Consider the following 55,929-nt stretch of genomic DNA (forward strand, 5'->3'; position numbering starts at 1 on the left):
GCTCGTTGGAGAGTACAAAGCCACTGAGTCCCGTGATCGTGGCATAATTTCCCGGCCGCAGCCGGTGCAGCGTCGTGGCCATGGCCATTCCCTGCGAATGCCCCAGCAGGCTGATCGAGCGATAGCCGCGGGCATACCTGTCCTGCCAATCGAACACCTGCTGTGCGGCGGAGACCACCTTGGCAAAGTCATTGGCGAGGAAGTAATCCAGCAGGAACCAGCCTCGGTCCCCTCCGACCTCCATCGGCCCGCGCAACGCCACCCCGGTGGCATCCGGCGGAAGCTCGTCGAACCAGCCCGTCATCCGTTCCGGGTTTGAGCCGTAGCCATGCAGCATCATGACCAGGTCGGTGCCCGCCCGCCGGCCCGCCGGCCGGGAATAGATTCCCTCATCCATTCATCCACCGTAGCCCGTGCCGCCGGCCGATTCGCGCGCAAGGCGGCTTCAGCCGCATACTGGGGCGCATGAGAATCGATTCGTTGGACGTGTCGCTGATCGAGCTGTTCACCGACTTTCCCGGCATCGGGGTCATGGAGTGTTCCAAGCGCCTGGGAGTTGCCCGCGGCACGGTGCAGAACCGGCTGAACCGGCTGCATGAATCCGGGGTGATCACGCGCATCGCCCCGCAAATCGATGCAGCCGCAATGGGCTATCCGGTCGCCGCCTTCTGTTCGCTGCAGATCCAGCAGAACCTAGGCCACGACGGAATGGCCGAAAAGCTCGCACAGATCCCGGAGATCCTCGAGCTGCACACCGTCTCGGGATCCAGCGACTTTTTGGTGAAGATCGTGGCCCGCTCCACCGCCGACCTGCAGCGGGTCATCGATGCGATCTCCGCCACCGAGGGCATGGGCCGCTCTGCCTCCTCCATCGTGCTGGCAACGCACTTCGAGAACCGGGTCATCCCGTTGGCGCGGGATGCAGCGCTGCACAATCCCGAGTCCCCCGCAGAGCCGGGCAACCGCTTGCGAAGCAGCTCGCTGCGCAATGGCGGTACCCTGAATGCGGCTAGAAAAAACATTGGGCACAATGTCCAGTGATCCACCACGCGCACTGATCTTTCTGTACAACTTGTGCGGTCTTTTGCCGGGCGTTTGACCGGCCGAAGCTCATTTTCGTAGCTTTTGTGAGGCGCGTCACCGGCGACGTGCGAGCAGCTTGTTTTTCGAAAGGCACCCACCGATGACCCTCGCCCAGCGCACTTCCCTTAACTCGATCCCGGCCTACAGGCAGGGTGCCACACCGGGTGCGGCCCAGAAGGCCTTCAAGCTCTCCTCCAACGAAAACCCGTATCCGCCGCTGGACTCCGTCATCGCGGGCCTTTCCTCCGAGCTGGGCACCATCAACCAATACCCCAATGCCGCTGCCCCCGAACTTGTCGGTGCGCTGGCCGCCCGCCTCGGCGTGGAACCGGAGACCATTGCCCTGGGAGCCGGGTCGGTGGAGGTCGCCGGCCAGCTGATCCACGCGACCGCCAATCCCGGCGACGAGGTCGTCTTTGCCTGGCGCTCCTTCGAGGCCTACCCCATCCTCGCCCATGTCGCCGGGGCCACCCCGGTGATGGTTCCGCTGGATGCCGACGGGGCCCACGACCTGGCCGCCATGGCGGAGGCCATCAACGAGCGCACCGCGCTGGTCTTCATCTGCAACCCCAACAACCCGACCGGCACCGTGGTTGACGCCGCAGCCGTGGACGCCTTCATGGCCAAGGTCCCGGCACACGTGCTGGTGGTCATCGACGAGGCCTACGTCCACTTCAACACCGCGCGCGATTCGGCCATCGGGCTGGACTTCTTCCGCCGCTACCCCAACGTCGCGGTGCTGCACACCTTCTCCAAGGCCTACGGGTTGGCCGGGCTGCGCATCGGCTACGCCGTGGCGCCTCCCGCGGTCGCTGCAAACCTGCGCAAGACCGCCGTCCCGTTCGGGGTCACCGCGCTGGCCCAGCGCGCCGCGGTGCTGTCCCTGGAACATGAAGACGAACTCCAGGTACGCATTGACGATCTGGTGACCGCCCGCGAATCCCTGCTGGCCACGCTGCGCGAAGCCGGAGTCACCGTCACCGAATCCCAGGCCAACTTCATCTGGCTGTCCACCGGCGATGACACCGAGGCCGTCGATGCGGGACTACGGGCCGCCGGCATCTGGGCACGCGCCTTTGCCGGGGAGGGCATCCGGATCTCCATCGGGTCCCCAGAAGCCAACGCGGCCATCGCCACCGCCGTCATCTCCGCACTGCAGGAAGCCCCCGCCCATGTCTAACACCCAGACCGCCCCGAAGTCCGCGAGCCTGAGCACCCGGCAGATCACCATGATGGGCCTGGGCGGCGCCATTGGCGCCGGCCTGTTCATCGGTTCCGGGCAGGCCGTTGCCGTGGCCGGGCCGGGCATCGTCCTGGCCTTCGCCCTGGCCGGCTTCCTGGTCATCCTGATCATGAACATGCTCGGCGAAATGGCCGCGGCGAACCCCTCGTCCGGATCCTTCTCCGTATATGCCACCAAGGCCATGGGCCCCAACGCCGGGGCCATCATCGGATGGCTTTACTGGATCCAGGGCGTCATCGTCATCGCCGCCGAGGCCACCGGTGCCGCGGCCATTGTCGGCGGATGGCTCCCCGGGGTATCGCAGGGCACCTGGTCCCTGGTTTTCGTGGCCCTGCTGACCGCCGTCAACCTGGCCAACGTGGCACGCTTCGGCCAATTCGAGTACTGGTTCTCCTTCCTCAAGGTCGCCGCTATTGTGGCGTTCCTTGGCATCGGCGTGGCCATCATCCTCGGGTTGGTGCCGGGCGTCGAAGCCACCGGCCTTTCCAACCTGGTGGCCCACGACGGCTTCCTGCCCAACGGCGTGGTCGGGCTGTGCGCCGGGCTGCTGATGGTCATCTTCGCCTTCGGCGGCATCGAGATCGTGGCCATTGCCGCGGCCGAAAGCGATGACCCGCGAACCTCCATCCGCAAGGCCGTGCGCGGGGTCCTGTTCCGCGTTCTGGTCTTCTACGTGGGCTCCGCCCTGGTCATGGTTTCGGTGCTGCCCTGGTATTCGCCGGAGCTAGCCGCTTCCCCGTTCGTTGCGGTGCTCACCTTCGCGCACATCCCGTGGATCGACTCCGTCATGGCGCTGGTGGTGGTCATCGCCCTGCTCTCGGCCATGAACGCGAACATCTATGCCGCCTCGCGCATGTTGCTTTCGCTCTCCGAGCGCGGGATCGCCCCGCGGGTCATCCAGGTCCGCAACCGGAACAAGACGCCATACGTGGCGGTGAGCGCCTCGGTCATCCTGTGCACGATCGCGGTGGTCATGAACTACCTCGCGCCGGATCTGGTGATGCCGATGCTGCTCAACGCCGTGGGTTCCACGCTGCTGGTCACCTGGGGATTCATTGCGCTCTCGCAGCTCATCCTGCGCATCCGTGCGGACAGGGACCCGAGCATCCACCTGCCGGTGCGGATGCCGCTCTTCCCGTACCTCTCGATCCTGGCGCTGGCGATGCTGGCCGGGATCGTGGTGCTGGCGCTCTTCGATCCGGCGTCCCGCACCCAGTTGCTCGCCACCCTCGGGCTCACCGTGGCGATCGGGGTGCTCAACGCCGTGGCCCAGCGCCGTTCCAGGCGCCGCCTGGCCGGGGGCCTTGGCACCCCAGAGGAAACGCCGGCCTCCGCAGTCGAGTCGCGTGGCGACCACAGGGTTTCATGACAGGCAGGAAAACCAATTCAACGGCCGGGCCCCGCTTTATTTTGGGTCCCGGCCGTTGCCGATTGGTTGCCGGGGGATCAGCCGGACACGGTGACGTCGACCCAGACCAGTCTGTGGTCGCTGCTGGCCGGCGGCCAGCCGGAGACAAGCCCGGCACCGTCTTGGCCGGCTCCCGGCCAGTAGACACCCGAACCCCGCGCCGGCAGCGTTGCCGAGGGCAACACGTAGTCCACGCGCAGCACCCCTGCACTTCCCCGGCCGAAGTCGGCGGTGCCCAGGGCGCTGCCGGTAATGCCCGCAATGCCCCTGGCTTCGCGGTCGCCTGTGCGCTCGGCAGCGGCCGGCAGCGGATCAACCAGCAGCGGGTTGCCGAGCAGCTTCGTGATGGCCGCCGGATCGGAGTCCCCCGAGCCGGCGTCGGAGTTCAAGTCCCCCAGCACCACGAAGTCGCTGCCGGGCTCCAGCGCTCCGCGCTTGCCCGAATCGTCATAGATGTACTCGCCGCGGCCCTCCCCGCCCAGGTAGTCGTTGATGAGCCGGATCTCGTCGTGGTTGCGCGCCCTGTTGCGTTTTTCCGGGCCATCGAAGACCGGCGGGGCGGGGTGGGCGGCAATCACGTGGATGGTCTTGTCCCCCACGGTGATCGGCACATCCCACATGGACTTGCTGGGCAGGGGCAGCACGCCGCGGACCAGCTCGCCGTAGTGCCGGGTCGGCATTTGCGAGTCCGGCATGTCCTTCCACAGGAACTTCTGGAAGGTACGGATCTTCGCGGCCTCTATGGGGTGCTTGGAGAAGAGCACCATGCCATATTGGCCCTCGAACTCCCCGTAGCCCAGGGCGTCGGCGGGGCCGCCGACAATGCCGTCCCCGTCGAGGTCCGCACCGCTGGGGATCCCCGTATTGGAGGGGGCCAGATACTTGTAGGGGTAGTAGATGGGATCCTGTCCGCCCTGGCTGCGCTCCAGGTAGTTGCGCTTGAAGCCTTCCGCGGCGGCACCCTCCGGGTCGTAGTCGAATTCGTTGAGCAGCAGCACGTCGGGTGAGTTGCGCTGCACAATCTCCGCCACCGCCTGCGCCTGGGCGTCCAGCGGGGTGGAGAGGTCCAGCGCAAGTTGGCCGGGCTGCGGCCGGTTCAGCGCGGCGTTGAACGTCGCCACACGCAGGGAGGGTGCCATGACGTCACGCCCTTCGGCATAGGGAATGGGGGCTGCCGAGCGCGGCTGCACGGAGATCGACCGTGCTTCGGCCGTTGGGTGCGCCTGCGCAGGGAGGGTACCTGCCGCCCCCAAGGCGATGAGTGTTGCGGCGGCCAGGGCCGTCCGGATCGAATGTCGCACCATTCCACATTAGGGGTGGAACCTACTTTCCGGTAGGTCGGTATTTTATCCAGTCAGGGGTTTTTCTGTCGGCGAAACCCACCGGCCCGCCCCGTACGGCCGGAAGGCTCAGCCGCGAACGCCGGCGGCCTTGCGGTTGGCCTCGAGGACTTCCTCCATGTACGGTGCCCGAACATCCGGGGAAATGCGGCAGTCCACCAGATGGATCCCGTCGGCCCCCGCTGCGACCCAGTCGCGCAACCCGGCTAGGTCTTCCAGGCTGCGCACTTTCGTGGCCGAGGCACCGAGCCCGCGCGCCACGGCGGCAAAGTCGACCTCGGGAATCAGCATGGGCCCCTCATGCAGCCCGATGGATCCGTATTGGTGGATCTCCGCCCCGTAGGCGGCGTCGTTGTAGATGACGACGATGCCGCTGCGCACGGTGCGAATGACGGATTCGAGGTCCGCCAGGCCCATGAGGAAGCCGCCGTCGCCACTGGCCAGCACGATCGTCGACTCCGGTGCCGCGGCCCCGGCACCCACTGCGGAGGCCAGGCCCAGTCCGATGCTCTGGTAGGCGGTGCCCACCAGGTTCAGGGCATGCGGCCCGGGGACATCCCAGTACATGGGGCCCCAGCCGATGAAGTGCCCGCCGTCCTGCACCACCACGCGGTCCGCGGGCATGATCGCGTTCAGGGCACGCGCCACCGACCGCGGATCGAGCAATCCGTCCGGTGCCGCCTCGTCGCCGGGCGCATGGTCGTTGATCCTCGCCAACCGGTCGCCCACCTCATCCACCCAGCGCAGGCCGCCGTGGCGCCGATGCACCAGCGGCAGCAGGGAATCGGCAACCGCTGCCACGTCGGCCCGGAGGAACACGTCAACCCGCGGGCTCGTTGCGGCGGTGGCCACATCGACCTGGATCACCTGGGCGCCGACGTTGAAAAGCTCCCCGAAGCGGGTGGTGAACTGGTTCAGCCCGGCCCCGAGCACCAGCACCACGTCGGCTTCGTGGATGAGGGCGGCGGTTTCCCCGGAAGAGAACCCGCCGGCGATCCCCAAGTCCCCGTGGCGGTCGGCCAGGAGGTTTGGCGCGAGCACCGTGCTTGAGCTCAGTGCCCCCAGGGAATCGGCGAGCGCGGTGATTGCTAGCGCCGCACCGGACAGCCGTGCCCCGCGGCCATAGAGCACCAACGGACGCCTGGCCTCGTTCAGGGCGGCGGCCGCCTGGGTGAGCAGTTCCGGTGCGGCGGCCGGGTAACCGGGATCCAACGCGAAGTCGCCCAACGACAGCGGGCCCTCTTCGGCAGCTTCGTCGGCAACGATGTCATAGGGAATCGACAGCACCACCGCGGTGCGCTCGCGCAGGGCGTGGGCGACCGCCTCGAACGCTATGGCCATCGGGCGCTGCGCATCAACCACGAAGGTCGTGGCGCCCACTGCGTCGTTGATGGCGCCCTGGTCAATGTCCCAGGGGCGGGCGCCGGTGGAGGGCTGGTCCCCGGTGACAAGCACCATCGGGATCCTGGCCTTGGCGGCCTCTGCCAGCGGGGTGATGGCGTTGCTGAACCCTGCACCGTAGGTGGTGGTGGCTATGGCCGGCTTCCCGGTGATGCGGAAGTAGGCATCGGCGGCTGTGACGGCGGCCGACTCGTGGCGTACCGCGGTGAAGCGGAACCCGGTGCGCAGCGCGGCGTCGAGGAAGTGGGCATTACCGTTTCCCATGACTCCGAAGATCTCGGAAGTGCAGGTTAGGAGGGCGCGGGAAAGGGCAGCGGAAACTGTAGACATTTTTTGTGACTTTCGAATGCAGCAAAAAGAACTAAGGCCATATTCGTCTTCGGGCAGCGAACCCGGATTTCGCCCATTTTTAGAGCGACGGCAGGAACTTCAGAAACGTTCCGCCTGACGATGCAACCATAACCGCACCAATGTGTCCTGCGCAACATCGACCGCTTCTGCGAATGCCATCCCAGTGGCTGCGCTCCGGCAAACCGTTAGACGGCAGGCCAGGTGAAGATTGTTGCTGCGGCTCACCATGGATCGGGGAACCAGGAAACAGATGATCCCCGCCCTCACGAGGAGAGCGGGGATAGGTAGTTCTGTGCGCCCCGCGGGGTCGACCCCCCCGGCCAATGGATTAGTTGTCGACATTTGTAGCAGTCCGCGACCGCCACTGTAAATCCGCGCCCGCCATCCGGGACAAGCTCATGGCTGCACAAATCCTGGTGCCGGCCGTCCCGATTTGGGTGGGACACCCCTCCAGCCTGGCCCAGCGGGTGCTGGAGAGGCTGGATGCCGAAATCTCAGAGACCGACTGCCAAGGCCGTCCGATCCTGTTCGGCAAGGTCGCGATGGTAGCCGTGGTCGGCAACGAAGACGGTGCACTTGGCCGCCCTGCCCAGTGACCGACCGTATCCGGCGGGCTAGGAATGTGCGGCAGATTTTCAAGGGCTCAAGGCGTGCAGAATGCCCCGCCGGTTGGGTGTGCAAAACATTGAAGCGCCGCCGAAACCGCGCCTACGATGGGAACCCAGCAGGTCCCCTGAACGGTGCCTCCGGACCAGTCGTTCAGCCGGGGGGATGATGAAGGCTACATGGATTGGGGGATGACATGCTCCAACCACTAGCCCCCCGGGGACACCGAATACCTGCGGATGGCCGAGGCCGCCGCCGCGATGCGCGTGCCAAGGCTGACCGTGTACGACCTGGTGCAGGAGGGCAAGCTGCCGGCGGTGAGCTTCGGCAAGTCCTTCCGCATTCCTGCCCGCGCCGTGCGGGAGTTCCTCACGGCCGCCCGGCATCCCGCGGCACCTGCGCCTTGCACGCGCCGACCTAGGCCAGAGCGGATAGCATCCGAATGAGGCCCGCCATCGCTGCCGTCCGCGGCAGTGCGGCACCTGCTCCGCCGTCGCGAGGATCACTGGCCAGATCCTCCCCGGGCGGGCACTGCCCCCACGGAGAACGCCGCAGAGGGTCCTTGCGGCGGCGGCTACCTGTCGAAATGGGTCGCGGGGGCCTCGGGGGTCGCGGAGCCGACCACGGCGGCCGCCACGTCGCGCAGCTTGATGTTGCGGCTGTTGGACGCTGCCCGCAGGATGCCGAAGGCCTCCTGCTGCGAGCACCGGTTCTGCCCCATGACGATTCCCACAGCCAGGTCGATGGTGGTGCGTGCCTTCATCGCCTCCAGCAACTGTTCAGCTTCCTCCCGGTGCCTGGCCACCTGGAGCGCCAAGGCCAGCGCGGTGGACGCCTGGTCCGCATATCCCCGCGCGGCCTCGACCTGCCGGGGGTCGAACCCGTGGACCTGGCGCGAATACAAGTTCAATGCGGCGCCGTCCCCGTCCTGTAGATCGAATGGCACCGCCAGCACCGAGCCAATCCCCCGGGATACCATGTGCCCGACATACCTCGGCCAGCGATGTTCCACGCGCAAGTCCGGGACCAGGACCAAGCCCCGGTCCCGGGCGGCGGTGAGGCACGGCCCCTCGCCCAAGCCGTACTGGACCTCGTCCACTTCCTGGGCCTCGAGGCTGCTGCTGGCCACCGTGCCCGCGCGGTGGCGGCGCACCATCGTGATCCCGCACAGCACCCGCCCCGGGTCCCCGCCGGAAAGTTCCTGCACCGCCACGTGCGTCAGCGCATTGAGAAACCCCTCAATCTGCTCGGTATCCAGCACCTTCCCATAGAGGTACTCGCCGAGGCTGGTCAGTTGGTCGCTATCCATCGCTGGTCCCCTTACTTCCGGGTCTGCGCAGCCATTCGACGAAAGTGCCCGCCCGCACCATGGCTACCTTTCCCTTTTACTGTGCCACTTGTTATCCGCCTCGGGAAGGATTGTTTGCATCGTGGCCCTCCCGTAGCCTCCACGGATCCGACCGCCGCCAGCCTCGTCGCTTTCAGCCCCGGGCCACACCGGCCCCTGGCCCGCGCCACGCCCGGGACCCCGCGGGGCGGATGGCGGGTCCGGACACCGCGGGGCACGAGGTGAAATCCCCTTGAATTCGGCAACACGTGTTGGGCATAATCGATTTATCGATCGGCCGGCGGGGTTTTTGTCGGCCGCACGTGGTTCTCCAGACCCCGGGAAGCACGTCATCCGCGTATCGGAAATTCGGAAATTCGAGGACAGGGCTCATGACCATCCAGCAATTGTTCGCCACCCCGCAACGTCGCAGCGAGCTACCCGCGGACACCGCCAAAATCACCTTGGTCTCACCATCGACGCAGGAGAGCGTGCCGCCGATCAGTTGCGGAACCTGCCACAGCGACAATTACCTGGTCTTTGAACAGGTCAGGCCAGTACCACCGCATGGGCCCGCGCCCTCGGCCTGGGACGTTGAATGCTGGTGTGGCCGGTGCGAGGAATTCCAGGGAATCCGCACCCACCGCCTGCCCGCGCTGCCACACTCCTTCCTGCTGCGGGGCTACGGCACCGACATCTAGCCGGCTCCCAGGCCTCGCCCGAAGTAGGTCTTGACGTGTTTCGCGGTCAGGGTGTCCGCGAGTCCGGTGGCCAGGACCACGCCTTTCTGGTTGCGGATGGAAGCCGCCCGCGAAGAGAACTTGAACGCCTCTTCCCGGGAGCGACCCGCCGTCCCATGTTGACGCCAAATCGATGGGTGCGCGACCTCAGGGTCTGCTGCGGATCCGCATACTCATGCTGACGCGCGGCGAGCCATAGCGCCGGCGGGCGGGTGGACCTTGTGCCTGAGCCGCATGCCCCTGCGGACGGCGGGACCGCGGTGAGCCCCGGCCTACTCCGGCCAGCGGGTCAGCCCGTTGCCAAGGGCATTGGCATATTCGGTGGGCCGGCAGCACGGCCGACGCCCGCACGGCGGAGAATCCGCACAGCTGCTCCAGGAAGTCCGCGAGGCCGGAACCCTCAAAAACGAGGTTTTGGGGTTGTCCGGCCACGGAGCCGGAAAATTCCCGGTTTCGTGCCGCTGCCATCTTGCCCTGGTCCCGGGCAAGGGACGAAGGACTATTCCATCCCCCGGGCGCGTCGCGCCTCACGCAGGACCTCGATCGCCCTGTCGCCGAGGCGCACGTTCGCCGAGAATGCCGAGCGACTCAATTGAGCGAAAGCCTCGGCACGGCTGCACTTGTCCCGGACCATGATCACCGCCACCGCCCCGTCAACCAGCCCGCGGGCCCGCAGCTCCGAACCGAGGTCGGCGCCGGCCAGGGCAGGCAGGTGGAATCGCAGGGCCAAGCGCAGGATGCGCGAAATCGATCCGGCGAAGGCCTCCACTGCGGAAACAAAGTCCGAATCCATTATTCCGGGTTCGCGGGCATAGCAGTTCAGCGCGGCCTGGGTGCCGCTGCCGGCTTCCACGGGGACCGCGAGGATGGCATGCACTCCGCTGGAGCCGATCTCCCGCGCATAATCCCGCCAAGTCCTCGACTCGTCCATTTCCGGGATGAAGACCTTGCGCTGCTGCCGCAGCGCGGTCAGGCAGGGACCATTGTCAAAGGCGTACTGGCGTTCATCCAGGACCATGGCATCGAGCTCGCTGCTTGCCACCGTGAGCGGGAAGCCCTCGCGCTCCACCGTGATGGAACACAGCACCGGCTTGCCGCTGCCCAGCCCCGCCGCGGCAATCAGCACCAGCTCCAGCATGAAGTCGCTGAAGCCCTCGCTCTCAAGTAGCAGGTCTTGCAGCTCGTCTTGGCTGCGTGCGTCGTGGCCTCGGGCGCCCATTTAGGTTTCCGTCTTTCCCGGGTCCTGGTCAGTGGAGTACGGGACCCTGAGATCCATGTCCAGGTCCATGAAGCGTTCATTGATCGCGTGGGCCACCAGATCGCGCTCCAACGTGGGCAACGCATGGGCGGCAAAAAGATAAGCCTCGATTTCGAATTGGCCGGCTGACCCGCCAAGGCCGAAGTACTTTAGCCATAACTCGCCCACCGTCAGGCCCGCAAGCGGCAGCGCCTGGCGCAGCTGCTTCAGCTGCAAATCATCGTCATCCATCTCCATGGCCTGTTCCCCGTCGCTAGGCACCTTGCGGGGTGGCGGCCTCGACTAACCGGGCGGCAAACTCGCCCAGGGTCCGGCCCTCCGCGATGGCCTGCTTCAACAACAGCCGCACCGCGTCATCGGCGGCAACGCCATGACGTTCCATGATGATGCCCTTGGCCATGCCAATGACGTCTCGCAAATACAGGGTACTGCGCAACTCGTCACTGACCTTCTTGGCCTGTTCCGCGGTGATGGCATGCTCCAGCAACACCGAAGCCTGCCGGGCCAGCAGCTCCAGGACACCTCGAGAGCGCTCAGTGAAGGCCTGGGGCTCGGCGGCATAGACTTTCACCGCGCCAAAGGACTCGGAGGAGGATTTCAGCGGAACGCTGATGGAGGCGGCGACGGCCAGCGGCGCCACCAACCTTGACCATTCGGGCCAGCGATCGTCGGCGGCAATGTCCTGGACCACCACCGTTTCGCCCGTGGCCCAGGCGGAGAGACAAGGACCCTGCTCGAGATCGTATTGCAGACTATCGGCCTGCTCGACGACCTCGTCCGAGGCGGCAGCACTGGTCGGACGGGCATTGGCATCCATCAACGTTACCCCGGCACCAATGGCGAAGGGGACGCTGGACTTCGCCGCGGCGGTGATAAGTTTCAGCGTTTCGGCCACGGTGGCCTCGGACATGAGCAACCCGGCGGCACCCGCCGCCGCAGCGGCCAACTCGTCCGCAATCGGGAGCGACTTCCCAATCCTGGCCATGAACGTGCCTCTCTGTCCTGGACACAACAGCAATATACTGCTCCAAGCCTACACATCCGCGGACCACAAAGCGCCGGAAGCACAGACGGACTTCCAGGTCCCCGGGGGCATGTCGGCAATAAGGCGGTTGCCATCACAAACAGCGCACGCCCGTTGAGGACGACCACTGACGCAACCTGTTGAAAGCGGACCGGTCGAGCTGTCCTCCACGTTCTTGAACGGTATGCCGAGCGAGTTCAAGGTCGGCTGGGACCCCACATACTTCTATCTGAGCGAGCTAGAAGAATGCGAAGCGAATCGGGCCTTGTGGATCTTCGGTTCAGAGACTCCGGCCCTCGACGTCGTTGAGAAAGTGCAGGCAGCAGGAAGATTGTCCGAGATCAACTGGCACTCCCGGATCCAGCCAGATAATCGAATTCGTTGGGTTTCCCTTGAATTTGGGGGCAACGACTTAAACAGAAAGCGGTTCTGACTTAGATTTCTCCTAGTCAGAACCGCTTCTCTGTGCGCCCTGCGGGGGTCGAACCCGCGACCAATGGATTAAAAGTCCAGTGCTCTACCAACTGAGCTAAAGGCGCGCTTGGCACTTAGCCAACACCATATTAGCGGATAATCCGGCCCCGCTTGGACAAGCTTGCTGGAATCAACTGGTGTCCGAACACGTGGGGTTCGCAGGACTTGCCCCGCCGCGGGCTTTCCTGCTGCCAGCCTGCCGGCACGCAGACTCCCTTCCGACGGCTCACCCATCCCGGAGATGAGCAAGTATCCAGCTGGGCAGAGTATCCTCGAGCCCATGAAGGGCCACCCAGCATTGACTCCCCCGGCAACCACATTCCGGCACCACAAACCCAAACCGTTCGCTCCCATGGATTTCGATCCCTTCGAGGGCGGTGCCGATCCGGCGCGCGTGTCCGAGGCAGCGCACCTCTCCGCCCACGCATTGGTGCAGGCAGGAAAACTCAATGACGATCCGGAGATCCGGGAGCGCCTGGTGCGGCTCGCCGAGGACGAAGGCCTGGAGGTCATTGCCGAGCTTTGGTCCAAGGCCCCCGCCCGCTCGCTTCCCGGCGCCCTGTGGCGGCTGTACGCAATCCGCGCCGCAACCGTCAACAATCCCGAGGCCATGGCCTCGTTCTTCGCCGCCGGCGCCCGCCAGGCCCAGGTCTCGCGTGTGGTTGCCGGAGCCGCGGAACCGCCGGGGGCCGAGGAACTGTGCAACATGACCAGCTCCATCCTCACCGGCGCCTTTGACGGCGAGTTCGATGTGGCCCTGGAACGCACCGCGGCGTACTGCCGGGTCATAGCCCTGGGGCAAGCCGAACAGGCGGATGCGGCCGATTTTTCGCACCCGGAACGGGCCGCCTTGATGACCGGTCGCGCCCATGCCCTGTTGAAGACCGCCGAGGACTTGGAAGCTGCCGCCGCATCCTGGAGGCGCGGGGAACTGGACTGAGAGTTCCTTCACGCCGAGCGCGAATACTGCGCCGGCGTGTTGACAGGAGGGCCGGTTTCCTAGAAAACTGGAATCACGGTGCCGGACCGCGGCAGCCCCGGGCTCCAACTTTCAGCCGCTACGAGCGGCCTTCCGCCGAGAGGCGCTCCCGGTTCGGCACCGCCAACTTCACTCCCCGCCCTGGCACGGGGACGCACTTCACACCGCCCCGGGCGGGCTTGTTCACCTTGGATGCGTAAACTGGGCAGAGTCCCGCTTTTTCCTTTCCATCCGGTGGTTTCCTCGTGAAATTTAGATTGTTCCCTTCGGACATGCGCGGCCTTGGGCTTCTTCGCGACCTGGCCTCCGAAGTCAACCTATGCGTTGGGGTTCTTTCCGAAATGCTGGGCTCCAGCGAAGACCGCGCCGTGCAGCTTGATGCGCTGGACGCGTCCGAAGCCAGGGCCACCGACCTGCACTACGCGGTGCTGACGCATTTGCGCACCAGCTACGTCAACCCGTTGCCGCGCGAAGACGTTTACACTTTTTCGCGGCTGCTCCATGAGGCCGTCGAGCAACTCAGCGGAGGCGGCATCCTCATTGCGCACCTGGGCAAGCGACACCTCTCACATCGTGCGGCCGAGCAGCTGGAACTGATTGGCCGCCAGACCGAGCTCACCACCGAGGCATTGGGCAAGCTCCAGCGACTGGACGACCTGGAAGACGTTTGGCTTGATTTGGTGCGCATTTCCAAGCGCGCGCACCGAACGCACCAAACGTGGCTGGGTGAGATCGGGGAACTGAACAAGGCAGGCACCATCATTCGCCACCGTTCGGTCGCTGACCAGCTCCACTCCTGTTCCCAATCCCTGCGAGCCGTGGCCGACCACTTGGGACGCGTCCTGGTCAAGGAATCCTGAGCCGGGCGTGGTTACCGGCCAATCCTTCATGATGTTCGTGGTGCTGTTGTTCACCTGCGCCTTCGCGTTCCTCAACGGGTTCCGCGATGCCTCGAACTCAATCGCAGTCGCCGTGCGCAACCGCGCTTTGACCCCCAACTATGCGGTGCTGGTGGCTGCGTTCTTCACCTTTCTGGGCACCATGCTCTCCACCTCTTTCGGCGTCTACCTGATTTCGGCCGTCGAGCTGAACGTCCCGAGCGGGGTTCCCGGGCTGGCACTGCTGCTGTCCGCATTGCTCGCGGGCGGCGCCTGGGCGTTGTATTGCTGGTGGCGCGGACTTCCGGTGTCTTCGACGCATTCCCTGGTTTCCGCCCTTGCCGGCGCGGGCGGCGCGTCTGCCCTGCTGGGCGATGACGGGGTGCACGACGCCTGGCGAATGCTTGCCGGCGGAGTTCTGCTGCCACTGCTCTTCACTCCCGTCTTTGCCTTCGTCGTGTCATACGTCCTGGTCATCCCGGCCACCTGGCTGGTGCGCCATTCCACCGCCTCCGACGTCAGCGGGGCATCCCGCGCGGGGCAGTCCATCTCGGCGTGTGCGGTGGCCCTGGGCAACGGATTGCAGGACGGCCAGCGCACCGGCGCCATGTTGACCTTGGCCCTGGTGACGGCGGGCGCCGCGCAGCCCGGCACCATCATGCTCGGCCCCCAGCTGCTGGGCGCTTCCGCCCTGGCGGCAGGGGTCCTCTTTGGCGGCTGGCGCATCGCCCATACCCTGGCCTACCGCCTGGTCAACCTGGACCCGCTGCGCGGCATGGTGGCCCAATCGGTCTCCGCCGCAATGCTCTTCCTGGGTGCCATGCTGATCCACCTGCCCATTTCCACCACCCAGGCGGTGACCAGCTCGATCGTCGGGGCGGGCACCAACCAGCGGTTCGAGTCCGTTACCTGGCGGCAGGTAAAGCGCGTACTGCGGCACTGGGTGGCCACCCCCGTAGTCTGCTCGCTGCTCGGCGGCATCCTAAGCCTGGCCATTCATCCGTTGGTCAGCTGATTATTAGGCGGCTCTTGCCCGCTTCGTCCTGACCGGATCCACCCTCGACGCCTGGCCCCCTGCACCGGGCCCGGGGGGCGCCTCCGAGCGCCTCCGGCCATTGGCGCCGGCACAAGCGCCACTGCCCCCGCCACAAGGCTTCGGCGGCACCCCCGATGCCTCCGGTGCGGCCGGGTGGTCCCATTCCCCGGGTCGCGCTGTCGGGCTCCACGTGCATCCTCGCGGGCCCCCGATCAGCGATGGCTCCCCCGGGCGTTAAACAAGGCAACGGCGGAACCCCGCGCAAGACTCATGCGCGTGGTTCCGCCGTTGCGATCCCCCTCCAGGGATCCCCGGAAGATCCCCCTTCCGGTACCGCCGCAGGACCTGTTCGGTCCCGGGCGAATTTTTCTGCGGCGAGTGCAGTCAGGAATTATCCGAAGCGGCCCGAGACGTAGTCTTCGGTGGCCTTGACCCCGGGGTTGGAGAAGATCGTGGTGGTCTCGGCGTACTCAATCAGCTTGCCGGGCTTGCCGGTGCCGGCGATGTTGAAGAACGCGGTCTTGTCGCTCACGCGCGCGGCCTGCTGCATGTTGTGGGTCACGATCACGACGGTGTAGTCGTTCTTCAGCTCGTTGATCAGGTCCTCGATCGCGAGGGTCGAGATCGGGTCCAGGGCGGAGCACGGCTCGTCCATGAGGATCACCTCCGGCTTCACCGCGATGGTGCGAGCGATGCACAGGCGCTGCTGCTGGCCGCCGGAAAGCCCGGAGCCTGGCTTGTCCAGGCGGTCCTTGACCTCGTTCCAGAGGTTGGCGCCGCGCAGCGACTTCTCGACCAGGCCATCGGCATCCGAGCGGGAGATCTTCTTGTTGTTCAGCTTCACCCCGGCGAGCACGTTGTCCCTGATGGACATGGTCGGGAACGGGTTGGGACGCTGGAAGACCATGCCGATCTGGCTGCGGACCGTGACCGGGTCGACACCGGTTTCGTAGAGGTTGTCCCCGTCCAGGAGCACCTCGCCCTCGACGCGGCCACCGGGGATGACCTCGTGCATGCGGTTCAGCGTACGCAGGAAGGTGGACTTGCCGCAGCCGGAGGGACCGATGAAGGCGGTCACCGACTTGGCTTCAATTTCGATGCTGACGTCTTCCACGGCCAGGAAGCTGGAGTAGTAGACGTTGAGGTCCTTGACGTCGATGCGCTTAGACATGTGTTTTTTCCTTAGGAAGTTTGTGTGTCTGAGGGTCCGGAGCCTTTGAGGCTCAACGGCCCTTCTTGGGGGCGAACAGGCCGGCGATCAGGCGTGCGCCGAGGTTGAGCACCATGACCATGGCGATCAGCAACAGTGCAGCAGCCCAGGCACGCTGGATCGAGGGATCCACGTTGGTCGGCGAGGTCGGGGTGAGGATCTGGTAGTAGATGAACGTCGGCAGCGTGGCCATCCAGTTGCCAAAGACGTTCACGTTGATGTTGTTCGCCAGACCGGCGGTCACCAGGATCGGTGCGGTCTCGCCGATGACGCGGGCGATGGCCAGGGTCACGCCGGAGGCGATGCCGGAGATTGCCGTCGGGATGACGACCTTGGCGATGGTGCGCCATTTGCGCACACCCAGCGCGTAGGCCGCCTCGCGCAACTCGTTCGGGACGATCTTGAGCATTTCCTCGGTGGAGCGGACCACCGTGGGGATCATCAGCACGCTCAAGGCGACGGCGGCAACGATGCCCATGCGAGCGGTGGGGCCCATGATCACCGCGAAGAGCGCGGTGGCGAAGAGACCGGCGACGATCGAGGGAATGCCGGTCATCACGTCGACGAAGAAGGTGATGCCCCGGGCGAGCGGGCCGTTCTTGCCGTACTCGACAAGGTAGATTGCGGTCAGCATGCCCACCGGAACGGAGATCAGGGTGGACCAGAGCGTGATCAGCAGCGTGCCGATCACCGCGTGGTAGGCGCCGCCGAGAACCGGGGTGCCGTTCTCGACGCTGGCGTTGTCGGCCGCACCGGTGATTCCGTTCATGGAGTGGAACAGGAAGTGGGTGTTGATGCCCGGCAGCCCATTCTGCAGCACCGTGAACAGCACGGAAGCCAGCGGGATGAGCGCGACCAGGAAGGCTGCATAGACCAGGTAGGTGGCCAGGGCGTTCCGGCCGCGGCGCGCCCCCTCCACCAGGGTGGTGATGACGCTGGAGGCCACCACGAAGATGACTGCGGTGTAAATGGCGAAGCTTGCCACGGAGAATCCACCGAGGGTGGAAGCCGCGGCGCCGAGGATCAGTGCGCCCACGGCAATGCCCGGGATGGCCCAGCGCGGCAGGTGGCCCTTGGACAGGGAGTTTCGCTTGCGGGCAACCGGAGGCTTGCCCGGCTGCTGGCGCGAATCGTTGGGGAGCTTGTTGGCGGTAACGGTGTTCATCAGTTGGCTCCCGAGAATTCCTTGTGGCGGGCGATGATTGCCCGGGCGATCAAGTTGACCACCAGGGTGATCACGAACAGCACCAGGCCGGCCGCAATCAGCTCGGAGAGGCGCAGGCCGAAGGCCTCGGGGAAGTTCAGGGCGATCTCGGCGGCAATCGTCTGGTTGCCGGACTTGATCAGCGATGGGATCAGGCTGCCGGTGGAGAGCACCAGGGCCACGGCCATGGTCTCGCCCAGTGCACGGCCCAGGCCGAGCATGACGGCCGAGATGATTCCGGGGCGGGCGAAGGGAAGCACCGACATGGTGATCATTTCCCAGCGCGTGGCGCCCAATGCCAGGGCGGCTTCCTCGTGCAGCTTGGGGGTCTGCAGGAAGATCTCGCGGCTCAGCGAGGTGATGATGGGAAGTACCATCACTGCCAGCACGATGCCGGCCGTGAGGATGGTCTTGCCGGTCTGCGAGGCGGGGCCTTCAAAGATCGGGATGAAGCCGAGGTTCGCGGTCAGCCATTGGAAGCTGGGGACCAGCGCCGGGGCCAGCACCAGGTAGCCCCAGGCGCCGTAGATCACCGACGGGATGGCTGCCAGCAGGTCGATGACGTAACCAAGGCCCGCCGCCAGCTTGCGCGGGGCGTAGTGGGAGATGAACAATGCAACGGCGATGCCGACCGGAGTGGCGATGAGCAGGGCGATGGCCGCTGCGATCACGGTGCCGATGACAATCGGATAGATGTAGCTGAAGAAACCTTCGCCGCCACTGACGAGTGTCGGGTCGGCGGTGAAGGTGGGCAGCGCCTGGATGAGCAGGAAGACCGCTACCGCAAGGAGGGTTACGAGGATCAGGATGCCCGCGCCTAGCGCGGCTCCGGAGAAGATCTTGTCTCCGGCCTGTCCCTTGGATCCGCTGCGCCGTAGCGCGTTGGTAGTCATATGGGTGAGCCTTAGGGAGTTGAGCGAGCGGCAAGGGGGATCATACGGCCGTTCGCGCTGGGATATGGAGGGGTCAAATCAGATGCTACTGCGCCTTCGGGGGAATATCGAAGAAAAGTCATCGATATTCCCCCGAAGGCCTGGGTGCAAAGTTAGGACGCGACCTTGATCGAGTCGACAGCCTTGATGGCGGCTTCGCTCATCTTGGCGGACAGCGGGGCGTTGCCGGCGGAGCCTGCAGCCTGCTTCTGGCCTTCCTCGGAGAGTACGTATTCGCCGAAGCTCTTGACGAGGTCAACCGTGGCCTGGTCCTTGTAGGTGGAGCAGAACACGTGGTACGAGACCAGGATGATCGGGTAGGAACCCGATTCGGTGGTGTCGCGCTTCAGGTCCAGGGACATGTCCAGTGCGCCGCGGCCTTCGACCGGGGTGGCTGCCTCGACGCCCTTGGCTGCTGCCTCGGGGGAAATCTCGGTGAACTCGTCGCCGACCTTCACGTTGACGGTGCCGAGCTTGCCAACGGCGGAGAAGTCCGCGTAGGTGATTGCACCCTCGGTGGCGGTGGTGGTTGCCACGACGCCGGAGGTGCCCTTGGCGTTCTCGCTGGCGAGGTCCTTGGGCCAGTCGCCGGAGACTTCGTAGTCCCAGACGTCCTTCGCGGCGGCCGCGAGGTAGTCGACAAAGTTCTCGGTGGTGCCCGACTCGTCATTGCGGTGCACCACGGTGATCGCGGTGTCCGGAAGCTCCACGCCTTCATTGGTCGCGGCGATGGCCGGATCATTCCACTTGGTGATTTCCAGCTTGAAGATCTTTGCGATGGTGGCTGCATCGAGGTTCAGGGTCTCAACGCCCGGAAGGTTGAAGGCAACGGCGATCGGGGAAACGTAGGCCGGGACGTTGAATGCGCCCTCGGGGCCGCAGATTTCCTTCGAGGATTCGACTTCCTCGTCCTTCAGGTAGGCATCCGAGCCTGCGAACTGCGCGCCTCCGGCCAGGAAGGCCTTGCGGCCGGCGCCGGAGCCATCCGGGGAGTACTGGACCATGGTGCCGGCGTTGGCCTGCTCGAAGCCAGCCTTCCAGGCTTCCATGGCGGACTTCTGCGAGGAAGCACCGCTACCGGTCAACGTGCCGGAGACTGCCCCTGCGGACGAGTTGCCGGCGTCGCCGGTTCCGGCCGTGGCCGTCGGGCTGTCCGAACCGCAAGCGGTCAGGGCAAGTGCTGCCACGGTAAGAACTGCAGCCGCGCTGCCAATGCGATGAAGCTTCACGAGTTATCCTCTTTCACATGCCTGTCAATGACGAACCGTGTCGTCCTGGTCTTTCCCAAGGATGCGCACACCGGCACATCGCTTCAATACGAAATTAGGCCCCGGAAGTAACCAGCACTTCCGACGAAGGTGAACGCAAGGTGAACAAGGCCGGCATGGCCCAGTGTTTCGCGTCACGATTCATACTTGCCAGTGGTATTTGCGCGCCATGACAGACTGTTGTCCATGGGTATCGGATCATCGGCCGGCGGCGCGTGGACGTTCGTCATGCGCCGCAACCGCGTGGGTGTGCGCCGCGTGGGGACATCGTTCCCCAAGATCATCCAGATGACCGTCTCCGCGGTGCTGGCCTACTGGATCGCCGAGCAACTCCTGGGCCACGTGGACCCGATCTTTGCCGCGACCAGCGGGCTGCTGGTGCTGGGATTCGGCACCGCCACCACGGTGCGCCGCTCGATGGAGGTCGCCATTGGCTGCACCCTGGGCGTGGCTGTCGGAGACTTGTTGCTGACGCTTCTGGGAAGCGGCCTGTGGCAGGCGGCCCTGGTCCTTTTCCTGTCGCTGGTGATCGCCAGGTTCCTGGATTCCGGCCCCATTTTCTCCACCCAGCTGGGACTGCAATCGGTGCTGGTGGTCCTTCTGCCCATCGGTGCCGCGGGACCGTTCAGCCGTTCAATCGACGCGGTCATCGGTTCGCTGTGCGGCCTGTTGATCATGATGGTTTTTCCCCGCGACCCGCGCCGCACCCCCACTGCCGAGCTGGGCAAGCTTTTGGGCGAGCTCGCCGGCATCCTGCACGAATGCGGGCGCGCCGTCAGCGCCTCCGACACCACCCTGGCATTCCACGCACTGGTCCGCGCCCGCGGAACCCAGCAGCTCCTGGATTCCCTGCCCGCGGCCCTGAACATGGCCCGCGAGGTGGCCACCCTGGCCCCGGCACACCGCCGACACCGCTCCGACCTTGACCGGTTGAAGGTTGCGGCGGAAAAGACCGATCTGGCCGTGCGCAACTCCCGGGTCCTGGCCAGGAGGCTGACCACCGTGATCACCCAGGGCTCCCTGACCGACCAGGGGGTCGAGTCCGTGGCGGGCTTGTTGACCGAACTGTCCGAGGCGGTCAACGCCCTTGGCTACGCAGTGTTGGAGACCAAGGAGTCCGGATACCGAAGGGCTGTGGGTCGGGCCCGACGCGAGCTTGCCGAATGCGCAGCCCGGCTGGATCCCGCGGCCCTCCAGGTCAGCGGCCTGCAAGGTGAAGGCATGGTGCTGCTGCTGCGCCCGCTGGTGATTGACCTCCTCGAGGCCACCGGCACCAGCCACGAGGAAGCCGTGGCGTTGTTGCCGCGCCTGTAGCCTAACCCGGCTGCCGCGCACCCAAAGCGTGGGCACCGCAAGCTAGCATCAAAGGCATGGCCAAGAGCACCCGCACCAAATCCACCCCCGGTTACCGCTGCGCGGAATGCGGGTGGAGCACCGTGAAATGGGTGGGGCGCTGCGGCGAATGCCAGGCTTGGGGCACGGTGGAGGAAATGGGCGCCGTCTCGGCAAAGACCACCGCCGCCACCAGCATCGCCGTCCCGGCCCAGCCCATCGGCGACGTCGATGCCTCCGCAGCTTCCTACCGCTCCAGCGGCGTGGAGGAACTTGACCGGGTGCTCGGCGGCGGACTGGTCCCGGGAGCCGTCATCCTGCTGGCCGGGGAACCCGGAGTGGGCAAGTCCACGCTGCTGCTCGACGTTGCGGCGCGCGCCGCCCGCTCGGACCGCAAGGTCCTGTACATCACCGGCGAGGAATCCGCCGCCCAGGTCAAGGTCAGGGCCGAACGCATCGACGCCATGGCCACCACGCTCTACCTCACCGCCGAGACCGATTTGGGCATCGCGCTGGGCCAGGTGGAAAAGATCGACCCGGAGTTGCTGATCATCGACTCCGTGCAGACCCTGGCCTCCTCCGAGGTCGACGGCACCGCCGGCGGCATCTCGCAGGTACGCGAGGTGGCGGCCTCCCTCATCAACGCCGCCAAGCGCCGGAACATGACCACCATCCTGGTTGGACACGTCACCAAGGACGGCTCGATCGCCGGGCCCCGGCTGCTCGAGCACCTCGTGGACGTAGTGTGCCAGTTCGACGGCGAGCGCCATTCCCGCCTGCGCCTGCTGCGCGCGCTGAAGAACCGCTACGGCCCCACCGACGAGGTCGGCTGCTTCGACCTGACCGAGGGCGGCATCGAGGGACTGGCCGATCCCTCCGGGCTCTTTGTCACCCGCACCAAGGATCCGGTGCCCGGAACCTGCATCACTGTCACCCTCGAGGGACGCCGCCCGCTGGTCGCCGAGGTACAGACCCTGCTCTCGAGGGCCACCAGCGCCATCCCGCGCCGGGCCACCAGTGGCCTGGACGCTGCGCGCACCCAGATGATCCTGGCCGTGCTCCAGTCGCGCGCCCGGATGGAATTGGGCGGGCTTGATTCCTACGTGGCCACCGTGGGCGGGGTCAAGCTCAGCGAACCGGCCACCGACCTCGCCACGGCCCTGGCGCTTGCCTCTTCCATGCACAACCATCCGCTGCCACCGCAGTTCGTGGCGTTCGGAGAGGTCGGTCTGGCCGGCGAGGTGCGCCCCGTTCCGGAGATCGGCCGCCGGATCATCGAGGCCGAGCGGCTCGGCTTCCGCTACGCCATGGTGCCGGCCTCCCCGCAGCCTCCCAAGAACATCCCCGATTCGATCCGCGTCTTCACCGTTTCCTCGGTGCACGAGGCACTGGACATCGCCTTCGAGCAACGCGTCAAAACCGGGTAATCCATGTTCTTTCGGTAACAAAAGGGTGCCGAAGTCGCTCACCGGGGTGCATTTCCGGGCTTGGTGGGTCCGCCTTGGCCATACCATAGGTAGTAGTCACCCCCTTGGAAGGAACCGGCCCATGTCGAAAAGCCCCGAAGATGCGCTGCGCGCCACCCTGGCCCGTGTTGCACCCGGAACGGAGCTGCGCGACGGCCTCGAACGGATCCTGCGCGGCCGCACCGGCGCACTGATCGTGCTGGGGCACGACAGGGTCGTGGACTCGATCTGCTCCGGTGGCTTCGACATCAACATCGCCTTCTCCCCCACCCGCCTGCGCGAACTTGCCAAGATGGACGGGGCCATCGTCTGCGACAAGGACGGTTCAAACATCCTGCGCGCCGGCGTGCAGCTGGTCCCGGACCACTCGATCCCCACCCAGGAGTCGGGGACCCGCCACCGCACCGCCGAGCGCGTCGCCATCCAGACCGGCTTCCCGGTCGTCTCGGTCTCGCAGTCGATGCACATCATCGCCCTGTACGTCCAAGGCATCCGCTACCTGCTCGAGGGCTCCGAGCCGGTGCTCGCCCGCGGAAACCAGGCCCTTGCCACGCTGGAGCGCTACCGCTCGCGGCTGGACCAGGTCACCAGCGCGCTGTCCGCTGCGGAGATCGAGGCAGTCGTCACGGTCCGCGATGTCGCGGCGGTGCTGCAGCGCCAGGAAATGGTCAGGCGCATCTCCGAGGAGATCGCCCAGTACGTGCTCGAGCTGGGTGCTGACGGACGACTGTTGGCGTTGCAGCTCGACGAACTCTCGGCCGGGCTCGGCCCCGGTGCCGACCTGCTGCTGAAGGACTATTCGACCCTGGGCGGCAAGGAGCTCGACATCGAGGCGGCGCTGAAGAAGCTGCAGAACCTCGACTCCACGGACCTGATCGACCTGGGGAAGTTCGCCGCGATCCTGGGAATCAGCCCCGGCATCGACTCGCTCGACGCGGTTGTCACGCCCAAGGGCCACCGGCTGCTGGCAGGCATCACGTCGGTTCCCCGGGCAGTGGCCGACCGGCTCGTCAATAACTTCGGCGGTTTGCAGCGCCTGATGGCCGCCAATATCGAGGACCTGATGGCGGTGGACGGGATCGGGGACCAGCGTGCCCGCACGGTCCGCGAGGGCCTGTCCCGCGTCGCTGAATCATCCCTGCTGGACCGCTTCATCTAAAAAACCACCTGGGCGGGGCAGGGCGAGGGCGGCTAGCGCAGCTCGAACCTCGCGGTCTCGCTGCTCACGTCCCCCAGTTTCGCGGTGAAGCCGTAGGTTCCCGGTCGCGGCTTGGCTGCCACGAACTTGCACCCGGGGGCGCTGCGCACCCGGGTCCAGGTGAAGCGCGCGGTTTCACTGGCACCCGGCTTGATAGTGATCTCGGTGTCGGTGGGATCCTCCACACAATCGGAGGTGGAAAAAATCCGGTCCGCCCCGCTCGTGACGGAAAACTCCTGCTGACTGGTTCCCACATTGACCATGCAGTCGGCCGTCCCCGCGTTCTTGATGGTCATCACCAGCACCGGATCATCCGCGGGCCCGTGCGTGGTCTGGGCGGTTGACGCGGAAACGACCACCTCCTCATCGAGGCAGCCGTTAGGCTCGGAAGGTTCCGGGGAGGGAGCACCCGATGGCTGCGAGGAAGCCGCTCCTGGCGCGGTCGCCGCGGGATCCGCCGTGCTCTCTGCCGGGGCCGCAGGTCGCAGAAGGGAGGCGATGCCGACGCCCGCCCACGCCAAAAGCCCGACGAGTACGAGCGTGGTGATCAGCACCGCGAGTCGACGACGCCGATATACCCGTGCGGAGGGGCGGGTGGAACGGACCTGCTTTTGTGCCATACTTCAAGGCTACGAAGCCAAGCGTCCAGCCGTCGACTCCCACGCCGCCAGATAGAGTGATATCGCCAGCATTTGCCCCGAAGTCCAAAGGATTGCCCCCGCCGTGCCCCACCCCGCCCTGGAGAAAATCCATCACGACATCACCGCGTGGTATTCCGCCAACGCCCGCGAGCTGCCTTGGCGCGGCTCCGCGGCCGGCCCGTGGGCCGTGATGGTTTCCGAGTTCATGCTGCAACAGACCCCCGTGGTGCGCGTGCGCCCGGTCTGGGAAGCCTGGATGCAGCGCTGGCCCACACCCGCGGCGCTGGCGGCAGAGCCGGTCGCCGAAGCCGTGCGGGCCTGGGGGCGCCTGGGATATCCGCGCCGTGCACTGCGACTGCATGCCGCCGCAGTCGTCATCACCAACGAACACGGCGGGAAGGTCCCGGGGACCGAGGCCGAATTGCTGGCACTGCCCGGCGTCGGCACCTACACGGCAGCAGCCATCGCCTGTTTCGCCTTCAAGGTCCCCACGGTGGTGGTGGACACCAACATCCGCCGCGTCCATGCCCGGCTGGTCAGTGGCAAGGCGTTGCCCGAGCAAAGCCAGAACGCCGCGGAACTCGCGCTGGCCGCACGACTGCTGCCTCAGGCCGGGGAGGGCAACGACGCCGGCACTGCGTTGGCCAACGACTGGAACATCGCGGTGATGGAGCTCGGTGCGTTGGTGTGCACGGCGCGCTCCCCGCGTTGCGAGGACTGCCCTGTCGTCAACCAGTGCGCCTGGATCGCCGCCGGGCGCCCCGAGCCGCATTACAAGCCCAAGGGCCAACCGTGGCACGGAACCGACAGGCAGGTGCGTGGGGCCATGATGGCGGTGCTCCGCCATTCCACGGCCCCGGTCCAGCGCAGAGACCTGCTAGGCACCGTCGACCTGGCAGCAGCTGCCGCGGAAGCACGGCCACTGAATCCGGCCCGCGAGGCCGACGACGAGCACCGGGCCTGGGTCGGGTTGCATGCGCTGGACGCACCGGCCGAACAGCGTGAACGCGCCCTGGCCTCCCTCTTGGCCGACGGGTTGGCCCAGCAATCCCCCGCGGGCATAGCCCTGCCGCGCTAGGGGAGCCCGGGATCCCGGTGCCGATCCGACTAGAGGTGGGTGATCATCCGGGTGTTGCCCAGCGTATTGGGCTTGACCCGCGCGAGATCCAGGAACTCGGCCACGCCCTCGTCGGTGGAACGCAGGAGCTCGGAGTAGACCTCCGGGTCGACGGCGCTCTGCTCGGCCATCACCGTGAACCCGTTGCGCAGGAAGAAATCGACCTCGAAAGTCAGGCAGAACACCCGTGAGACGCCCAGCTCGCGCGCCTCGTTGAGCAATTTCGCCAGCAGTCGGTGTCCCACGCCGTGGCCACGCCAGGCAGCATCGCTGGCCAGGGTGCGGACCTCGGCGATGTCCTCCCACATGACGTGCAGTCCCCCGCAGCCGATGACATTGCCCTCGGCGTCCTCGGCAACGAAGAATTCCTGCAGGTTTTCGTAGTAGGCGACAGCTTCCTTTTCGAGCAGCACTCGGTCCTCCGCCAGCGGCCTGACGAGGTTGCGGATGCTCTTTACATCGCTGGTCTTCGCACGCCTGACGGTAAAGGATTCCATTCTTGTATCCTATGCCCGGCGTTGGCGCCCATCGTGAATTGTGTAGCAGGCCCCGAGGTCCGTTGACGCAAAAACGCCTGGGGTCGGCATCCTTGCGGATGCCTGCCCCAGGCGTTTTTTGCTTGGTCCTTCTAGCCTTCGATGGCGATCGGGGCGGACTCGCCCTCGATTTGCGGGGTCCCGCCTTCGCCGTGGAAGGTGAATGTCGCGTCGTCGCCTTCGCCCTCGACGTCGACCTTGATGTGCTGGCCGGGAACCAATTCGCCGAAGAGGATCTTCTCCGAAAGCTGGTCCTCGATGTCGCGCTGCATGGTGCGGCGCAACGGACGGGCGCCCATGGCCGGGTCGTAACCGCGGGTCGCCAGCAGGACGCGGGCGGCCTGCGACAGCTCGATGGTCATGTTCCTGTCGACCAGGCGCTTCTTCAGGCGGCCGAGGAACAGGTCCACGATCTCCACGATCTCGTCCTGCGTCAGCTGCGGGAAGACCACAACGTCGTCAACACGGTTCAGGAACTCGGGGCGGAAGTGCTGGCGCAGCTCTTCCTGGACCTTCGCCTGCATCCGGTTGTAGCCGGTCTTGGTGTCCGCGGACGACTGGAAACCGGTCATCACGCCCTTGGAGATGTCGCGGGTGCCAAGGTTCGTGGTCATGATGATCACGGTGTTCTTGAAGTCCACCACGCGGCCCTGGGAATCGGTCAGGCGGCCGTCTTCCAGGATCTGCAGCAACGAGTTGAACAGGTCCGCGTGGGCCTTCTCGACCTCGTCGAAGAGCACGACGGAGAACGGGCGGCGGCGGACCTTCTCGGTGAGCTGGCCGCCCTCCTCGTAGCCGACATAGCCCGGAGGGGCACCGAAGAGACGGGAGACAGTGTGCTTCTCCGAGTACTCGGACATGTCCAGGGTGATCAGCGCGTCTTCCTCGCCGAAGAGGAATTCCGCGAGCGCCTTGGCCAGCTCGGTCTTGCCGACGCCGGTGGGGCCGGCGAAGATGAACGAGCCGCCTGGGCGATTCGGGTCCTTCAACCCGGCACGGGTGCGCCGTATGGCCTGGGAGATCGCCTTGATTGCCTCATCCTGGCCGATGACCCGCTTGTGCAGCTCGTCTTCCATGTTCAGCAGTCGCGTGGACTCTTCCTCGGTGAGCTTGACCACCGGGATGCCGGTGGAGTTGGCCAGGACCTCGGCGATCAGGTCGGCATCGACCTCGGCGATCTCGTCGAGTTCGCCGTTCTTCCAGGCCTTCTCCTTCTCCGCACGGGCTTCCTGGAGCTTGCCTTCCTTGTCGCGCAGCGAGGCGGCACCCTCGAAGTCCTGCGCGTCGATGGCGGCTTCCTTCTCCAAGCGAACCGTGGCGATTTCCTCGTCCATGAGCTTGAGCGCCGGAGGGGCGGTCATGCGGCGGATGCGAAGTCGCGCGCCGGCCTCATCGATCAGGTCGATGGCCTTGTCGGGAAGGAAGCGGTCCGAGATGTAGCGGTGTGCCAGCTCGGCGGCCGCGGACAGGGCACCGTCGGTAATCGAGACGCGGTGATGGGCCTCGTAACGGTCGCGCAATCCACGCAGGATCTGCGTAGTGTGCTCCACCGAGGGTTCCTTGACCTGGATCGGCTGGAACCGGCGTTCGAGGGCCGCGTCCTTTTCGATGTGCTTGCGGTATTCGTCAAGCGTGGTTGCACCGATGGTCTGGAGTTCTCCACGGGCAAGCATCGGCTTGAGGATCGAGGCAGCGTCGATTGCGCCCTCGGCCGCACCGGCACCGACAAGGGTATGGATCTCGTCGATAAAGAGGATGATATCGCCGCGGGTGCGGATTTCCTTGAGGACCTTCTTCAGGCGTTCCTCGAAGTCACCGCGGTAACGCGAACCGGCAACCAGGGACCCGAGGTCAAGGGTGTAAAGCTGCTTGTCCTTGATGGTTTCCGGCACATCTCCGCGCACGATCGCCTGGGCCAGGCCCTCGACGACTGCAGTCTTGCCGACACCGGGTTCACCGATGAGCACCGGGTTGTTCTTGGTGCGGCGCGAGAGAACCTGCATGACGCGTTCCATCTCGAACTCCCGGCCAATAACCGGGTCAAGCTTGCCCTCGCGGGCAGCGGTCGTGAGGTTGCGGCCAAACTGGTCGAGCACGGCCGAACCGGCAGGAGTGCCCTCGCTCTGTCCACCGGAGCTAACACCGGCACCGGCGGTTTCCTTGCCGCCTTGGTAGCCGGAGAGCAGCTGGATGACTTGCTGGCGCACGCGAGACAGGTCGGCACCGAGCTTCACCAGGACTTGGGCGGCAACACCCTCGCCCTCGCGAATCAGGCCGAGCAGGATATGCTCCGTGCCAATGTAGTTGTGCCCCAGCTGCAGCGCTTCGCGCAGCGAGAGCTCGAGAACCTTCTTGGCGCGGGGCGTAAAGGGGATGTGGCCGGAAGGAGCCTGCTGGCCCTGTCCGATAATCTCTTGGACCTGCTCACGCACGGCACCAAGGGATATGTTCAGCGACTCAAGGGCCTTGGCCGCTACTCCCTCGCCTTCATGGATGAGGCCGAGCAATACGTGCTCGGTTCCGATGTAGTTGTGGTTGAGCATGCGCGCCTCTTCTTGGGCAAGCACGACAACGCGACGGGCACGGTCGGTAAATCTCTCAAACATGCGGCACACTCCTAGCTAACACGTATTTCGATGCTACGCATCAAATTAGGGCTCGTGTTGGATGTTCGCCCAAGGGATAACATTGTTCACCCTCGGCGTTCTTCTTCGCATTAAACAAACTCGGGGGACCTGACCCATTTCAATGGATCCGATCCCCCGACGTCTATTGCCTACCCCCACAGCGGCGGGAGCCCGCAGGCTCCCCAGAAATATCAGAAGTCGAAAGTTCTACTTGGACTTGGAACGCGATTTCTTCGCCTGGGCTGCATGGTAGGCGGAGATGACATCGGCCTGCAGGCGTCCGCGGGCGTTGACCTTGACGTTGTTCTCCTTGGCCCAAGCACGGATGGCCGGGGCTTCCTTCGGAGTGAACTGCTTCGAGGTGCGTGCGACCTTGATGTACGGCTTGAAAGCCTCGCGGAATGCCGCGGCATGTTCCTCGTTGAGGTCGATTTCATAATGCTGACCGCCGATACCGAATACGATAGATTCGACCGCCTCGGAACCATCAATATCATCAATCAATGCAATTTGGACTTGACGCGCCATTAGCTTCTCCTTGCTGTGGTGGGAATTCACATGAACACATTAACGGTTTGTGCCCTTGTGTGTACCCATAACATAATCATAACAACGGATCATCCAGCAAGTGGGAATTCAGATATTGGGCTAATTATCAGCTTTCGGGCTTTTGTTGTCCTCGTGATGCGCCGTTATATTGATTTGTTCGTCCGCTTTGGCTTCTGCAGCACGCTCACTGCGATCCACATTGGATACGGCACGAATGACAAACCAAAACACGAGCGCAACAACAATAGTTGGAAGAAGTTCCTCAATATATGGCATATTAGGCCTCCGGCTTTAGCAGTGGGAAGAGGATCGTTTCTCGAATTCCAGTGTCTGCGAAGAGCATGACCAGTCGGTCAATACCCAACCCAATGCCACCCATCGGCGGGGCTCCGTATTCGAGCGCACGCAGGAAGTCCTCGTCCAGCTGCATGGCTTCGTCGTCGCCGTCGGCAGCCATACGGGACTGCGCGGTCAGTCGTTCTCGCTGGATCACGGGGTCGATCAGCTCGGAGAACGCGGTTCCCCGTTCCATCCCTCCAATGACCAGATCCCAAGCTTCGATAATTCCCGGCGTGCTGCGGTGCGGGCGGGCCAGTGGCTGCGCAGCCGGCGGATAGTCGTAGACGAAGGTCGGGTCGATAAGGGTCGGTTCAACGATTTCGCCAAACAATTCAATGACCAGCTTTTGAGATTCCCACTTTGGGTCGACTTTCACGCCATGCTTTTCGGCAACTGCTCGCAGGGTTTCGACGTCGGTGTCGGGGGTAATTTCTTGGCCCACTGCTTCGGAAAGTCCGGGATAGACGCCCAACCATGCCCATTCGCCATCAAGGTTGATGGTGCCCTTGGAAGTTTCGATCTGGCGGCCGGCGCCAACGGCATCGGCGGCATTAAGGATGATTTCCTTGATGCGGTCGGCCATCACGAATTGATCCGCATAGGCTTCGTAGGATTCAAGGGTCGTGAACTCCGGGGAGTGCGTGGAATCCACGCCTTCGTTGCGGAAGATCCGCCCCAATTCAAAGACGCGGTCAATACCGCCGACGACTGCACGCTTGAGGAACAATTCGGTGGCAATACGCAACGTCATTGGCTGGTCAAAGGCATTCAAATGCGTCTCGAACGGACGAGCAGAGGCACCACCGTGGATCAGCTGCAGCATCGGGGTTTCAACCTCGACGTAATCGCGGGCATGCAGAGTGTCGCGGACCGCGCGCGTGATTGCCGCGCGCTTGTAAACCATCTCCCGTGCCTCATCGCGCACGATCAGGTCGGCATAGCGCTGGCGCACGCGCGTTTCCTCGTTGAGGTCCGCGTGCAACACCGGCAGTGGACGCAGCGCCTTGGAAGCCATTTGCCAATCACTTGCCATGACCGAAAGTTCGCCTCGGCGCGAAGCAATGACCTCACCGGTGATCAGCACGTGGTCACCCAGGTCCACAAGGGCCTTCCAGTCGGCGAGCCTTTCCTCGCCCACGTTGGCGAGAGAAAGCATGGCCTGGAGCCGGGTACCCGTACCTTCGGGGCCGCCCTCCTGCAAGGTGGCGAAGCAAAGCTTGCCCGTATTGCGCATGAAGACAATGCGCCCGACGATGCCGGCTTGGAAGCCCGTGGCGGTGTCGGGGGCAAGGTCCGGGAATTGCTCCCGGATCTCATGAAGCGAGTGAGTCCGTGCAACGCCCACTGGATAGGCTTCTTCTCCACGGGCCAACAAAGCGGCACGCTTGTCCATGCGCACCTGGCGCTGGTCGTTGGTCTCGGTGGGGTTAGCTACTGGGGCAGTTTTTTCGGCAGTCACAATATCCAATTCTAGTCCGAATATTCTGCGTGCGGGCTGAGAGGTGGGGAGCAACACCTCAAGGCCTTCTTCGAACCCCGAATAGAATGAAGGGATCGGGGAAGAAGCCATTCTTCAAACACCCCACGGTGGTTCACTCGCCCTGTATTCCTAGGGCAACCCTCGTGCTCCCGGCCACCGCCGAATCCTAGCCATGGGAGGTACTCTCCATACTGCGCTCATCCCTCGGCCATTCGCCGCTGCCCTCAGCGCTCAGCTGGGCGACGCCTAGGCAGTGGATTTCTACGACCGTCGTGGGCGTGGCAAGTCAACCAAGGACGGAGAGCTTGCCCGGAGCATGCTTCCCATCGAGGTGGGAGAACTGCGGGCAACTCTGGCAGAGCCGTAGTCCGCAGACAGCTTTGCGGTTCTTCCGCGTAATACGCATTTCATGGCAGGTGCCAAGAGCGCAGCATATTTTCGTTCTACGGCGCGCAAGCTCCATCAGGTCGTTCCAGGATCCACATTCCTCGAAACGACCAAGGGCATTCACGGCTCCGTTCCGGCAGCCTTCGCGGCATTGCTAGATGACACCGGCGACCACGTCGCCGCGTTACAGCATCGCGGCGAAACCGCTTCCGTTGCCCCTGCACACGCGTGGAAAGGGGCAACGGAAGCATTCCTGACTACCAGATCCTGACGCGGTCCATGGGGTCCATCCACATGCCGTCGCCGGGCTTGGTATCGAAGGCTTCATGGAACGCATCCATATTCTTGGGCACCTGATTGCAACGGAACTCACCGGGTGAGTGCGGGTCAGTGGTGATGCGGGTGACCATGGTCTCCGGGCGGGTCAGCGTACGCCAGCACTCGGCCCAGGAATAGAAGAACCGCTGGTCACCGTTCAAACCATCTATAACTTCGTCAGCAGCCACGCCGCGGGCAGCCAAATCCAGCTTGTAGGCCGTGTATGCAATGCCAAGTCCGCCCAAGTCCCCAATGTTCTCACCGAGGGTGAGCTTTCCGTTGACGTGGTGTTCCGGCGCTTCCAGCGGTACCAGCGCTTCGTATTGGTCGACGAGTTTGCCGGTGAGTTTTTCAAAGGCTGCCCGGTCCTCGTCGGTCCACCAGTTTTTCAACTGGCCCGTCCCGTCAAACTGGGACCCTTGGTCATCGAAGCCGTGTCCTATCTCGTGCCCGATCACCGCGCCTATGGCGCCATAGTTGGAAGCGGCATCCCGGTCGGCGTCGAAGAAGGGTGAGCGGAGGATTGCAGCAGGGAAGGCAATCTCATTCAACAATGGGTGGTAGTAGGCGTTGACGGTTTGCGGGAACATGAACCACAACTCACGGTCCACACCGTCGTCGATCTTCTTAAGTTCACGCAGGAACTCGAATTCGTTTGCCGCTGCGATATTGGAAATCACATTGTCGGCCACGGTGGAAATGGCGGAGTAGTCGATCCACTCGTTCGGGTAGCCGATCTTGGGCCGGAACATGGACAGTTTCTCCAGCGCCTTGTCCTTGGTGTCAGGGCTCATCCATTCCAGCTCCCCGATGGACTGACGGTAGGCATCAATGAGGTTGGCAACCAGAGCTTCCATTTTGTCCTTGCTGCGCTCTGGAAAATGCTCGGCTACATACAGCTGGCCGATGTCCTCGCCGACGGCTCCTTCGGTGAACGCCACACCTCGCTTCCAGCGCTCACGAAGCTCCTGAACTCCGGAAAGCTTCGCGGAATAGAAGGAGAAGTTCTCGTTGACGAATGCGCTGGACAAGTAAGGTGCGTTGGATCGGATCAGTTGCACTGCCAGCCAGTGTTGCCATGAAGCCAGCGATTCGCTGTTCAGCACCTGCTCGAGCCCCGTGAGATAGCTCGGCTCCCAGACATCGACCTCGGCGAAATACTTTTCCTCGATGCCGGCGCCACGAAGCCATTCGGAAAGAGAAGGAATGTGTTCAAGGAGAGTCGAGGCATCCATCAGGTTGTAACGCGCCTGGGCGTCGCGGCACTTGACTCTGTCCCAGTGATGGGAAGCCAACGCAATTTCCAACGCGACGACGTCCCGCGCTGCGGCCTCGGTGTCCTTGATTTCCCCAAGTGCCAGCAAACGGCCCAGGTGCTCCCGGTATTCGCCAAGGAGTTCGGCGAACTGCTCTTCGCGGTAGTAGGACTCATCCGGCAGCCCAAGTCCACCCTGAATCAGGGTGAGGAGATTTCGCTCCGGCGATCCGGCATCCGAACTGGCACCTGCCTGGATGAAACCGGACACACCTCGCCGGAAAAACGATCCGCTGAGGGTGACAAGTTCGGCAATCGACGTGGTGGCATAAATGGATGACAGATCGGTCCGGATGGGTTCGACTCCACTGGCTTCGATCCGCTCCTCGTCCATGAAGCTTTCATAGAGGTTCGCGATGCGCTCTTTGCGTGCGTCAGGGGTCCCGTCAGCAGCGATCCGGTTGTCTTGGGCGCTTTCAATGATTGCCCGCACGGCTGCCTCGGAATCGTCTCGCAGGGCCATGAAGGAGCCGTAGCTACCTTGATCCGCGGGTATCTGTGCAGTAGATAGCCAAGCCCCATTGGCATGACGATACAGATCATCCTGTGGTCGAACGTTGTTGTCACGGTGGTTCGCGTTTGCCATCGGCTTTGCTGCGTTGGTAGCAACTGACGAATCTGTGCTCATATCTGTCCCATCCATTCATCCGCGCGCACACCGTGGCCGTTTCAGCGGTAGGGCAGAATCGCGTCCGCACCGCGGGGAAGCAACCAGGGCATACGCATCGTGTTCCACGTCTCAACGATTCACTGTACGCGTCTGAAGTGAGAATTTGAGACTATTTTTCACGGTTACTCCAGCGGTGAAACGCATCATACCGGAAGGCCAAAACCCCCGGAAATACGGGGCCCAGACCCTGCTGCGGCTGCGTTTTTCGGCCATTCGGCCAAAAGCGTCAAATGAGCCCTGCATCACTACAGCGTCAGGGGTCGGCCATAGACTGAAAACATGCCTGAATTTCCCGTAAACGCATCGCCCATTCAGCAATCCCTCAACCCATTGCAGCAGATACTCGGTTACACCGAGCCAATCTTCAACGCATCGATGGCCGGTGCGGCCGGCGGCGCACTGGCTGCAGCTGTTTCTGCCGCCGGAGGCTTTGGCATGCTGGGCATCGGTGGCAATGCCACCAAGGAGTGGATCGACAACGAGGCAGCACTTGCCGCGTCATCCGGTCGGGGGTGGGGCGCCGGACTCATGGCCTGGGTCCTGGCGAAGAACCTTGAACCGCTGGAACAGGTGTTGGATCACGGCCCTTCCTTCGTCTGCATTAGCTTTGGGGAACCCGGACCCGCCGCCTCCCTTGCGCATCAGTCCGGTGCTTTGGTGGGCATGCAGGTCGGGAATGCAGCAGAGCTTTCCCGCGCACTGGAAGACGACATCGATGTGGTGATCTGCCGGGGGAATGAGGGAGGCGGTCATGGACGCAATGAGGTGTCCACCCTTCCCCTGCTTCAGCTGGCACTGGAACGAACCGGCAAGCCCGTCATTGCCGCGGGAGGTTTGGCCACGGCCGCCGGGGTCGCCGCAGTACTGGGTGCCGGCGCATCGGCCGCATGGATCGGAACGCGTTTCGCAGCCGCGACGGAATCGACCAGCCACCGCAACATCAAGGATTCCATCGGGGCGGCCGGCCTGGATGACACCGTCTACACCCGCGCCTTTGACATTGCCCAGCGCATTGACTGGCCGGTTCAATACGGCGGCCGGGCCTTGCGCAACGACTTCAGCGATACCTGGGCCGAGAACCTCGAGGCCCTCGGTGCCGCGGTGAAGGCAGACGACTCCCTGACCACATCGATCAACGGCGCCCGCGCCGAGGGAGACACTTCCCTTGCTCCGGTCTATGCCGGCCAGTCTGCGGGGCTTTCGACTACGGGGCAAAGTGCCGCGGAAATCATCGCGGACCTTTCACGTTTCCGGTCGCTGTTGCGGCAGGCTGCCAGCCGATGGGACACGAAGTAGGCCACCCGGGCCGGCAGGCTCAGTAGCCCAGCGGCATATTGTCGATCAGCCGGACCTCGCCGACCCTCGCCGCCACCAGCAGCAACCCCTCGCCGGTGAACGGGGTGTCCTGGCAATTGAAGGCCAGCTCCTGCAAGGTGCGCGGGTCAACCAGTTCGAAGTAGTCGAGCTCCACCAGGGGTTCCATCTCGAAGAGTCCCGCGGCGTCCTCCAGATACAGCGGTTCGTGCCGTTCGGCCCGTTCCTTGACCAAGCTCAATGCCCGGTGGATCACCAGGGCCGCCTTGGCCTGCTCCGCGGTGAGGAATTGGTTCCGGCTGGAAAGGGCCAGTCCCTCGGCGCTGCGGATGATGGGCACCGAGCAAATTTCGACCGGGTAGTTCAGGTCGGCCACCATGCGGTTGATGAGCACCAGCTGCTGCGCGTCCTTCTGTCCAAAATATGCGCGATAGGAAACTGGTACCCCAAGCGTGGCGGGCGGCATGGCAAAGTGGAGCAGCTTGGCCACCACGGCGAGCATCCCGTCGAAGTGGCCCGGTCGCGAAGCGCCCTCGAACTTGGATCCCAGTTCCCCCGAATCGATCTTGATCAGTGGGCGGCCGTCGGGGTAGACCGTCGAAGCCTGGGGGGCAAAGACGATGTCGGCACCGGCGCGGGCCAGGATCTCGACGTCGGCCTCGAGGGTGCGCGGATATCTGGCAAAATCCTGCGCATCGTTGAATTGCAGCTCGTTGACGAAGATGCTGACCACCAGCACGTCGTTGTGCGCCCGGGCGGTGGAAACCAGGGACTCGTGGCCCGAGTGCAGGGCTCCCATCGTGGGCACCAGTCCCAAGGTTGCGGTGCCCTGCTCCGGGGCATTGAACTCGATGGCCCGGGCAATCGCCGCCGAAAGTTCGGCCGCCGTGCGGACGATGCGGGGGGTGCGGCCGGCTGTATCTGCTGGTGTGCTCACCGGCCCAGTTTATCCGCGGGTTCCGCCGATGGCCCTAGTGTGTCGGTTCGCCCAATGCGGCCAGGATCCCGTCGAGGGTCTCCCGGTTGATCAACCCGCGGGCATGGGCGCGCAGCGCTGTCGCCCGGCTCATCGCCAGGTAGCCCTCCCGGGTGTCCTCGCCGATGTCCTCCCCGGCCAGTGCGGCCCGGTGCGCGGCAACCGTCTGCACATCCCCGCGGGCCACCGGCCCGGTCAGCGCGCCCTCCCCGGAGGCCAGCGCATTTTCCAGCGAGGCACGCATGAGCGCCGAGAGCACCCGCTCGGGATGCTCGACGCCGATGCCCGCCAGGATGCCCGCCGACTGCCCGGCAACCGTCACCAGGTGGTTGGAGGCGTGTGACAGGGCCGCGTGGTACTTGACCCGGTCTTCCTCGGCGATGACCACCGGCTCGCCGCCCATTTCCACCACGAGCGCCTGGGCGATGGGAAGAACCATGTTCGAGGCGGTGACCCCGAAGACACAATCGCCGAGCCGCTCCAGGTCCATGCTCATCCCGGTGAAGGTCATGGCCGGGTGGATGGCCAGCCCAATGGCGCCGGCTGCCATTGCCGGAGCCAGCACCTCGGTGCCGTAGCGCCCGGCGGTGTGCACCACCAGCTGGCCCACCTGCCAATGTCCGGCCGCGGCGAGCCCGGAGACCAGGTCCGCCAGCGCGTCGTCGGGCACCGCCAGGATGACCAGTTCGGCGCGGCGCAGGATCTCCGGGATCTGCAGCACCGGGACGTCGGGAAGGAGCAGCTCCGCGCGTTCGAGCGAGGACTCGGAGACCGCGTGGACCCCGATGACTTGGTGCTCGGCCGCGCGCAGCGCCGCACCCAGCACGGCGCCGACCTTGCCGGCGCCGATGACGCCCACTCCCAGCCGTCCCGGCTTGCCCGTGTTTCTCATGCGTCTCCCAGCCAGTGGTTCGAATCCGTTTGCTTCCGCGCCGCGGCGGCGCGGTCTGCCTGTTCAAGGAACAGGTCCCGTCCCGCATCGATGTCGAGCTGGCGCACCACCGGCACCACCGGCCCGGGGATCGTGGCAAGGGCCAGGTCAACCACGCCCATCCGCCGGGCCAGGGGGCCCTGGCGCAGGGAAAGCCCTTGGGTGCGGGCGTGCGGAACGATGGCGATGGTGCGGTGCAGCGCGCCGTTGCGTGCCACCAACGCGGTGTCGGTCAGCGCGTAGCCCTGCCGGCGGTAGGCCAGGAGCGCGAGCGGGCGGATCCGGGGCGGGGAAACCACGAAGCCGTGCGCTGTGCCGCTGCCGTTGATGGCGGCGGCAAAGAATTCGCGCGGCGCCTCCACCCCGGGGGACGGCAGCACCACCGAGAGCACCGCGAGCACGTCCTCGTAGGTGCCCACCGGCAGCAGCACGCTGCGTTGCTCCGCATCGTTCGCGGCCCCTCCGCCGATGCCCGCGACATTGACCGCGACCTTGTACCAACCCATCGGACGCCAGAAGAAGGGGGCGGAAACCTTGATGGCCTGCACCCGCCCCGGGGGCACCGTTTGGTGGCGGGTGTCCAGCAGCCCGTAGCCCACGCGCAATCCGTCGGCACTCGTGGCGGCCTTGAAGTTGTAGCCGGTGTTGAGGTTGTTCCACAGCGCGCCGGCCATGCCCAGCAGCGCCGGGAGCAGGTAGAACGGCGCGAAACCCTCGATGTTGGACATGGCGATGGCCAGCCCGATAAGGCCCAGCAGCATGAACACCGTGGACGGGCGCAACAGGATGGAACCGACCAGCCGGCCCAGCGGGACGCTGGCGACCACGCGTTCGCTCGCTGCCCGGGGGCCGCGCGGCGCCGCATCGGCGGGCGGGAACCGCGCATCCGCCATTTGCCCGGGTTCCGGAGACTGGCCACCGGCAGGCCCCTGCTCGCCGGCCGGTGCAAGCGGTGGCGGGGAATCGTTGGTTGCCTGCAGTCCTGCGGCGCGGGCCAGGATGGAGTTGCGCAGTTCGTGGGCCTCGGAGAGCTTCACGAAGGCCAGGTTCATGGCGGCGGAGCCGGAGTCTGCGACGTCGAAGCGCAGCTCGGCCAGCCCGAAGATCCGGGCGACCAGCGGCTGGGCAATGTCGATCGACTGCACCCGGTCGATGCGTGCCTGGCGCTGCTGGCGGAAGACCATGCCGGAATTCACGTTCACGTGGCGCTCGGTGATCTGGTACTTGGTGAACCACCAGGAGCCGAAGAAGCCCAGCAGGATCAGCAGCAGGATGCCGCCGCCGATGAGCAGCGAAACCAGCAGCGGGGCGCCGGAGACAAAATCGGGTCCGCTGCTTGGTTCCTCCTCGCCGAAGAAGGAGGAAAGGGTGTTTTGCCCGTAGACGAAGGCGATGGCCACCACGGCGAGCCAGCCGCGCACCAAGGGCGAGACCGGGTGGACCCGGTGCCACGGCACCTCGGGTGCACCGGGCTCCGGTGCGGGTGGGGGGTTCACAGCCCGGCCAAACGCGATTCGCCGCGGGCCGCAAGCTGCTCGCGCAGGCGCGTGCCCTCTGCCAGGGGCAGGCCGGGGATCTCGGCGGTGGCGTCGGCCGCCGCGGTGTGCAGCTTGACCTTGCACAGCCCCAGCATCCTGTCGATGGGTCCGACGGCCACGTCGACGAATTGCATCCGGCCGTAGGGAACCACCAGCACCTTTTGGAACATCAACCCCTGGCGCACCAGCAGGTCGTCCTCGCGCTCTGCATAGCCGATCGCTGCAACCTGGCGCGGAATCAGCACCAGGCGAATGATGTCGATGGCCACCGCCACCGCGGGGATGGCAATGGCCAGCCAGAGCGGGAAGCCGGTCCACACCCCGAACCGGTTCAGCACCAGCGGCATGCACAGCACCGCCAGCGTCACCAGCGCGCCAATGCCCCAGCCCACCATGCGGACCTTTGCGTAGCTCGGGGACACCCGGGTCCAGTGGATCCCGGCCGGATCAATTGGTTCCTGCTGCATAGCCTTCCTCGTCCTCGCCCTCGGTCTTGGCCGCCGGGTCCGAAGGATCTTCCGGGGGCAGCTTGCAGAACTGTTCCACAACCCATCCCACGATAACCATCACCAGCGCACCGCCGATCATCACCAAGGATGATTTCACCGCCTCGCTGCCCAATCCTGCCGCGGTGAGAAGCCCCAACAGGATCCCGCCGTGCCATCCGGCGATGATGGACCCGGCATACACGCTGGCCTGGGCCAGCACCAGGGTCCTGGCCGCGGCAATCGGGTCCACCCGCTTCTTGGTCCGCCCGGAGGTGTAGAGCTTGATGCGGATGCCCATCACCAGGGTGATCAGGCAGGCAGCGCCCATGGACACCAGCGAGGTCCAGTGCAGCACCGGCACCGGGTAGCCGCGGGTGGTGGCAAGGATCTGCAAGGCGTAGCCGGCGACGACGCCGATCACCAGCACCGTGAAGACCCACAGGGGCCGCAGCGAGTTCATCGGCCTAGGCCTCCGCTTCGGCACGTTTGATGCCCGGGGTGTCCGCCGCGGCGGCGGCCAGCTCGGCCACCGGCGTCCCGTCCAGCGTGGCGTCGGGTTCCATCCAGGACCAGGGAAGCAGCACGAAGCCGCGCGTCGCGGCCCGCGGGTGCGGCAGCGTCAGCACCGGGTCGTCGCTGGTTTGCCCGCCGTAGGTGATCACGTCGATGTCGAGGGTGCGCGGGCCCCAGCGCACCTCGCGGGTGCGGTGGTGTGCCTGCTCGATGGCCTGGCAGGCTGCCAGGAGCCCCAGCGGGGCCAGGTCGGTGTTGATGCGCAGCACCAGGTTCAGGAAGTCGGGTTGGCCTGCGGGCCCTCCCACGGGCTTGGTCACCGCGGTGTCGGAGACGCACACCACCTCGATTCCCGGTGTGGCGGCCAGTTCGGCAACCGCGGCCTGGAGCGTTCCGGCACGTTCGCCCAGGTTGGAACCCAGGGCAAGGATGCAGGAAACCATTCGGTTCACTCCCGTTCGCGGTAAATGTGGATCGTGACGTCGGAAAAGGTCACGGTGATCGGGGCCTTGGGCTTGTGCACGATGACCTCGACCCCCGAGACGGTGGGGAAGGAACCGAGGATCGCCGCGGCGGTCTTTTCCGCCAGCGTCTCGATCAGGTCCCAGGGTCCGTCCTGGATCTGGGCGACCACGAGCTCGCCGAGTTCGCCATAGTGCGCGGTGTCGGCGACGTTGTCGCTGGCCGCCGCCTTCCGGATATCGGTGTGCAGCACGACGTCGAGCGTGAAGGGCTGGCCGTCGCGCTTCTCGTGCTCAAAGACGCCGTGGTGCCCGATGGCGGTGATGCCGCTCAGGGTGATGGTGTCGCTGCGCATGGTGTTCCCCCGGCCGGGCTTCCTAGAGTGCCGGGACGCGGGCCGCGGACCAGGCGTGGGCGACCTTGATGGCGTCGAGGGACGAGGGAACGTCGTGCACACGCACGCCCCAGGCGCCGTTGGCGGCAGCAAGCGCGCTGGTGGCGGCGGTCGCTGCGTCGCGTTCGGTCGGTGCGGCGGGCTTGCCGTCGACGGTCAGCAGGGCGCCCAGGAAGCGCTTGCGGCTGGTGCCCACCAGGACGCGGTGACCCAGCGCGGTGAAGCGGTCAAGGGCGTTGAGCAGTTCCCAGTTGTGCTCGTGGTCCTTGGCGAAGCCCAGCCCCGGATCCAGGATCAATGCCTCGGGCTTGACGCCGGCGGCAACAAAGCGCTCGCGCAGCGCGAGCATCTCCTCGATGACCTCGGAGACCACGTCGGTGTAGTTCGCCTCGGTGACCATGGTGGCGGCGTCCCCGCGGCGGTGCATCAGCACGTAGGGGGCTCCGGTCTCGGCCATGAGAGCCGGCATGTCCGGCTCGTGGGTCAGCCCGGAGACGTCGTTGATGATGTGCGCGCCGGCAGCCAGGGCGGCGCGGGCAGTGGAGGTGTGCATGGTGTCGACCGAGATGATCGCCCCGGCCTTGGCCAGTGCCGTGATGACCGGCAGGATGCGCTGCTGTTCCTCGTCGGGGTCCACGGGCTCGGCGCCGGGGCGGGTGGATTCGCCTCCGACGTCGATGATGTCCGCCCCGCCGTAGTACATGCGCAGGCCGTGGGAAATGGCGTCGTCGGCGCTCTTGTACTTCCCGCCGTCCGAGAAGGAATCCTCGGTGATGTTCAGGATGCCCATGACCAGGGTGCGGTCGGCGGGCAGGTCGGCCAGGGTGCGGGCCGTGATCTTCTTGATGACCGGCAGCGGGCTGGTGGCCGGACCGGTTCCGGGGATTGCTCCAAGTGACATGGGGGTGTTACCTACTTTCCGAGGATGAGGCTCATGGCCTCTGCGCGGGTGGCCGGTTCGCGTAGCTGGCCACGCACGGCGCTGGTGACGGTCTTGGCGCCCGGTTTGCGGACGCCCCGCATGGACATGCACATGTGTTCGCATTCGACGACGACCATGGCGCCGCGCGGGTTCAGGTGGGCGACAAGTGCGTCAACGATCTGCGTGGTCAGTCGTTCCTGGACCTGCGGGCGGCGGGCGTAGACCTCCACCAGCCGGGCCAGCTTGCTCAGGCCAGTGACCTTGCCCTCCGGGCCGGGGATGTAGCCGACGTGGGCGCTGCCGTGGAACGGCACCAGGTGGTGTTCGCAGGTCGAGTAGAACGGGATGTCCTTGACCAGGACCAACTCATCGTGTTCGATGTCGAAGGTCGTGGCCAGGAGGTCCGCCGGGTCCTCGTGGAGCCCGGCAAAGAACTCCGCATAGGCCTTGGCCACGCGCTTGGGCGTCTCCAACAGGCCGTCGCGCTGGGGGTCCTCGCCAATGGCATGCAGGATCTCGCGCACGGCGTTTTCAATGCGGACCAGGTCCACGCCGCCGGCGCGCTGGACGTTGTCGTCTTCAAGCTGATCGATCTCGTTCACCCTCAGATCCTAGCGTGTGTGTGCGATGGGTTACTCGCCGGTGACGTCGCCTGACGTTGCAGCTGCCGCATCGGCGGCGATTTCCTTCGCGGAGAGGACAGGACCGGCCGCGTGGACGGGGCGGCTGTCCTTGCTCAGCCAGACGTCGCGCTCGGGACGCTTGGTGAGGTCGTGGAAGATTTCCTCGATCTCCTTCTGGTTCAGCGTCTCATGCTCGAGCAGTGCCAGGGCCAGGCGGTCAAGCACGTGGCGGTTCTCGGTCAGCGCGGCGTAGGCCTCGTCGTGCGCGGTGTCGATCAGCGCGCGGACCTCTTCGTCGACCACGTTGGCCATGGCGTCGGAGTAGTCGCGGCTGGCCGCTTGGCCGTACATGGCATCCCCGGAGGAAGAGCCCAGCTTCACGGCTCCCACGCGCTCACTCATGCCGTAGTCGGTGACCATCTTGCGTGCGGTGGCGGTGGCCTTCTCGATGTCGTTGGAGGCGCCGGTGGAGGGGTCGTGGAAGACGATTTCCTCGGCCACGCGCCCGCCCATGGCGTAGGCCATCTGGTCCAGCAGCTCGTTGCGGGTCACCGAGTACTTGTCGTCGTCGGGCACCACCATGGTGTAGCCCAGTGCGCGTCCACGCGGCAGGATGGTCACCTTGGTGACCGGTGCGGTCTGGCGCATGGCGGCTGCCACCAGCGCGTGTCCGCCCTCGTGGTACGCGGTGATCTTGCGCTCGTGTTCCTTCATGAGGCGGCTGCGCTTCTGCGGGCCGGCCATGACGCGGTCGATGGCCTCGTCCAGGGCGCGGTCGTCGATCAGCTGGGCGTTGGAGCGCGCGGTGAGCAGCGCCGCCTCGTTGAGCACGTTGGCCAGGTCGGCGCCGGTGTAGCCGGGGGTCTTCTTGGCAACGGCCTTGAGGTCGACGTTGGTGGCCATCGGCTTGCCCTGGGCGTGGACCTTGAGGATCTGCTCGCGGCCGATCATGTCGGGGGCCTCGACGGGGATTTGGCGGTCGAAGCGGCCCGGGCGAAGCAGCGCCGGGTCAAGGACGTCGGCGCGGTTGGTCGCGGCGATCAGGATGACGTTGGTGGTCGCGTCGAAGCCGTCCATCTCAACCAGCAGCTGGTTGAGCGTCTGCTCGCGCTCGTCGTTGCCCCCTCCGATGCCGGCGCCGCGGTGGCGACCCACGGCGTCGATCTCATCGACGAAGATGATGGCGGGGGAGTTGGTCTTGGCCTGCTCGAAGAGGTCGCGGACGCGCGAGGCGCCGACGCCGACGAACATTTCCACGAAGTCCGAGCCGGAAATCGAGTAGAAGGGGACGCCTGCCTCGCCGGCGACGGCCTTGGCCAGCAACGTCTTGCCGGTGCCCGGAGGGCCGTACAGCAGCACGCCCTTGGGGATCTTGGCCCCGACGGCCTGGAACTTGCCCGGTTCGCGCAGGAACTCCTTGATTTCGTGGAGTTCCTCCACGGCCTCTTCGGCACCTGCAACGTCGACGAAGGTCACCTGCGGCATGTCCTTGGTGATCAGCTTCGCCTTGGACTTGCCGAACTGCATGACCTTGGATCCGCCGCCCTGGGAGCGGGAAAGGATGAACCAGAACAGGCCCACGATCAGGATCATCGGGATCATGAAGCCGAGCATGGAGGTGAACCAGTTGCTCTGCACCGGCTGGTCGGTGTAGCCGGAGAGGTTGGCCTCGTTGACCGCCGTCACCACCTGGGTGCCGCGCGGTTGTGAGTAGAAGAACGAGACGTTCTTGCCCTTGTCCTCGCCGTCGAGGTTCAGCGGTTCCTTCAGCGTCAGGTCCACGCGCTGCTCGCCGTCGAAGATCTTCGCCTCGGTGACCTTGTCGTCCTTGAGCAATTGCATGCCAACGGAGGTGTCGATGCGCCCGGAGTTGCCGCCCAGAAGCGTCGGCAGGAAAATCAGCAGCACCGCGGCGCCAAGCAGCACCCATACGATCCAGCTGTTGAAGATCTTTTTCGCGTTCATTGATTGGGGGTCCCGCCCCATCCCTCCTGCTTTCGGGCACTGGCGGCCCGGGCGCCTGGGCGACGCCGGTAATCTTGCTACACGCTCATTAAGTAAACGCCCTATGTGATACCCACGGATGGGCAAGGCGATAAGTTCCCCTTTGGGCGTAAGAACACCGATGGCCGCCCCCGGGAACCGGAAACGGCCATGGCACACCGCACAAGGGATGCTGGAGCGGGCTGGTGCCGCCTGCTACTGGTAGACGTGCGGTGCCAGGGTGCCGATGAAGTCCAGGTTGCGGTACTTCTCGTCGAAGTCCAGGCCGTAGCCGACAACGAATTCGTTGGGGATCTCCATGCCGACGTACTTCACGTCGATCTCCACCTTTGCGGCCTCCGGCTTGCGCAGCAGGGTGCAGATCTCGACCGAGGCCGGGCCGCGGGAGTGCAGGTTGGCCAGCAGCCAGGACAGCGTCAGGCCGGAGTCGATGATGTCCTCGACGATCAGCACGTCCTTGCCCAGCAGGTCGGTGTCGAGGTCCTTGAGGATCCGCACGACGCCCGAGGACTGGGTACCCGAACCGTAGGACGAGACCGCCATCCAGTCCATGGTCACGTGGCTGTGCAGCGCGCGGACCAGGTCGGCCATGACCATCACGGCGCCCTTGAGGACGCCGACAACCAGGATGTCCCGGCCTTCGTAGTCGGCGTCGATCCGGGCGGCAAGCTCATTGATCTTGGCCTGGATTTCTTCCTTGGTGTAGAGGACATGCGCCAAATCGGCGCTGACATCTTTCGAATCCACGAGGGCTCCTGGTTCTGGGGTCGGCGATATACCGGTCGAAGGGGGTTTTCCACCCACGAACTAGAGTGCCACAGTCTGGCTTGCGGTGGGGAGCGCGGCACCCCGGTGTTGCCGCGGCCTTGGGGCTGGCGGCCCGGGATTGTGAGGCAATTCTCACCCGTCGCCGGGCCGCAGGCCGCTGGCGTCCAGCCGCAGGAAGGGCGCGGCGCCGGCGGGAAGCCTGGTTCCGGCGATCCGGGTGGCCTCCACCGGGCCCTCCAGTTGGATGGGGCCGGCGGATTTCGACCCGAGGACCAGCGCGTTCAATGCCCGCAGCCGTTCGAAGTCCGGTGCCGGTGCGCCCAGCCGCACCACGGACAGGCGCAAGGCGCGGGAGCGCAGGGGCTCGGGCATGGCCCGCAGCCGGGCCAGGTCGATGGAGGACACCGCGGAGGCGGCCGCCGAGGCCCCGTCGGCGAGCGCTGGGTCCGGGGCGAGGATGGCGTCGTGCAGCGCGCTGGCGGCCAGCCCGTCGAGGTATTCGGCGTCGGCGCGCGCCAGGGCCGCGGTGCGTGCCAGCGCGGCGGGCACCTGGTCCCCCAGCACCGAGCGCAGCACCGGCATCAGCTCGTGGCGCACCCGGTTGCGCAGGTAGCGCGGGTCGGTGTTGGTCGGGTCGCTCCAGTATTCGAGCCCTTCGTGCCGGCAGATCGCCTCGACATCCACCCGTGCCAGGCCCAGCAGCGGGCGCAGGTACTGGCCGCGGGCCGCCGGCATCCCTGCCAGGGAGAGCGTCCCGGAGCCGCGCGCCAGGCCGAGCAGCACCTGTTCGGCCTGGTCGTCGAGGGTGTGGCCGAGCAGCACGTGGCCGGCGCCGCTGTCCTCCAGCGCCCGGGCAAAGGCGGCATAGCGCGCGGTGCGCGCCGCCTGTTCACTGCCGCCGTCCACCTCCACCGGGAGGACCAGCACCTCGCCCAGGCCCAGGGCCCGGCATTGGGCTGCTGCCCGTTGTGCCACCTCGGCGCTGCCGGGCTGCATCCGGTGGTCGACGACGACCGCCCCCGCGTCGATCTCCCGCGCCCGGTGCAGGAAGGCCGCCGCGGCAGCAAGCGCCAGCGAATCGGCCCCGCCGCTGCAGGCCACCAGCACCTTGCCGCCTGGCGGCACCATGGCCCGGATCGCGTTGCGGGCATCGGCCAGCACGCGCGGCAGCTTTCCGCCCATCGTCGTCCTTCCCGTGGGGCTTGCCGCTAGTTGCCTGCCGGGGTCTGGTCCCCGGCAGGTGATCCGCCCATGCGCGCCACCCACGCGGCGGGGTGGTGCAGTTCGTGCTCGGTGGGCAGGTTCTCCGGACCCTCCCAGACCCGGTTGAAGCCCTCCATGCCCATGAGCTTCACGGCACGGGAGACGAAGCGCTGCCCGTCGGCATATTGGCGCATCTTCGCATCCAGGCCCAGCAGCTTGCGCAGCCACTTCTCCACCATGCCGCGGTCCTTGCCGCGGGCGCCGAAACGCTGGCGGATGGTGCGCACCGAGGGCACGATCGAGGAGTCCACTGCGTCCATCACCACGTTGGCGTGTCCCTCCAGCAGCGACATCACCGCGGTGATGTGCGAGAGGATCGCCTTCTGCTCGCCGGTGCGCAGGCCCGCCAGCAGCCCGGTGTCCCCGCTTGAAGGTAGGCCGGCGTCCACTGCTTCCAGGTCCTTCTTGCCGCGGATGACCTCGGACGCGGCGGCACGCAGCCGCTCACCCAGGGCCTCGGGTTCTGCCAGCAGCGAGGCCAACAGCTCCGCGATCTTTGACTGCAGGTGCTCGCGCAGCCAGGGTGCTGCGGCGAACTGCACCCGGTGGGTCTGCTCGTGCAGGGTGACCCAGAGCCGGAAGTCGTCGGTGTCGACCTTCAGTTCCCGCTCGATGGCCACGATGTTCGGCGCCACGAGCATCAGCCGGCCGCCGGAGGGCAGGTCCGCGCGCAGCAGGCCCGCGAAGGGGTCGTACTGGCCCAGCACCTTGGAGGACATGAAGGCCAGGATGGCGCCCATTTCCACGCCGGTGGCCGTGGAGGAAAGCACCTGTGCGGCTTCGCTGATCTTTTCGCCGCGGGTGGCGGCCAGGTGTTCCATGGCGGGTCCCAGCATCGCCTCGAAACTTTGGGTGTTCGCCTTGGCCCAGCCGGGCCGATCGACGATGAGCACCTGCGAGTCGCGCAGGTCCGCAGCCGCCTCCAGCCCGGTGATGCGGTGCACGTGTTCGACCGATTCGTCGGCCTTGGCTCGCAGGTCGGCGACCACTGCCGCAATCTCGGTGCCGGTGAGGCTCGGGCCCGCACCGACCAGCTTGGCCGCTGTGCCGGCGGCGAGGTCCCAATTGATCAGCCGGAATTCGGTGGTGTCCATGCCTTCCATCCCATCACGCTTTTGTCCCGCACGGCGTGATTGCGCGCTGGGCCAAAAAACTTGTGCCCGCCCGGCGGCCCGGCCGGCGGGACTAGCGGCATCCGCAGCCGGTGAGCGCCGCGGCCGCGGCATCGAGCGTTGCCCGGTTTGGCCCGATGGACCGGTCGCTGGTGTTCACGAAGAACGAGAAGGCCAGCAAGCGGCCGTCCCGGGTCACGGTGAGCCCGCTGAGGCTGGAGACCTCCATGAGCGACCCGGTCTTGGCGCGCACCAGCCCGCGCGTCTGCGCGGCACCCAGCCGGGTGGACAGGGTCCCGGTGGCGCCTGCAACCGGCAGGCCGTAGCTGAGGTTGCGCAGCGACGCATGTTCGGAGGTGGCCGCATACGCCAGTGCCCGGGCCAGGGCCAGGGGTGCGACGCGGTTGGTGTTGGCCAGCCCGGAGGTGTCCCTCAGCTCAATTCCCGTGGTGTCGATGCCCAGGTCCGCGATCACCTGTGTCACCGCGGCGGCGCCGTGCGCGTAGTCGCCGGTCTGCCCCAGCTCCAGAGCGACGAGGCGGCCGAGCGCCTCGGCCACGTAGTTGTCCGAGACCTCCAGCATGAACCTGGTTTGTTCACCCAGGGTGGCGGAGCTGACGGCGGCCAGCTCGGTGCCCTGGACTCCGGGGTCGGCGCGCGTGACCTCGGTGGCGACCTGAGGGCCTCCGTCCGCCGCGCCCATTGCCGCGCGCAATGCCTTGGCAAAGGTCCTAGCCGCATGCATGCCCGGGTCGCCCACCCGTTCCGCCTTCGGATTGGCATTGGCGCGCGCCGCGTACATGGCGACGGGGGAAAGCGGCGCGATGTTGTTGGTGCTGACCAGCGATGCGTCCCAGTCGGGGTTCAGCGCGGGGCCGGCAAAGAGCGAGTCGTCGAGCTCGACGGACAAGGCATCCCCGGTTTCCCCGGCCGCGTGGGCCTGGCGCAGCGAGGTCGCGGCCCGCTTTGCGAGGGTTTCGAGACCTGCCCTGCCGCTGGTGGATGCCGAGCCAGTGCCGGATCCCAGCAGCACGTCTCCCCCGCCCACCAGCACGACGGTGTCCGGGTCCTTGAGCACGGCCTTAGTGGTGAAACGATGGCCCTCGCCGAAGACGTGGGTGGCGGCGATGGCCGTGAACACCTTCAGGCTCGAGGCCGGGATGCCCGGCTGGTTGCCGGAAAGCGAATACAGTTCCTCGCCGCTTGCCACGTCGAGGACGCCGGCGCTGACCGAGACGTCGGCCGGGGAAGACGACAGGATCGGATCCAGTGTCGCGGCAAGCGCTCCGGCAACGGGTGCAGGGGCCGCGGGATCAAGCGGCGGCAGAGCCATGGCGCCGACGGCGGCGAGGTCCGGGGCCACCGGCTGTGCGGCCGACGGCTTCGACGCGGCACCCGAGGCCATGACCGGGATGAGGAAGAACGCCAGCAGCCCCAGCAGCACGCCGGCAACGATCGAGGTGATGCCCAGACGCTGGATTTGGCTCGCATGCTTCATTCAACATCCCCGAAATCGTCGTAGTCTGCGTGCGCCATATACCCTTAAGCGCAGCTACCTAAGACTAGACGGCAATCGGACGCGCCCGCGTCCGCACATGCCGCTGGTCACGAGAGTCGAGGAGACTTTTTATGAGCCACGACGTCACCATCGAGATCCCCGCCGGATCGCGCGTGAAGTACGAGATCGACCACGAGACCCACCGCCTGCGCCTGGACCGCGTGTTGTTCACGTCCATGCAGTACCCGACGCACTACGGCTTCTTCGATGACACGCTGGGCGAAGACGGCGATCCGTTGGACGCACTGGTCTTCATCCCGGGCGTCGACCTTTTCCCGGGCGTCGTGGTGGAGTCCCGCCCGATCGCCGTGTTCAACATGACCGACGACGGCGGCGGAGACGCCAAGCTCGTGTGTGTTCCGGCGGACAAGCGCTTTGACCACATCCAGGAATTCGAGGACCTCGACGGGTGGCTCGTCAAGGAAATCGAGCACTTCTTCCTGCGCTACAAGGACCTGGAGCCGGGCAAGTGGGTCAAGGCCGAGGGCTGGATGGGTCGTGCCGAGGCCGAAGCCGAGCTGGAACGCTCGATCGAGCGTTACAAGGCCCAGGCCTAACCGCTCCACCACACCACACCCGCGGGGCCGGGTCCGAAGGCTGCGCCACCGGCGCGATCTCCGGACCCGGCCCCGCGTTGTTTCCTGCGGTGCCTGTGCGGTTGTCCACATCCCCGCGCACCCTTGCCCCGCCACGGCCCCGGCGTCGCACACTGGAGAACATGGACACGCGGCGGCTCATTGAGGCCCTCACCGGCGATGGTGGCGATCCGGGACACCGAGTGTCGCCGGCCCGGAAGCTGCGCCTGTTTTCCGCGCTGTCCCTGCGACTCGCGGAACTTGCCGCCGAACTGGCCACGGAGATCTCCTCCCCCACCGAGGCCGCCCTTTTTGCCCACGACGTCGAGCGCACCCACCGCCAGGCCGAAATCGCGCAGATCCGGGCTGCACATACCGCCCAACGCACCCTCGTACAAGACCTGCCCGCTGAAAACCTTGAATGGGCGCGTGCCACCGCGGCGGATCCCGCAGCGTTCATCCGCGGGGAGCGGGCCCTGCCCCCGGACCCGGCCACCGTCCCAACCGGGATCATGCCGTTCAAGGACACCTGCGATTTCCTGCAGCATTCACTGCACCTGCCCCGCTTCGCCGCCCGGAACCGGCTCCACGCCGCAAACGCCCTGCTCCCGCACGCCGATGTCCACGGCAACCAGTGCGCACCGCGCTACCCGAAGCTCGCCGAACAGCTCCACGCCGGAACCGCGTGCCTGGGCGCCACGGCCGCCGCAGCACGCAATCTCGATGCCCTTGCACCGGCCATCGCCGCCCAACCCGCGCCGCACCGGCTCGCCGAGAGGATCGAGGAAAGGGTCGCCGGCTCCGTGGCCGCCGGCATCCCCCAGGACACCCGGCGTCTCTTCACTGCCCTGTCCGATGAACTCGAGAACGCCACCTCCGCCGACCAGCTGCCCACCCCGCAGGAAATCCAGGCGAAAACCGGCATCTTCATCACCAAACGCACCCGCCACTTCACGTTTATGTCCCTGTGCCTGCTCAACACCGACGCCGAAGTCTTCCTTTCCCATTTCGCGGCCTCCGACAATCCCCGCACGCTGGCCGGCAACCGTGACGCCCTGGCGGCCGCAGCCACCGGAATGAACCCCGCCGCCGCTGCAGGCGGTGCATCTGCTACCCCTGATTCCGCTGACAAGGGCACCGCGGAAGGCACCTCCGGAGCCACTGATGGCCCTGACTGGTTCACCCGTCCCGAGGGAGTCGCCGTCGAAACCCTCGACGGCCCGGCAACCGGCTCCGGATCGCCGCCGGGTTTCGATCCGAACCTCGCAGACTCCCCCAATAGCCTCTTTCCCGGCCAGGACGGGCTAACCCCTCCCCAACGCCACCTGCAAACCGTGCTGAACCTCATGCGCGCACCAACCAAACCTCCGGGCAAGGGAGCCACCGGGCTGCCCACCGCCCAACTGATCATCCACTGCCGCCTCGACACCCTCCTCGGGCTAGCCACGGGCAACGGCTGGAGCGCCCACGGACTCGAAATCCCGATCAGCGAAATCCGAAGACGGCTGGCCACCGACGGAACGATTCCGCTGGTCCTGGGCGGCCAAGGGGAAATCCTCGACGTCGGCCAGGAAATGCGCTTCGCCCCGGACCACATCAGACGGGCCGTGCTGGCCCGCGACGGCGGATGCTTCTACCCCGGCTGCACCGTCCCGCCCGAACACCTGGAAATGTGCCACATCGACGGTTTTGCCCAAGGCGGGCACACGAGCGTCCACAAATTCACCCCCGGCTGCACAAGCCACCACCACATGGCCGACAACGGACTGCTCGAACTAGTCATCCACAACGGCATCCCGCACGTCTTATTGCCCCAGCACCTCGACCCCGAACGGCTACCGCGTCGCAACACCTATTGGCCGCAGAACCAGGCCGCTCTCTTCTAGGGACGGACATCCGGCACCCCCCGGTTCCCGGGGCCAGGGCCCACACCATGACGAAGGATTTTTTCGGGCACGGATTGTGGGAGATGCTGATGGCATGACCAAGGCCGCACCACGTGAACTAGCCCAGCTAACCCCCATCGAACAATTACGCGCCGGACGGCTCCCGTTGCGCCTGGTTCAGCTGTTCGTGGGCTTGACACTCTTTGGCGCGGCCATGGCCGGGTTCGTCCGGTCGGGGCTCGGCTTGGCCCCATGGGACGTGCTCCACTACGGCGTCACCCTGCACACCGGACTCAGCCTGGGGACCGTGGTGATCGTCTTCGGATTCCTGGTGCTGTTGCTGTGGATCCCCTTGCGGCAGATGCCTGGCCTGGGCACCATTGCCAACGTCGTCTGGATCGGCGTTTCGGCAGACATTGGGCTGGCGCTCCTTCCCGAAGTCCACGGCCTGCCCGCACAGCTGGCCCTCTTTGCCGGGTCACTGCTGGTGAACGGACTCGGCGGAGGGATGTACATCGGCAGCCAGCTTGGCCCTGGCCCGCGTGACGGATTGATGACCGGGCTGCATGCGCGCACCGGAGTCAGCCTGCGGTTGGCGCGCACCGGCGTCGAGGTTACTGTGCTGGTCATCGGCTGGTTCCTGGGCGGGATCGTCGGTTTCGGCACCATCCTGTACGCGCTCGCCATCGGCCCGGTTACCCAATTTTTCCTGCGCTTTTGCATCATCGAGCTGCTGCCCGCAAGGACCACCGCCCAAGCCCCCGCGGCCACACCCTAGGCTCCCAGGCCACCCGGCGGTCACCTGGCCAGGGCACTCTCACCGGCGTTTATCCAGACGGAGTCGGCGTTTCGCTGCATAATTGGGACTGTGTACCTCGTAACCCTCAGACAACGTGACCGGCGTTCCGACGGCGATCTCACCGATGAAATGCTCCGCACCCTGGCCGGAATTGCCACATTGGCCCCGTTCCAGCGCTCCGGGCCGTCCCTGCTCGTCGGCGTCCCCGAACGCGCCGAAGACGCCGTCGAGGCGGCTCTTCGCGCGCTGCGCAGCAACCAATGGCTGGTCGGCCTTGGCGTCGGCAGCCTGTACGAACCGGTGCCCCGCGAGGCGCAATACCTCCAGGGCACAGCGCTGGGCTACGCCCACACTGCCGTCGAGCGTTCCGGACACACCGGGGAACGGGTACCGCTGAGTGTCGTTGGCCCCGAGGCTTCCGTCGCCGCCGAAGCCGAGGCGGTGCTGCGCCTGCTCGGACAGATTGTCAGCACCCGCAGCAGTGCCGAGTGGGCGGTGCTCGATTTGCTGACCCCAGGGGCTCGCGGCCAGCAAAAACATGTCGCGACGGAGCTGGGCATCACCGCCCAAGCAGTCTCCAAGGCCGTGGTCCGATCCGCATGGGTCGAGGAATGGGCGGCGCGCCCGGCGGCCGCCAGGCTGTTGCGCTGGCTTGATTCGCCCCACGCGGCCGCCGACCTCTAGACGATGTCAGGTTTTTCCAGTTCCCTAGTCACCCTGCGGTTTTGGACGTAGTATCGGCGATATTGATGTCCCATACGAGGGGAGGGATTCCGCCCCGCACGATGACATGAGGAGCAAACGATGGTTCCCGAAATCAATTGGATTGCCGTAGTTCTTGCCACACTTTCGACCATGGTGGTTGGCAGCATCTGGTACACCCCGAAGGTGTTCGGGAATTACTGGATGAAGGCGGCCAAGGTAACCCCGGGTGAGGCCAAGGGCGCCGTTATCCCGATCGTGGTGACTCTCATCGTCAGCTTCATCAGCGCCTGGGTCCTGGCCGGTGCCACGTATCTGTCCTTCGACTTCTACGGCGGTTCCTACCTCACCAACGCCCTGTTGACTGCATTGATCCTGTGGGGCGGCTTCACAGCGACGCGTTTCATCACCCATGATGCCTTCGAGGGCCGACCCGTGGGACTCACCGCGCTGAACTGCCTCCACGAGCTGGTGACGTTCATGGTGATGGGCTTGATCATCGGGCTATTCGGCGTCTGATCGGAAGCCGTAGCCCGCGGGATTACTTACTCGGGGTCGGCGAGGGCAGCGGTTCCTGCTCGAATTCGAGCCATCCGATCGTGTAGTTTCCGCCGCGCTCGAACACGTCAAAACGCTCGCCCTCGGGGTGGCTCGGGGTACTCAAGGTCAGTTGGGACCAGTGACCCATGGTCGAATCCGACACGGGTTCCACGCTATAGCCGGCGGCAACGCCGAGCCGCTCGAACTCTGCACCCAGCCTGTCGAATTGTTCGCCCACGGTATCGGTCCCGCCCGTGGTGGTCACCCTGCACGCCTCGATTTGGTCCCCTGCAAGGGTCGAGTCCACCAGATGGTCCATGGCCTGTTCAATGTCGGGTTTTCCGGTGTTGCAGATGGCATCGGGAGAAGTGCATCCTGTCACCAAAACCCCGGCACCGAAAAGGGACAGGGCAAGGATTCCGGCGCGTTTCATGGGTTTAAGCATAGCCAGTGAATCGGATGCACGTGCCAGCGGCCCATCACCTGCACCAGGGAACGGCCAGGGGAATCCATGTGATTGCTCCGGAACCTAAGGCGGCTTAAGTTGAACGTCCGCCACGGCAAGGTGCCATGGCGGACGTCCTGGGTCTCAGCCGAGACCTCAGGCTGCCTTGGGCATGAGGAAATCCTGCAGGACCTTCGCCAGTCCGTCATCGTCCACGCCGGCTGCGATTTCGTCTGCCACGGCCTTGACTTCATCTGGGGCCTGGCCCATGGCCACGCCCCGACCTGCCCACGACAGCATCTCGATGTCGTTGCGGCCATCGCCCACGGCAATGGTCCGCTCGATGTCGAACCCGCGCGCCATGCGCAGCGCTTCGAGGCCACTGGCCTTGGTGACGCCCTCGGCGGCGATGTCCAGCCACGCCGTCCAGCCCACCGAATAGGTGACTCCTGAAAGTCCGAGCGTGCCGACTGCATCGCCGAATTCCTCGGCGGTGGCGTCGGTGGAGAAGACCACCAGGCGAACGGCCGTGGCTTCAAGCATCTTGTCCAGCGTCACCGGGGTTGCGACGACGCCAAAGCTGGCATCCTCGAAGCGCTCTGTGGAAAGGAACTGCCCCTTGTCGTCTTCTAGTGCGTACTTCGCTGTGGGCAGCGCCTTGAGCAGTGCACGCAATGCGGGAGCCGGGTCGAAGGTCTTGCGTTCGATGATTTCGTAGCCGTCTTCCAGGGTGGTGTCGATGCGCACAGTGACGCCGCCGTTGCAGCAGACGGCATAACCGTTCTCGATGCCGAGCATTTGAATGACCGGAAGTGTTGCGCCGAGGGAGCGCCCCGTGGAAATGACGACCTCGTGTCCGGCCGCGACGATGGCGCGGGCCGAATCCTTGACCGCCGGGCTCATCTCCCCGACGTGGTTGACGAGGGTGCCGTCGACATCAAGGCAGATCATGTAGGTTTCGGTTGCTTCTGACCGGTCTTCGATGCCGGTTCTTGTCATAACTGTCATTTATCCAGTGAAGCATCAAAATCACTTCCTGGGGATGAGCCAGCCCACAATGTGTCGTGAACGATGCATGAATGTCTTCCGAACCGCCGGGTTCCCTGCCAGCGTTTCCGGTGGTTAACGGCCGTTGGGAGGAGGCATGTGCCTCCTCCCAACGGGATGGTTCGCGCCTTCGTTCCTTGGCTTACAGGAGAGGAAGAACTTCCATTCCGCCCAGGTACGGGCGAAGCGCCACCGGCACGTTGACCGAGCCGTCGGCGTTCTGGTGGTGCTCAAGGATGGCCACGATCCATCGGGTGGTCGCCAGGGTGCCGTTGAGCGTCGACACAGCACGGGTCTTGCCCGGCTTGCCGTCGGCGCCAATTTCGCGTTCGCGGATGTTCAGGCGGCGGGCCTGGAAGGTGGTGCAGTTGGAGGTGGAGGTCAGCTCGCGGTAGGCGTCCTGGGTCGGGACCCATGCCTCGCAGTCGAACTTCCGTGCAGCGCTCATGCCCAGGTCCCCGGCCGCGGTATCGATGACGCGATAAGGCAGCTCGACCTTGGCGAGCATTTCCTCTTCCCAGGCCAGCAGCTTGGCGTGCTCGGCCTCGGACTGCTCCGGGGAGCAGTAGACAAACATTTCCAGCTTGTTGAACTGGTGGACGCGGATGATGCCGCGGGTGTCCTTGCCCGCCGAGCCCGCCTCGCGGCGGTAGCAGGAGGACCAACCTGCATAGCGCGTCGGACCGTCCGAAAGGTCGAGGATCTCGTTGGCGTGGTACCCGGCCAGGGCGACCTCGGAGGTGCCCACCAGGTACAGGTCGTCGCGCTCGAGCTTGTAGATCTCGTCGTCGTGCTCGACGTCGAAGCCGGTGCCCTGCATGGTTTCAGGGCGCACCAACGTCGGGGTGATCATGGGGATGAAGCCGTTCTGCACGGCCTGGTCCAGGGCCATGTTCATCAGTGCGATTTCCAGGCGGGCACCAATGCCCTTGAGGAAGTAGAAACGGGAACCGGAGACCTTCGCGCCGCGTTCCATGTCGATGGCACCGAGCAGCTCGCCGAGCTCGAGGTGGTCGCGTGGCTCAAAGCCCTCGGCGGCGAAGTCGCGGGGTGTTCCCACGTGCTTGACGACGGTGAAGTCGTCCTCGCCGCCGGAGGGCACACCGTCCAGGATCAGGTTGGGGATGGAGCGCTGCAGCTTCGTGTAGGTCTCTGCGGCAGCGTCCGAGGCGGCCTGTGCCTCCTTGACGTTCCTGGCCAGGTCCTTGACCTCGGCCAGTAGCGCCTGCTTTTCCTCGCCCTTGGCCGCGCCGACCCTCTTGCTGAAGGCGTTCTGTTGGGCACGCAGCGCCTCAAAGGATGCAATCGACTCGCGGCGCGCTGTATCTGCGG

Annotated in this window: 53 protein-coding genes, 1 tRNA gene and 1 pseudogene (2 of these 55 running past the window's edge); 19 read left to right on the plus strand and 36 right to left on the minus strand. The window is 65.5% G+C overall.

The annotated features are described in order from the left end of the window. Nucleotides 1-397, minus strand: the 5' portion of a protein-coding gene (locus Q2T94_RS06040; RefSeq protein ID WP_302263260.1) for an alpha/beta hydrolase. It extends 242 nt beyond the left edge of the window; the window shows 397 of its 639 coding nt (coding positions 1-397); the start codon lies at nucleotides 395-397; the stop codon falls past the left edge of the window. Between the two features lie 68 nt (nucleotides 398-465). Between Q2T94_RS06040 and Q2T94_RS06045 the strand changes: the two genes are divergently transcribed. The 3 genes from Q2T94_RS06045 (at nucleotide 466) to Q2T94_RS06055 (ending at nucleotide 3,695) form a co-directional block, all read left to right on the plus strand. Then, nucleotides 466-1,041 carry an Lrp/AsnC family transcriptional regulator gene (locus Q2T94_RS06045; protein ID WP_367281522.1) on the plus strand — a complete coding sequence of 192 codons (576 nt, stop codon included), beginning with the start codon at nucleotides 466-468 and terminating at the stop codon, nucleotides 1,039-1,041. Between the two features lie 142 nt (nucleotides 1,042-1,183). Beyond that, nucleotides 1,184-2,263 (plus strand): histidinol-phosphate transaminase, encoded by a 1,080-nt coding sequence (gene hisC / locus Q2T94_RS06050; RefSeq protein ID WP_302263261.1) that lies wholly within the window; start codon nucleotides 1,184-1,186, stop codon nucleotides 2,261-2,263. Further along, nucleotides 2,256-3,695, plus strand: a complete 1,440-nt coding sequence (locus Q2T94_RS06055; protein ID WP_302263262.1) for an amino acid permease — start codon at nucleotides 2,256-2,258, stop codon at nucleotides 3,693-3,695. Before hisC ends, Q2T94_RS06055 begins: the two co-directional genes overlap by 8 nt. A gap of 77 nt (nucleotides 3,696-3,772) precedes the next feature. On the opposite strand, the gene Q2T94_RS06060 is transcribed toward Q2T94_RS06055, so the two are convergent. After that, on the minus strand, nucleotides 3,773-5,038 hold the full coding sequence (locus Q2T94_RS06060) for an endonuclease/exonuclease/phosphatase family protein (RefSeq protein WP_264270504.1): 1,266 nt from the start codon (nucleotides 5,036-5,038) through the stop codon (nucleotides 3,773-3,775). A 105-nt stretch (nucleotides 5,039-5,143) separates the two neighbouring features. After that, entirely contained in the window at nucleotides 5,144-6,805 is a 1,662-nt protein-coding gene (locus tag Q2T94_RS06065) for a thiamine pyrophosphate-binding protein (RefSeq protein ID WP_302263263.1), read from the minus strand. A 398-nt stretch (nucleotides 6,806-7,203) separates the two neighbouring features. On the opposite strand from Q2T94_RS06065, the pseudogene Q2T94_RS06070 reads away from it, so the two are divergent. After that, a pseudogene (locus Q2T94_RS06070) lies at nucleotides 7,204-7,401 on the plus strand (NAD(P)H-dependent oxidoreductase); the annotation flags it as partial. 270 nt (nucleotides 7,402-7,671) lie between these two features. Next, nucleotides 7,672-7,878, plus strand: a complete 207-nt coding sequence (locus tag Q2T94_RS06075; RefSeq protein ID WP_302263264.1) for an excisionase family DNA-binding protein — start codon at nucleotides 7,672-7,674, stop codon at nucleotides 7,876-7,878. A gap of 128 nt (nucleotides 7,879-8,006) precedes the next feature. On the opposite strand, the gene Q2T94_RS06080 is transcribed toward Q2T94_RS06075, so the two are convergent. Beyond that, nucleotides 8,007-8,741 carry a GAF and ANTAR domain-containing protein gene (locus Q2T94_RS06080; protein ID WP_302263265.1) on the minus strand — a complete coding sequence of 245 codons (735 nt, stop codon included), beginning with the start codon at nucleotides 8,739-8,741 and terminating at the stop codon, nucleotides 8,007-8,009. Nucleotides 8,742-9,151: 410 nt separating this feature from the next. Between Q2T94_RS06080 and Q2T94_RS06085 the strand changes: the two genes are divergently transcribed. Next, a complete protein-coding gene (locus Q2T94_RS06085; RefSeq protein ID WP_302263266.1) occupies nucleotides 9,152-9,460 on the plus strand; it encodes a hypothetical protein in 309 nt (102 codons plus the stop codon). Nucleotides 9,461-9,998: 538 nt separating this feature from the next. Here the strand turns inward: Q2T94_RS06085 and Q2T94_RS06090 are convergent. The 4 genes from Q2T94_RS06090 to Q2T94_RS06105 all read right to left on the minus strand — a co-directional run bounded on the left by Q2T94_RS06090 (nucleotide 9,999) and on the right by Q2T94_RS06105 (nucleotide 12,320). Beyond that, the gene (locus Q2T94_RS06090; RefSeq protein ID WP_264270499.1) at nucleotides 9,999-10,718 is read right to left on the minus strand and encodes a GAF and ANTAR domain-containing protein; all 720 of its coding nucleotides are present in this window, start codon (nucleotides 10,716-10,718) and stop codon (nucleotides 9,999-10,001) included. Further along, nucleotides 10,719-10,994, minus strand: coding sequence for a hypothetical protein (locus Q2T94_RS06095; protein ID WP_264270498.1), 276 nt, complete (start codon nucleotides 10,992-10,994; stop codon nucleotides 10,719-10,721). A 16-nt stretch (nucleotides 10,995-11,010) separates the two neighbouring features. Next, on the minus strand, nucleotides 11,011-11,742 hold the full coding sequence (locus Q2T94_RS06100) for a GAF and ANTAR domain-containing protein (RefSeq protein WP_264270497.1): 732 nt from the start codon (nucleotides 11,740-11,742) through the stop codon (nucleotides 11,011-11,013). Nucleotides 11,743-12,247: 505 nt separating this feature from the next. Beyond that, nucleotides 12,248-12,320: transfer RNA gene (locus Q2T94_RS06105), tRNA-Lys, on the minus strand. Nucleotides 12,321-12,535: 215 nt separating this feature from the next. Here Q2T94_RS06105 and Q2T94_RS06110 point away from each other — a divergent pair. The 3 genes from Q2T94_RS06110 (at nucleotide 12,536) to Q2T94_RS06120 (ending at nucleotide 15,127) form a co-directional block, all read left to right on the plus strand. Then, nucleotides 12,536-13,195 carry a hypothetical protein gene (locus Q2T94_RS06110; RefSeq protein ID WP_264270496.1) on the plus strand — a complete coding sequence of 220 codons (660 nt, stop codon included), beginning with the start codon at nucleotides 12,536-12,538 and terminating at the stop codon, nucleotides 13,193-13,195. Between the two features lie 284 nt (nucleotides 13,196-13,479). Further along, the gene (locus tag Q2T94_RS06115; protein WP_264270495.1) at nucleotides 13,480-14,094 is read left to right on the plus strand and encodes a hypothetical protein; all 615 of its coding nucleotides are present in this window, start codon (nucleotides 13,480-13,482) and stop codon (nucleotides 14,092-14,094) included. A gap of 7 nt (nucleotides 14,095-14,101) precedes the next feature. Beyond that, complete coding sequence (locus Q2T94_RS06120) at nucleotides 14,102-15,127, plus strand: inorganic phosphate transporter (RefSeq protein WP_264270494.1); 1,026 nt, start codon at nucleotides 14,102-14,104, stop codon at nucleotides 15,125-15,127. A 412-nt stretch (nucleotides 15,128-15,539) separates the two neighbouring features. Here Q2T94_RS06120 and pstB read toward each other — a convergent pair whose 3' ends face one another. The 4 genes from pstB to pstS form a co-directional block, all read right to left on the minus strand. Beyond that, nucleotides 15,540-16,319, minus strand: coding sequence for a phosphate ABC transporter ATP-binding protein PstB (pstB, locus tag Q2T94_RS06125; RefSeq protein WP_264270493.1), 780 nt, complete (start codon nucleotides 16,317-16,319; stop codon nucleotides 15,540-15,542). A 52-nt stretch (nucleotides 16,320-16,371) separates the two neighbouring features. Continuing rightward, complete coding sequence (pstA, locus tag Q2T94_RS06130) at nucleotides 16,372-17,523, minus strand: phosphate ABC transporter permease PstA (protein WP_302263267.1); 1,152 nt, start codon at nucleotides 17,521-17,523, stop codon at nucleotides 16,372-16,374. Then, nucleotides 17,523-18,455, minus strand: coding sequence for a phosphate ABC transporter permease subunit PstC (gene pstC / locus Q2T94_RS06135; RefSeq protein WP_264270491.1), 933 nt, complete (start codon nucleotides 18,453-18,455; stop codon nucleotides 17,523-17,525). Before pstC ends, pstA begins: the two co-directional genes overlap by 1 nt. A 152-nt stretch (nucleotides 18,456-18,607) precedes the next feature. Further along, nucleotides 18,608-19,723, minus strand: a complete 1,116-nt coding sequence (pstS, locus tag Q2T94_RS06140) for a phosphate ABC transporter substrate-binding protein PstS (protein WP_264270490.1) — start codon at nucleotides 19,721-19,723, stop codon at nucleotides 18,608-18,610. A gap of 225 nt (nucleotides 19,724-19,948) precedes the next feature. On the opposite strand from pstS, the gene Q2T94_RS06145 reads away from it, so the two are divergent. The 3 genes from Q2T94_RS06145 (at nucleotide 19,949) to disA (ending at nucleotide 23,719) form a co-directional block, all read left to right on the plus strand. Then, the gene (locus Q2T94_RS06145) at nucleotides 19,949-21,076 is read left to right on the plus strand and encodes an FUSC family protein (RefSeq protein ID WP_264270489.1); all 1,128 of its coding nucleotides are present in this window, start codon (nucleotides 19,949-19,951) and stop codon (nucleotides 21,074-21,076) included. A 56-nt stretch (nucleotides 21,077-21,132) separates the two neighbouring features. After that, nucleotides 21,133-22,521, plus strand: coding sequence for a DNA repair protein RadA (radA, locus tag Q2T94_RS06150; RefSeq protein ID WP_264270488.1), 1,389 nt, complete (start codon nucleotides 21,133-21,135; stop codon nucleotides 22,519-22,521). 121 nt (nucleotides 22,522-22,642) lie between these two features. Continuing rightward, nucleotides 22,643-23,719: a DNA integrity scanning diadenylate cyclase DisA gene (gene disA / locus Q2T94_RS06155; protein ID WP_264270487.1), complete on the plus strand. Its 1,077-nt coding sequence runs from the start codon at nucleotides 22,643-22,645 to the stop codon at nucleotides 23,717-23,719. Nucleotides 23,720-23,751: 32 nt separating this feature from the next. On the opposite strand, the gene Q2T94_RS06160 is transcribed toward disA, so the two are convergent. Continuing rightward, nucleotides 23,752-24,378: a hypothetical protein gene (locus tag Q2T94_RS06160; RefSeq protein ID WP_302263268.1), complete on the minus strand. Its 627-nt coding sequence runs from the start codon at nucleotides 24,376-24,378 to the stop codon at nucleotides 23,752-23,754. A 103-nt stretch (nucleotides 24,379-24,481) separates the two neighbouring features. On the opposite strand from Q2T94_RS06160, the gene Q2T94_RS06165 reads away from it, so the two are divergent. Continuing rightward, a complete protein-coding gene (locus Q2T94_RS06165; RefSeq protein WP_302263269.1) occupies nucleotides 24,482-25,477 on the plus strand; it encodes an HhH-GPD family protein in 996 nt (331 codons plus the stop codon). A 29-nt stretch (nucleotides 25,478-25,506) separates the two neighbouring features. Here Q2T94_RS06165 and Q2T94_RS06170 read toward each other — a convergent pair whose 3' ends face one another. The 6 genes from Q2T94_RS06170 to Q2T94_RS06200 all read right to left on the minus strand — a co-directional run bounded on the left by Q2T94_RS06170 (nucleotide 25,507) and on the right by Q2T94_RS06200 (nucleotide 33,695). Continuing rightward, nucleotides 25,507-26,013 carry an amino-acid N-acetyltransferase gene (locus Q2T94_RS06170; RefSeq protein ID WP_264270484.1) on the minus strand — a complete coding sequence of 169 codons (507 nt, stop codon included), beginning with the start codon at nucleotides 26,011-26,013 and terminating at the stop codon, nucleotides 25,507-25,509. A 131-nt stretch (nucleotides 26,014-26,144) separates the two neighbouring features. After that, complete coding sequence (locus Q2T94_RS06175) at nucleotides 26,145-28,658, minus strand: ATP-dependent Clp protease ATP-binding subunit (protein ID WP_302263270.1); 2,514 nt, start codon at nucleotides 28,656-28,658, stop codon at nucleotides 26,145-26,147. 228 nt (nucleotides 28,659-28,886) lie between these two features. Continuing rightward, on the minus strand, nucleotides 28,887-29,207 hold the full coding sequence (locus Q2T94_RS06180) for a histone-like nucleoid-structuring protein Lsr2 (RefSeq protein WP_264270584.1): 321 nt from the start codon (nucleotides 29,205-29,207) through the stop codon (nucleotides 28,887-28,889). A gap of 120 nt (nucleotides 29,208-29,327) precedes the next feature. Beyond that, nucleotides 29,328-29,504, minus strand: coding sequence for a hypothetical protein (locus Q2T94_RS06185; protein WP_302263271.1), 177 nt, complete (start codon nucleotides 29,502-29,504; stop codon nucleotides 29,328-29,330). A gap of 1 nt (nucleotide 29,505) precedes the next feature. Then, nucleotides 29,506-31,029: a lysine--tRNA ligase gene (lysS, locus tag Q2T94_RS06190; protein WP_372342931.1), complete on the minus strand. Its 1,524-nt coding sequence runs from the start codon at nucleotides 31,027-31,029 to the stop codon at nucleotides 29,506-29,508. 662 nt (nucleotides 31,030-31,691) lie between these two features. Next, nucleotides 31,692-33,695: a M13 family metallopeptidase gene (locus Q2T94_RS06200; protein ID WP_302263272.1), complete on the minus strand. Its 2,004-nt coding sequence runs from the start codon at nucleotides 33,693-33,695 to the stop codon at nucleotides 31,692-31,694. A 321-nt stretch (nucleotides 33,696-34,016) separates the two neighbouring features. Here Q2T94_RS06200 and Q2T94_RS06205 point away from each other — a divergent pair, with 321 nt between their 5' ends. Next, nucleotides 34,017-35,033 (plus strand): NAD(P)H-dependent flavin oxidoreductase, encoded by a 1,017-nt coding sequence (locus Q2T94_RS06205; RefSeq protein ID WP_302263273.1) that lies wholly within the window; start codon nucleotides 34,017-34,019, stop codon nucleotides 35,031-35,033. Nucleotides 35,034-35,052: 19 nt separating this feature from the next. On the opposite strand, the gene panC is transcribed toward Q2T94_RS06205, so the two are convergent. From panC to dacB, 14 genes are all read right to left on the minus strand, one after another. Continuing rightward, a complete protein-coding gene (gene panC, locus Q2T94_RS06210; RefSeq protein ID WP_302263274.1) occupies nucleotides 35,053-35,988 on the minus strand; it encodes a pantoate--beta-alanine ligase in 936 nt (311 codons plus the stop codon). Nucleotides 35,989-36,022: 34 nt separating this feature from the next. Next, nucleotides 36,023-36,919: a Rossmann-like and DUF2520 domain-containing protein gene (locus Q2T94_RS06215; protein WP_302263275.1), complete on the minus strand. Its 897-nt coding sequence runs from the start codon at nucleotides 36,917-36,919 to the stop codon at nucleotides 36,023-36,025. Next, entirely contained in the window at nucleotides 36,916-38,454 is a 1,539-nt protein-coding gene (locus Q2T94_RS06220; protein ID WP_302263276.1) for a PH domain-containing protein, read from the minus strand. The genes Q2T94_RS06215 and Q2T94_RS06220 overlap by 4 nt, the downstream gene beginning before the upstream one ends. Further along, nucleotides 38,451-38,963 (minus strand): PH domain-containing protein, encoded by a 513-nt coding sequence (locus Q2T94_RS06225; RefSeq protein WP_302263277.1) that lies wholly within the window; start codon nucleotides 38,961-38,963, stop codon nucleotides 38,451-38,453. The genes Q2T94_RS06220 and Q2T94_RS06225 overlap by 4 nt, the downstream gene beginning before the upstream one ends. Continuing rightward, entirely contained in the window at nucleotides 38,944-39,444 is a 501-nt protein-coding gene (locus tag Q2T94_RS06230; RefSeq protein ID WP_302263278.1) for a DUF3180 domain-containing protein, read from the minus strand. Before Q2T94_RS06230 ends, Q2T94_RS06225 begins: the two co-directional genes overlap by 20 nt. A gap of 4 nt (nucleotides 39,445-39,448) precedes the next feature. Next, nucleotides 39,449-39,940 carry a 2-amino-4-hydroxy-6-hydroxymethyldihydropteridine diphosphokinase gene (gene folK / locus Q2T94_RS06235; RefSeq protein WP_302263279.1) on the minus strand — a complete coding sequence of 164 codons (492 nt, stop codon included), beginning with the start codon at nucleotides 39,938-39,940 and terminating at the stop codon, nucleotides 39,449-39,451. A 5-nt stretch (nucleotides 39,941-39,945) separates the two neighbouring features. Then, a complete protein-coding gene (gene folB, locus Q2T94_RS06240) occupies nucleotides 39,946-40,314 on the minus strand; it encodes a dihydroneopterin aldolase (protein ID WP_264270981.1) in 369 nt (122 codons plus the stop codon). Nucleotides 40,315-40,336: 22 nt separating this feature from the next. Continuing rightward, nucleotides 40,337-41,254 (minus strand): dihydropteroate synthase, encoded by a 918-nt coding sequence (folP, locus tag Q2T94_RS06245; RefSeq protein ID WP_264270982.1) that lies wholly within the window; start codon nucleotides 41,252-41,254, stop codon nucleotides 40,337-40,339. 11 nt (nucleotides 41,255-41,265) lie between these two features. Then, nucleotides 41,266-41,877 (minus strand): GTP cyclohydrolase I FolE, encoded by a 612-nt coding sequence (gene folE, locus Q2T94_RS06250; RefSeq protein WP_372342948.1) that lies wholly within the window; start codon nucleotides 41,875-41,877, stop codon nucleotides 41,266-41,268. Between the two features lie 30 nt (nucleotides 41,878-41,907). Further along, entirely contained in the window at nucleotides 41,908-43,863 is a 1,956-nt protein-coding gene (gene ftsH / locus Q2T94_RS06255; RefSeq protein ID WP_264270983.1) for an ATP-dependent zinc metalloprotease FtsH, read from the minus strand. Between the two features lie 234 nt (nucleotides 43,864-44,097). Further along, nucleotides 44,098-44,649: a hypoxanthine phosphoribosyltransferase gene (gene hpt, locus Q2T94_RS06260; RefSeq protein WP_264270984.1), complete on the minus strand. Its 552-nt coding sequence runs from the start codon at nucleotides 44,647-44,649 to the stop codon at nucleotides 44,098-44,100. 153 nt (nucleotides 44,650-44,802) lie between these two features. Then, nucleotides 44,803-45,852: a tRNA lysidine(34) synthetase TilS gene (gene tilS / locus Q2T94_RS06265; RefSeq protein WP_302263280.1), complete on the minus strand. Its 1,050-nt coding sequence runs from the start codon at nucleotides 45,850-45,852 to the stop codon at nucleotides 44,803-44,805. 26 nt (nucleotides 45,853-45,878) lie between these two features. Then, nucleotides 45,879-47,027: a zinc-dependent metalloprotease gene (locus Q2T94_RS06270; protein WP_302263281.1), complete on the minus strand. Its 1,149-nt coding sequence runs from the start codon at nucleotides 47,025-47,027 to the stop codon at nucleotides 45,879-45,881. Nucleotides 47,028-47,118: 91 nt separating this feature from the next. Beyond that, nucleotides 47,119-48,543, minus strand: coding sequence for a D-alanyl-D-alanine carboxypeptidase/D-alanyl-D-alanine endopeptidase (gene dacB / locus Q2T94_RS06275; RefSeq protein WP_302263282.1), 1,425 nt, complete (start codon nucleotides 48,541-48,543; stop codon nucleotides 47,119-47,121). Nucleotides 48,544-48,674: 131 nt separating this feature from the next. Here dacB and Q2T94_RS06280 point away from each other — a divergent pair, with 131 nt between their 5' ends. From Q2T94_RS06280 to Q2T94_RS06300, 5 genes are all read left to right on the plus strand, one after another. After that, a complete protein-coding gene (locus Q2T94_RS06280) occupies nucleotides 48,675-49,160 on the plus strand; it encodes an inorganic diphosphatase (RefSeq protein WP_264270988.1) in 486 nt (161 codons plus the stop codon). Nucleotides 49,161-49,321: 161 nt separating this feature from the next. After that, on the plus strand, nucleotides 49,322-51,064 hold the full coding sequence (locus tag Q2T94_RS06285) for an HNH endonuclease signature motif containing protein (RefSeq protein WP_302263283.1): 1,743 nt from the start codon (nucleotides 49,322-49,324) through the stop codon (nucleotides 51,062-51,064). A gap of 94 nt (nucleotides 51,065-51,158) precedes the next feature. Next, a complete protein-coding gene (gene yczE, locus Q2T94_RS06290; RefSeq protein WP_302263284.1) occupies nucleotides 51,159-51,842 on the plus strand; it encodes a membrane protein YczE in 684 nt (227 codons plus the stop codon). 90 nt (nucleotides 51,843-51,932) lie between these two features. Continuing rightward, nucleotides 51,933-52,547: a hypothetical protein gene (locus tag Q2T94_RS06295; protein WP_264270991.1), complete on the plus strand. Its 615-nt coding sequence runs from the start codon at nucleotides 51,933-51,935 to the stop codon at nucleotides 52,545-52,547. A 120-nt stretch (nucleotides 52,548-52,667) separates the two neighbouring features. Further along, a complete protein-coding gene (locus Q2T94_RS06300; RefSeq protein ID WP_264270992.1) occupies nucleotides 52,668-53,084 on the plus strand; it encodes a DUF1761 domain-containing protein in 417 nt (138 codons plus the stop codon). 22 nt (nucleotides 53,085-53,106) lie between these two features. On the opposite strand, the gene Q2T94_RS06305 is transcribed toward Q2T94_RS06300, so the two are convergent. The 3 genes from Q2T94_RS06305 to serS all read right to left on the minus strand — a co-directional run. Continuing rightward, nucleotides 53,107-53,538: a hypothetical protein gene (locus tag Q2T94_RS06305; protein ID WP_302263285.1), complete on the minus strand. Its 432-nt coding sequence runs from the start codon at nucleotides 53,536-53,538 to the stop codon at nucleotides 53,107-53,109. Between the two features lie 168 nt (nucleotides 53,539-53,706). Continuing rightward, entirely contained in the window at nucleotides 53,707-54,558 is an 852-nt protein-coding gene (locus tag Q2T94_RS06310; RefSeq protein ID WP_264270994.1) for an HAD family hydrolase, read from the minus strand. Between the two features lie 181 nt (nucleotides 54,559-54,739). Beyond that, a protein-coding gene (gene serS / locus Q2T94_RS06315; protein ID WP_264270995.1) for a serine--tRNA ligase crosses the window boundary here: on the minus strand, nucleotides 54,740-55,929 show its 3' portion. 97 nt of this gene lie beyond the right edge of the window; the window shows 1,190 of its 1,287 coding nt (coding positions 98-1,287); its start codon lies beyond the right edge, outside the window; the stop codon is at nucleotides 54,740-54,742.

This window comes from Paeniglutamicibacter sulfureus (genome assembly GCF_030512175.1).
GTDB lineage: Bacteria > Actinomycetota > Actinomycetes > Actinomycetales > Micrococcaceae > Paeniglutamicibacter > Paeniglutamicibacter sulfureus.

Bases quoted from the DNA above. Each gene is read 5' to 3' on its own strand.
- pstA (WP_302263267.1), bottom strand. From the start codon at position 17,523: ATGAACACCGTTACCGCCAACAAGCTCCCCAACGATTCGCGCCAGCAG.
- folP (WP_264270982.1), bottom strand. From the start codon at position 41,254: ATGTCACTTGGAGCAATCCCCGGAACCGGTCCGGCCACCAGCCCGCTG.
- yczE (WP_302263284.1), top strand. From the start codon at position 51,159: ATGACCAAGGCCGCACCACGTGAACTAGCCCAGCTAACCCCCATCGAA.
- ftsH (WP_264270983.1), bottom strand. From the start codon at position 43,863: ATGAACGCGAAAAAGATCTTCAACAGCTGGATCGTATGGGTGCTGCTT.
- pstB (WP_264270493.1), bottom strand. From the start codon at position 16,319: ATGTCTAAGCGCATCGACGTCAAGGACCTCAACGTCTACTACTCCAGC.
- Q2T94_RS06110 (WP_264270496.1), top strand. From the start codon at position 12,536: ATGAAGGGCCACCCAGCATTGACTCCCCCGGCAACCACATTCCGGCAC.
- Q2T94_RS06230 (WP_302263278.1), bottom strand. From the start codon at position 39,444: ATGAACTCGCTGCGGCCCCTGTGGGTCTTCACGGTGCTGGTGATCGGC.
- Q2T94_RS06090 (WP_264270499.1), bottom strand. From the start codon at position 10,718: ATGGGCGCCCGAGGCCACGACGCACGCAGCCAAGACGAGCTGCAAGAC.
- Q2T94_RS06060 (WP_264270504.1), bottom strand. From the start codon at position 5,038: ATGGTGCGACATTCGATCCGGACGGCCCTGGCCGCCGCAACACTCATC.
- Q2T94_RS06045 (WP_367281522.1), top strand. From the start codon at position 466: ATGAGAATCGATTCGTTGGACGTGTCGCTGATCGAGCTGTTCACCGAC.
- Q2T94_RS06075 (WP_302263264.1), top strand. From the start codon at position 7,672: ATGGCCGAGGCCGCCGCCGCGATGCGCGTGCCAAGGCTGACCGTGTAC.
- Q2T94_RS06100 (WP_264270497.1), bottom strand. From the start codon at position 11,742: ATGGCCAGGATTGGGAAGTCGCTCCCGATTGCGGACGAGTTGGCCGCT.
- Q2T94_RS06225 (WP_302263277.1), bottom strand. From the start codon at position 38,963: ATGCAGCAGGAACCAATTGATCCGGCCGGGATCCACTGGACCCGGGTG.
- tilS (WP_302263280.1), bottom strand. From the start codon at position 45,852: ATGGGCGGAAAGCTGCCGCGCGTGCTGGCCGATGCCCGCAACGCGATC.
- Q2T94_RS06310 (WP_264270994.1), bottom strand. From the start codon at position 54,558: ATGACAGTTATGACAAGAACCGGCATCGAAGACCGGTCAGAAGCAACC.
- folB (WP_264270981.1), bottom strand. From the start codon at position 40,314: ATGCGCAGCGACACCATCACCCTGAGCGGCATCACCGCCATCGGGCAC.
- Q2T94_RS06095 (WP_264270498.1), bottom strand. From the start codon at position 10,994: ATGGAGATGGATGACGATGATTTGCAGCTGAAGCAGCTGCGCCAGGCG.
- pstC (WP_264270491.1), bottom strand. From the start codon at position 18,455: ATGACTACCAACGCGCTACGGCGCAGCGGATCCAAGGGACAGGCCGGA.
- Q2T94_RS06270 (WP_302263281.1), bottom strand. From the start codon at position 47,027: ATGGACACCACCGAATTCCGGCTGATCAATTGGGACCTCGCCGCCGGC.
- Q2T94_RS06160 (WP_302263268.1), bottom strand. From the start codon at position 24,378: ATGGCACAAAAGCAGGTCCGTTCCACCCGCCCCTCCGCACGGGTATAT.
- Q2T94_RS06200 (WP_302263272.1), bottom strand. From the start codon at position 33,695: ATGAGCACAGATTCGTCAGTTGCTACCAACGCAGCAAAGCCGATGGCA.
- hisC (WP_302263261.1), top strand. From the start codon at position 1,184: ATGACCCTCGCCCAGCGCACTTCCCTTAACTCGATCCCGGCCTACAGG.
- Q2T94_RS06205 (WP_302263273.1), top strand. From the start codon at position 34,017: ATGCCTGAATTTCCCGTAAACGCATCGCCCATTCAGCAATCCCTCAAC.
- disA (WP_264270487.1), top strand. From the start codon at position 22,643: ATGTCGAAAAGCCCCGAAGATGCGCTGCGCGCCACCCTGGCCCGTGTT.
- Q2T94_RS06300 (WP_264270992.1), top strand. From the start codon at position 52,668: ATGGTTCCCGAAATCAATTGGATTGCCGTAGTTCTTGCCACACTTTCG.
- Q2T94_RS06170 (WP_264270484.1), bottom strand. From the start codon at position 26,013: ATGGAATCCTTTACCGTCAGGCGTGCGAAGACCAGCGATGTAAAGAGC.
- Q2T94_RS06280 (WP_264270988.1), top strand. From the start codon at position 48,675: ATGAGCCACGACGTCACCATCGAGATCCCCGCCGGATCGCGCGTGAAG.
- Q2T94_RS06080 (WP_302263265.1), bottom strand. From the start codon at position 8,741: ATGGATAGCGACCAACTGACCAGCCTCGGCGAGTACCTCTATGGGAAG.
- Q2T94_RS06305 (WP_302263285.1), bottom strand. From the start codon at position 53,538: ATGAAACGCGCCGGAATCCTTGCCCTGTCCCTTTTCGGTGCCGGGGTT.
- Q2T94_RS06085 (WP_302263266.1), top strand. From the start codon at position 9,152: ATGACCATCCAGCAATTGTTCGCCACCCCGCAACGTCGCAGCGAGCTA.
- folK (WP_302263279.1), bottom strand. From the start codon at position 39,940: ATGGTTTCCTGCATCCTTGCCCTGGGTTCCAACCTGGGCGAACGTGCC.
- Q2T94_RS06145 (WP_264270489.1), top strand. From the start codon at position 19,949: ATGGGTATCGGATCATCGGCCGGCGGCGCGTGGACGTTCGTCATGCGC.
- Q2T94_RS06180 (WP_264270584.1), bottom strand. From the start codon at position 29,207: ATGGCGCGTCAAGTCCAAATTGCATTGATTGATGATATTGATGGTTCC.
- Q2T94_RS06285 (WP_302263283.1), top strand. From the start codon at position 49,322: ATGGACACGCGGCGGCTCATTGAGGCCCTCACCGGCGATGGTGGCGAT.
- Q2T94_RS06215 (WP_302263275.1), bottom strand. From the start codon at position 36,919: ATGAGAAACACGGGCAAGCCGGGACGGCTGGGAGTGGGCGTCATCGGC.
- Q2T94_RS06175 (WP_302263270.1), bottom strand. From the start codon at position 28,658: ATGTTTGAGAGATTTACCGACCGTGCCCGTCGCGTTGTCGTGCTTGCC.
- radA (WP_264270488.1), top strand. From the start codon at position 21,133: ATGGCCAAGAGCACCCGCACCAAATCCACCCCCGGTTACCGCTGCGCG.
- dacB (WP_302263282.1), bottom strand. From the start codon at position 48,543: ATGAAGCATGCGAGCCAAATCCAGCGTCTGGGCATCACCTCGATCGTT.
- Q2T94_RS06065 (WP_302263263.1), bottom strand. From the start codon at position 6,805: ATGTCTACAGTTTCCGCTGCCCTTTCCCGCGCCCTCCTAACCTGCACT.
- Q2T94_RS06055 (WP_302263262.1), top strand. From the start codon at position 2,256: ATGTCTAACACCCAGACCGCCCCGAAGTCCGCGAGCCTGAGCACCCGG.
- Q2T94_RS06185 (WP_302263271.1), bottom strand. From the start codon at position 29,504: ATGCCATATATTGAGGAACTTCTTCCAACTATTGTTGTTGCGCTCGTG.